Annotated in this window: 54 protein-coding genes, 2 tRNA genes and 2 pseudogenes (1 of these 58 cut by a window edge); 33 read left to right on the top strand and 25 right to left on the bottom strand. The window is 62.0% G+C overall.

The genetic code is table 11. The features are described from left to right. From PQR53_RS08395 to PQR53_RS08410, 4 genes are all read left to right on the top strand, one after another. Positions 1-1,656: the 3' portion of a 3-hydroxyacyl-CoA dehydrogenase NAD-binding domain-containing protein gene (locus tag PQR53_RS08395; RefSeq protein WP_408452241.1), read on the top strand. 465 nt of this gene lie to the left of the window's left edge; only the last 1,656 of its 2,121 coding nucleotides appear in the window; its start codon lies beyond the left edge, outside the window; the stop codon is at positions 1,654-1,656. Positions 1,657-1,778: 122 nt separating this feature from the next. Then, positions 1,779-2,987 (top strand): acyl-CoA dehydrogenase family protein, encoded by a 1,209-nt coding sequence (locus PQR53_RS08400; RefSeq protein WP_408452242.1) that lies wholly within the window; start codon positions 1,779-1,781, stop codon positions 2,985-2,987. Positions 2,988-2,999: 12 nt separating this feature from the next. Continuing rightward, positions 3,000-4,130: an acyl-CoA dehydrogenase family protein gene (locus PQR53_RS08405; protein WP_408452244.1), complete on the top strand. Its 1,131-nt coding sequence runs from the start codon at positions 3,000-3,002 to the stop codon at positions 4,128-4,130. 545 nt (positions 4,131-4,675) lie between these two features. Next, the gene (locus tag PQR53_RS08410; RefSeq protein ID WP_408452246.1) at positions 4,676-5,047 is read left to right on the top strand and encodes a hypothetical protein; all 372 of its coding nucleotides are present in this window, start codon (positions 4,676-4,678) and stop codon (positions 5,045-5,047) included. A 91-nt stretch (positions 5,048-5,138) separates the two neighbouring features. Here the strand turns inward: PQR53_RS08410 and PQR53_RS08415 are convergent. Next, positions 5,139-5,903: pseudogene (locus PQR53_RS08415) on the bottom strand (aspartate aminotransferase family protein); the annotation flags it as partial. A gap of 2 nt (positions 5,904-5,905) precedes the next feature. Here PQR53_RS08415 and PQR53_RS38970 point away from each other — a divergent pair. From PQR53_RS38970 to PQR53_RS08485, 14 genes and pseudogenes are all read left to right on the top strand, one after another. Further along, positions 5,906-6,121, top strand: a pseudogene (locus tag PQR53_RS38970) (porin); the annotation flags it as partial. Between the two features lie 269 nt (positions 6,122-6,390). Then, the gene (locus tag PQR53_RS08425; RefSeq protein WP_408452249.1) at positions 6,391-7,464 is read left to right on the top strand and encodes a DUF3300 domain-containing protein; all 1,074 of its coding nucleotides are present in this window, start codon (positions 6,391-6,393) and stop codon (positions 7,462-7,464) included. Between the two features lie 66 nt (positions 7,465-7,530). Further along, positions 7,531-8,595 carry an alpha/beta fold hydrolase gene (locus tag PQR53_RS08430; RefSeq protein WP_408452251.1) on the top strand — a complete coding sequence of 355 codons (1,065 nt, stop codon included), beginning with the start codon at positions 7,531-7,533 and terminating at the stop codon, positions 8,593-8,595. Positions 8,596-9,026: 431 nt separating this feature from the next. Then, positions 9,027-9,791: a hypothetical protein gene (locus PQR53_RS08435; RefSeq protein ID WP_408452252.1), complete on the top strand. Its 765-nt coding sequence runs from the start codon at positions 9,027-9,029 to the stop codon at positions 9,789-9,791. 447 nt (positions 9,792-10,238) lie between these two features. Next, positions 10,239-10,823, top strand: a complete 585-nt coding sequence (locus PQR53_RS08440) for a recombinase family protein (RefSeq protein ID WP_408452253.1) — start codon at positions 10,239-10,241, stop codon at positions 10,821-10,823. A gap of 295 nt (positions 10,824-11,118) precedes the next feature. Beyond that, a complete protein-coding gene (locus tag PQR53_RS08445) occupies positions 11,119-11,334 on the top strand; it encodes a hypothetical protein (protein ID WP_408452255.1) in 216 nt (71 codons plus the stop codon). A gap of 75 nt (positions 11,335-11,409) precedes the next feature. After that, on the top strand, positions 11,410-11,931 hold the full coding sequence (locus PQR53_RS08450) for a hypothetical protein (RefSeq protein WP_408452256.1): 522 nt from the start codon (positions 11,410-11,412) through the stop codon (positions 11,929-11,931). A 33-nt stretch (positions 11,932-11,964) separates the two neighbouring features. Then, entirely contained in the window at positions 11,965-12,306 is a 342-nt protein-coding gene (locus PQR53_RS08455) for a hypothetical protein (RefSeq protein ID WP_408452258.1), read from the top strand. A 110-nt stretch (positions 12,307-12,416) separates the two neighbouring features. Next, a complete protein-coding gene (locus tag PQR53_RS08460) occupies positions 12,417-12,953 on the top strand; it encodes a hypothetical protein (RefSeq protein WP_408452260.1) in 537 nt (178 codons plus the stop codon). Between the two features lie 136 nt (positions 12,954-13,089). Beyond that, entirely contained in the window at positions 13,090-13,470 is a 381-nt protein-coding gene (locus tag PQR53_RS08465) for a sigma-70 RNA polymerase sigma factor region 4 domain-containing protein (RefSeq protein ID WP_408452262.1), read from the top strand. A gap of 108 nt (positions 13,471-13,578) precedes the next feature. After that, positions 13,579-14,496 (top strand): hypothetical protein, encoded by a 918-nt coding sequence (locus tag PQR53_RS08470; RefSeq protein ID WP_408452264.1) that lies wholly within the window; start codon positions 13,579-13,581, stop codon positions 14,494-14,496. A 54-nt stretch (positions 14,497-14,550) separates the two neighbouring features. Beyond that, on the top strand, positions 14,551-15,204 hold the full coding sequence (locus PQR53_RS08475; RefSeq protein ID WP_408452265.1) for an endonuclease domain-containing protein: 654 nt from the start codon (positions 14,551-14,553) through the stop codon (positions 15,202-15,204). A gap of 676 nt (positions 15,205-15,880) precedes the next feature. Further along, complete coding sequence (locus PQR53_RS08480; RefSeq protein ID WP_408452267.1) at positions 15,881-16,177, top strand: hypothetical protein; 297 nt, start codon at positions 15,881-15,883, stop codon at positions 16,175-16,177. 17 nt (positions 16,178-16,194) lie between these two features. Continuing rightward, entirely contained in the window at positions 16,195-16,587 is a 393-nt protein-coding gene (locus tag PQR53_RS08485; protein WP_408452269.1) for a hypothetical protein, read from the top strand. Positions 16,588-16,819: 232 nt separating this feature from the next. On the opposite strand, the gene PQR53_RS08490 is transcribed toward PQR53_RS08485, so the two are convergent. From PQR53_RS08490 to PQR53_RS08565, 16 genes are all read right to left on the bottom strand, one after another. Continuing rightward, a complete protein-coding gene (locus PQR53_RS08490) occupies positions 16,820-18,256 on the bottom strand; it encodes a DUF6538 domain-containing protein (RefSeq protein WP_408452270.1) in 1,437 nt (478 codons plus the stop codon). Positions 18,257-18,321: 65 nt separating this feature from the next. Continuing rightward, a tRNA-Pro gene (locus PQR53_RS08495) sits at positions 18,322-18,398 on the bottom strand. 62 nt (positions 18,399-18,460) lie between these two features. Then, complete coding sequence (locus tag PQR53_RS08500; protein ID WP_408452272.1) at positions 18,461-18,865, bottom strand: MerR family transcriptional regulator; 405 nt, start codon at positions 18,863-18,865, stop codon at positions 18,461-18,463. Positions 18,866-18,911: 46 nt separating this feature from the next. After that, the gene (locus PQR53_RS08505; RefSeq protein ID WP_179733152.1) at positions 18,912-19,322 is read right to left on the bottom strand and encodes an integration host factor subunit alpha; all 411 of its coding nucleotides are present in this window, start codon (positions 19,320-19,322) and stop codon (positions 18,912-18,914) included. Positions 19,323-19,391: 69 nt separating this feature from the next. After that, positions 19,392-21,827: a phenylalanine--tRNA ligase subunit beta gene (gene pheT / locus PQR53_RS08510; protein WP_408452274.1), complete on the bottom strand. Its 2,436-nt coding sequence runs from the start codon at positions 21,825-21,827 to the stop codon at positions 19,392-19,394. 142 nt (positions 21,828-21,969) lie between these two features. Beyond that, positions 21,970-22,983: a phenylalanine--tRNA ligase subunit alpha gene (gene pheS / locus PQR53_RS08515; RefSeq protein WP_007181117.1), complete on the bottom strand. Its 1,014-nt coding sequence runs from the start codon at positions 22,981-22,983 to the stop codon at positions 21,970-21,972. Between the two features lie 158 nt (positions 22,984-23,141). Beyond that, entirely contained in the window at positions 23,142-23,501 is a 360-nt protein-coding gene (gene rplT / locus PQR53_RS08520; RefSeq protein ID WP_006052502.1) for a 50S ribosomal protein L20, read from the bottom strand. 29 nt (positions 23,502-23,530) lie between these two features. Continuing rightward, positions 23,531-23,728 (bottom strand): 50S ribosomal protein L35, encoded by a 198-nt coding sequence (rpmI, locus tag PQR53_RS08525; protein ID WP_074282768.1) that lies wholly within the window; start codon positions 23,726-23,728, stop codon positions 23,531-23,533. Between the two features lie 247 nt (positions 23,729-23,975). Beyond that, positions 23,976-24,500, bottom strand: coding sequence for a translation initiation factor IF-3 (gene infC / locus PQR53_RS08530; RefSeq protein WP_074263967.1), 525 nt, complete (start codon positions 24,498-24,500; stop codon positions 23,976-23,978). Between the two features lie 48 nt (positions 24,501-24,548). Further along, a complete protein-coding gene (gene thrS / locus PQR53_RS08535; protein ID WP_408452276.1) occupies positions 24,549-26,456 on the bottom strand; it encodes a threonine--tRNA ligase in 1,908 nt (635 codons plus the stop codon). Positions 26,457-26,705: 249 nt separating this feature from the next. Beyond that, positions 26,706-26,782, bottom strand: a tRNA-Val gene (locus tag PQR53_RS08540). A 129-nt stretch (positions 26,783-26,911) separates the two neighbouring features. Then, positions 26,912-29,155: a RelA/SpoT family protein gene (locus PQR53_RS08545; protein ID WP_408452278.1), complete on the bottom strand. Its 2,244-nt coding sequence runs from the start codon at positions 29,153-29,155 to the stop codon at positions 26,912-26,914. Between the two features lie 63 nt (positions 29,156-29,218). Continuing rightward, entirely contained in the window at positions 29,219-29,572 is a 354-nt protein-coding gene (locus tag PQR53_RS08550; RefSeq protein WP_179733162.1) for a RidA family protein, read from the bottom strand. A 101-nt stretch (positions 29,573-29,673) separates the two neighbouring features. Beyond that, positions 29,674-30,585: an alpha/beta fold hydrolase gene (locus PQR53_RS08555; protein ID WP_408452280.1), complete on the bottom strand. Its 912-nt coding sequence runs from the start codon at positions 30,583-30,585 to the stop codon at positions 29,674-29,676. 365 nt (positions 30,586-30,950) lie between these two features. Next, positions 30,951-31,592 carry a CoA transferase subunit B gene (locus tag PQR53_RS08560; RefSeq protein WP_408452282.1) on the bottom strand — a complete coding sequence of 214 codons (642 nt, stop codon included), beginning with the start codon at positions 31,590-31,592 and terminating at the stop codon, positions 30,951-30,953. Between the two features lie 2 nt (positions 31,593-31,594). Then, positions 31,595-32,299, bottom strand: a complete 705-nt coding sequence (locus PQR53_RS08565; protein WP_408452283.1) for a CoA transferase subunit A — start codon at positions 32,297-32,299, stop codon at positions 31,595-31,597. A 281-nt stretch (positions 32,300-32,580) separates the two neighbouring features. Between PQR53_RS08565 and PQR53_RS08570 the strand changes: the two genes are divergently transcribed. Then, positions 32,581-33,126 (top strand): LuxR C-terminal-related transcriptional regulator, encoded by a 546-nt coding sequence (locus tag PQR53_RS08570; protein WP_408452285.1) that lies wholly within the window; start codon positions 32,581-32,583, stop codon positions 33,124-33,126. Between the two features lie 156 nt (positions 33,127-33,282). On the opposite strand, the gene PQR53_RS08575 is transcribed toward PQR53_RS08570, so the two are convergent. Continuing rightward, positions 33,283-33,714 carry an acyl-CoA thioesterase gene (locus PQR53_RS08575; protein ID WP_408452287.1) on the bottom strand — a complete coding sequence of 144 codons (432 nt, stop codon included), beginning with the start codon at positions 33,712-33,714 and terminating at the stop codon, positions 33,283-33,285. A gap of 281 nt (positions 33,715-33,995) precedes the next feature. Then, positions 33,996-34,772, bottom strand: coding sequence for an SDR family oxidoreductase (locus PQR53_RS08580; RefSeq protein WP_179733172.1), 777 nt, complete (start codon positions 34,770-34,772; stop codon positions 33,996-33,998). Between the two features lie 189 nt (positions 34,773-34,961). Here PQR53_RS08580 and PQR53_RS08585 point away from each other — a divergent pair, with 189 nt between their 5' ends. Then, positions 34,962-36,635: an electron transfer flavoprotein-ubiquinone oxidoreductase gene (locus PQR53_RS08585; protein ID WP_408452289.1), complete on the top strand. Its 1,674-nt coding sequence runs from the start codon at positions 34,962-34,964 to the stop codon at positions 36,633-36,635. A gap of 101 nt (positions 36,636-36,736) precedes the next feature. Here the strand turns inward: PQR53_RS08585 and PQR53_RS08590 are convergent, their stop codons facing one another. From PQR53_RS08590 to PQR53_RS08605, 4 genes are all read right to left on the bottom strand, one after another. Next, positions 36,737-38,212 carry a tetratricopeptide repeat protein gene (locus PQR53_RS08590; protein WP_408452291.1) on the bottom strand — a complete coding sequence of 492 codons (1,476 nt, stop codon included), beginning with the start codon at positions 38,210-38,212 and terminating at the stop codon, positions 36,737-36,739. A gap of 55 nt (positions 38,213-38,267) precedes the next feature. Next, on the bottom strand, positions 38,268-39,368 hold the full coding sequence (gene aroC, locus PQR53_RS08595) for a chorismate synthase (RefSeq protein ID WP_179733177.1): 1,101 nt from the start codon (positions 39,366-39,368) through the stop codon (positions 38,268-38,270). Between the two features lie 63 nt (positions 39,369-39,431). Continuing rightward, positions 39,432-41,369 carry an MFS transporter gene (locus tag PQR53_RS08600; protein ID WP_408452293.1) on the bottom strand — a complete coding sequence of 646 codons (1,938 nt, stop codon included), beginning with the start codon at positions 41,367-41,369 and terminating at the stop codon, positions 39,432-39,434. Between the two features lie 145 nt (positions 41,370-41,514). Continuing rightward, positions 41,515-41,979, bottom strand: coding sequence for a CBS domain-containing protein (locus tag PQR53_RS08605; protein WP_408452295.1), 465 nt, complete (start codon positions 41,977-41,979; stop codon positions 41,515-41,517). Positions 41,980-42,218: 239 nt separating this feature from the next. Between PQR53_RS08605 and PQR53_RS08610 the strand changes: the two genes are divergently transcribed. The 3 genes from PQR53_RS08610 (at position 42,219) to PQR53_RS08620 (ending at position 45,002) form a co-directional block, all read left to right on the top strand. After that, positions 42,219-43,640, top strand: a complete 1,422-nt coding sequence (locus tag PQR53_RS08610; RefSeq protein ID WP_408452297.1) for an O-acetylhomoserine aminocarboxypropyltransferase — start codon at positions 42,219-42,221, stop codon at positions 43,638-43,640. Continuing rightward, positions 43,637-44,482 carry an alpha/beta fold hydrolase gene (locus PQR53_RS08615; RefSeq protein ID WP_408452299.1) on the top strand — a complete coding sequence of 282 codons (846 nt, stop codon included), beginning with the start codon at positions 43,637-43,639 and terminating at the stop codon, positions 44,480-44,482. Before PQR53_RS08610 ends, PQR53_RS08615 begins: the two co-directional genes overlap by 4 nt. Before the next feature lie 199 nt (positions 44,483-44,681). Continuing rightward, positions 44,682-45,002: an Mpo1-like protein gene (locus PQR53_RS08620; protein ID WP_012433756.1), complete on the top strand. Its 321-nt coding sequence runs from the start codon at positions 44,682-44,684 to the stop codon at positions 45,000-45,002. 27 nt (positions 45,003-45,029) lie between these two features. Here PQR53_RS08620 and PQR53_RS08625 read toward each other — a convergent pair whose 3' ends face one another. Further along, positions 45,030-46,343, bottom strand: coding sequence for a YihY family inner membrane protein (locus PQR53_RS08625; RefSeq protein WP_408452301.1), 1,314 nt, complete (start codon positions 46,341-46,343; stop codon positions 45,030-45,032). A 120-nt stretch (positions 46,344-46,463) separates the two neighbouring features. Here PQR53_RS08625 and wrbA point away from each other — a divergent pair, with 120 nt between their 5' ends. The 6 genes from wrbA (at position 46,464) to PQR53_RS08655 (ending at position 51,257) form a co-directional block, all read left to right on the top strand. Beyond that, positions 46,464-47,066: an NAD(P)H:quinone oxidoreductase gene (gene wrbA / locus PQR53_RS08630; protein ID WP_408452303.1), complete on the top strand. Its 603-nt coding sequence runs from the start codon at positions 46,464-46,466 to the stop codon at positions 47,064-47,066. Continuing rightward, positions 47,063-47,509, top strand: coding sequence for a DUF2069 domain-containing protein (locus PQR53_RS08635; protein ID WP_408452305.1), 447 nt, complete (start codon positions 47,063-47,065; stop codon positions 47,507-47,509). Before wrbA ends, PQR53_RS08635 begins: the two co-directional genes overlap by 4 nt. Positions 47,510-47,559: 50 nt before the next feature. After that, entirely contained in the window at positions 47,560-48,978 is a 1,419-nt protein-coding gene (locus PQR53_RS08640) for an FAD-binding oxidoreductase (protein WP_408452307.1), read from the top strand. A 96-nt stretch (positions 48,979-49,074) separates the two neighbouring features. Beyond that, positions 49,075-49,881: a metallophosphoesterase gene (locus tag PQR53_RS08645; RefSeq protein ID WP_408452309.1), complete on the top strand. Its 807-nt coding sequence runs from the start codon at positions 49,075-49,077 to the stop codon at positions 49,879-49,881. Positions 49,882-50,127: 246 nt separating this feature from the next. Next, complete coding sequence (locus PQR53_RS08650) at positions 50,128-50,847, top strand: SOS response-associated peptidase (protein WP_408452311.1); 720 nt, start codon at positions 50,128-50,130, stop codon at positions 50,845-50,847. Between the two features lie 11 nt (positions 50,848-50,858). Next, positions 50,859-51,257 carry a hypothetical protein gene (locus PQR53_RS08655; RefSeq protein ID WP_408452354.1) on the top strand — a complete coding sequence of 133 codons (399 nt, stop codon included), beginning with the start codon at positions 50,859-50,861 and terminating at the stop codon, positions 51,255-51,257. Positions 51,258-51,350: 93 nt separating this feature from the next. Here PQR53_RS08655 and PQR53_RS08660 read toward each other — a convergent pair whose 3' ends face one another. Further along, positions 51,351-52,289, bottom strand: a complete 939-nt coding sequence (locus PQR53_RS08660) for a LysR family transcriptional regulator (RefSeq protein ID WP_408452313.1) — start codon at positions 52,287-52,289, stop codon at positions 51,351-51,353. 155 nt (positions 52,290-52,444) lie between these two features. Between PQR53_RS08660 and PQR53_RS08665 the strand changes: the two genes are divergently transcribed. The 4 genes from PQR53_RS08665 to PQR53_RS08680 are packed head-to-tail and all read left to right on the top strand — an operon-like array spanning position 52,445 to position 57,374. Beyond that, positions 52,445-54,088: an efflux transporter outer membrane subunit gene (locus tag PQR53_RS08665; protein WP_408452315.1), complete on the top strand. Its 1,644-nt coding sequence runs from the start codon at positions 52,445-52,447 to the stop codon at positions 54,086-54,088. Positions 54,089-54,099: 11 nt separating this feature from the next. After that, the gene (locus tag PQR53_RS08670) at positions 54,100-56,310 is read left to right on the top strand and encodes an FUSC family protein (protein WP_408452317.1); all 2,211 of its coding nucleotides are present in this window, start codon (positions 54,100-54,102) and stop codon (positions 56,308-56,310) included. Then, positions 56,300-56,500, top strand: coding sequence for a DUF1656 domain-containing protein (locus PQR53_RS08675; protein WP_323046404.1), 201 nt, complete (start codon positions 56,300-56,302; stop codon positions 56,498-56,500). The genes PQR53_RS08670 and PQR53_RS08675 overlap by 11 nt, the downstream gene beginning before the upstream one ends. A 13-nt stretch (positions 56,501-56,513) precedes the next feature. Further along, the gene (locus PQR53_RS08680; RefSeq protein WP_408452319.1) at positions 56,514-57,374 is read left to right on the top strand and encodes an efflux RND transporter periplasmic adaptor subunit; all 861 of its coding nucleotides are present in this window, start codon (positions 56,514-56,516) and stop codon (positions 57,372-57,374) included. Positions 57,375-57,671: the final 297 nt, after the last annotated feature.

Consider the following 57,671-nt stretch of genomic DNA (forward strand, 5'->3'; position numbering starts at 1 on the left):
GAACTGATCCTGAGCGGCCGTCACGCCGGCGCGAAGGAAGCGCTCGCGCTCGGCCTCATCGACCGGCTGGGCAGCAGCGGCGACATTCTCGCTGAAGGCCTCGCCTATGTGCACGAACTGCTGGCCGCTCACGCGCCGGTGCGGCGCACGCGCGACGCCGCGGCGCTCAGCGACCGCGCAGCGAGCCTCGCCGCCGTCGCCACGGCACGCGCGGAAACGGCGAAGAAATCGCGCGGCCTGTTCTCGCCGCTCAAGATCGTCGATGCCGTCGAGGCCGCCATCGAACAACCCTTCGAAGACGGCCTACGGCTCGAACGCAAATTGTTCCTGGAATGTATCGACAGTCCGCAGCGCGCCGGCCTGATTCACGCGTTCTTTGCCGAGCGTGAAGTGCTGAAGGCGCCGGAAACGCGCGATGCAAAACCACGCGCGCTGAACCGGATCGGCGTGGTGGGCGGCGGCACGATGGGCGCGGGGATCGCCGTCGCCGTCCTCGATGCAGGCCTGCCGGTGACGATGATCGAACGCGACGACGCGTCGCTCGCGCGTGGCCGGGCGCACATCGACAAGGTCTACGACGGCCTGATCGCCAAAGGCCGCATGAGCGCGGAGAAAAAAGCCGACGTGATGGCACGCTGGCACGGCAGCACGTCGTACGACGCGCTCGCCGACGCCGATCTGGTCATCGAAGCCGTCTTCGAGGACCAGGCGGTGAAAAAAGCCGTCTTCGCCGAACTCGATCGCGTTTGCAAAGCCGGCGCGGTGCTCGCCACCAATACGTCGTATCTCGACATCGACGCGATTGCGGCCAGCATCTCGCGCCCCGCTGACGTCATCGGCCTGCACTTCTTCTCCCCCGCCAACATCATGAAGCTGCTGGAAGTGGTGGTGCCCAAGCAGGTCAGCGCGGACGTGGTCGCCACCGCGTTCGAACTCGCGAAGAAACTGCGCAAGACGCCGGTGCGCGCGGGCGTGTGCGACGGCTTCATCGGCAATCGCGTGCTGGCGGTCTATCGCAGCGCGGCGGACGCGATGATGGAAGACGGTGCGTCGCCCTATCAGATCGATGCGGCCGTGCGTGCGTTCGGCTTCCCGATGGGGCCGTTCCAGGTGGTCGATCTGGCGGGCGGCGACATCGGCTGGGCCGCGCGCAAGCGTCGCGCGGCCACGCGCAATCCCGCGGCACGCTACGTGCAGATCGCCGACCGACTGTGCGAACGCGGCTGGTTCGGACAGAAGACCAGTCGTGGTTTCTATCTGTACCCCGAAGGTTCGCGCAGCGGCACGCCGGATCCTGAGGTCGAGGCCATCATCGACGCCGAGCGTCAACGCGCCGGCATCACGCCGCGCACTTTCACCGACGAAGAGATCATGCGCCGCTACATGGCCGCGATGATCAACGAAGGCGCCAACGTCGTGCACGAAGGCATCGCGCTGCGGCCGCTCGACGTCGACGTCACTTTCCTCTACGGCTACGGTTTTCCGCGCTATCGCGGCGGTCCGATGAAATATGCCGATACGGTCGGCCTCGCCACGGTTCTCGCGGACATCCGCGAGTTCGCCAACGAAGACCCGCTGCTCTGGCAAGCGTCGCCATTGCTGGTGGAACTGGTTGAGCGTGGCGCCGATTTCGCAAGCCTCAATCAGCTCGCTTGAGACGGCACGTCATTTGGCGCATTCTCGACCGGTGGGCGCCTGCCCGGCCGCCGGTCGACCGATCCACGGACCACTGCTTCCCCGCTATGCCGGCCCAATAAACCTCCAGGAAAGAACCCGCCATGGATCTGAAGTTCACGCCTGAAGAAGAAGCTTTCCGCACTGACGTGCAGCGCTTTTTGCGCGACAAGCTCCCGCAGCGTCTCGCCGACAAGGTACACGGCGGCCGCCGGCTCACGCGCGACGACATGGCCGAGTGGCACGCCATTCTCAACGCGCGAGGCTGGCTCGCCAATCATTGGCCGAAGGAGCACGGCGGCCCCGGCTGGAATGCCGTCCAGAAGTTCATCTTCGAAAACGAATGCGCGTTGGCGGGCGCCCCGCGCGTCGTGCCGTTCGGCGTCAACATGCTCGGCCCGGTGCTGATCAAATACGGCAACGAGGCGCAAAAGCGCCACTGGCTGCCGCGCATTCTCGATGGCTCGGACTGGTGGTGCCAGGGTTATTCAGAACCGGGCGCGGGCTCGGACCTCGCATCGGTCAAGACTACTGCTGTACGCGGCAGCGACGCGCAAGGCGAGCATTACATCGTCAACGGTCAAAAGACGTGGACCACGCTCGGTCACTTCGCGAACATGATCTTCTGTCTCGTGCGCAGCGCCACCGACGTGCGCAAGCAGGAAGGCATCAGCTTCCTGCTGATCGACATGAACACGCCGGGCATCGACGTGCGGCCGATCATCACGCTCGACGGCGAGCACGAAGTCAACGAAGTGTTCTTTACAGACGTGCGCGTGCCCGTTGAGAACCTGGTGGGCGAAGAGAACAAAGGCTGGACCTACGCCAAATATCTGCTCACGTATGAGCGCACCAATATCGCGGGCGTCGGCTTCTCAGTGGCCGCCCTCAACCGGCTGCGCAAGATTGCTGCAACACAGCAGCGCAACGGCCGGCCGCTAGCGGACGATCCCGCGTTTGCAGCACGCATGGCACGCGTCGAGATCGATCTGGAGAACATGAAGACCACCAATCTGCGCGTGATCGCGGCGGTGGCCGGCGGCGGCGTGCCGGGCGCCGAGAGTTCGATGCTGAAGATTCGTGGCACCGAGATCCGCCAGGAAATCTCCTCACTCACGCGTCGCGCGATGGGACCGTACGCGCAGCCGTTCATCGAGGAAGCCTTGCACGAAGGTTTCGAAGGCACGCCAGTCGGCCCGGCCGAAGCCGCAAGCGCGGCCTCGCTCTACTTCAACAATCGCAAGCTGTCGATCTTCGGCGGCTCCAACGAAATCCAGAAGAACATCATTTCCAAAATGATCCTGGGACTGTAAGGGGCGCATGCCATGAATTTCCAGCACACAGAAGACCGCCGCATGCTGGCGGATACGCTCAATCGCTTTGTCGCCGAACAATATGGCTTCGAAACGCGCGACCGGATCGCCGGCTCGGCTGAAGGCTTCAGCGCAGCGTTGTGGAATCGCTTCGCGGAACTCGGCATTATCGGCGCGTTGTTCGATGAAGCAGAAGGCGGTTTCGGCGGCAGCGGTTTCGATATCGCTGTCGTATTCGAGAGCCTGGGCCGTGGCCTTGTGGTCGAACCGTTTCTAGACACACTGATTGTCGGACAGGCGATCGCGCGTGACGGCAGCGAAGCGCAGAGAGCCACGCTAGCCGAAGTAATCGAAGGCTCGCGTCTGGTGGCGCTCGCGCATGGCGAGCCGGACGGTCACTACGAACTGGCGCGCGTCACCACGCACGCGGAACGCAGCGGCGACGCATGGAAGCTGAACGGCGCGAAAGCGGTCGTTCAGCAAGGCGAGAACGCATCGCTCTTTCTCGTCTCCGCGCGCACGGAAGGTGCCGACGACGCAGAAGCCGGCATCACACTCTTTCTCGTACCGCGCGAGGCAGCGGGCGTCAGCGTGCGCGGCTATCGCAAGATCGACGGCGGCCGGGCCGCCGAGCTCAGCTTCGACAACGTCACACTCACCGATGACGCGCTGCTGGGCGCGTCCGGTGACGGCTTCGCGACGCTCGAATACGCGATCAGTTGTGGCGTGCTGGCCTTGTGTTCCGAAGCCGTCGGCGCGATGGATGTCACGAAAGACTACACGCTTGAATACTTGCGCACACGCAAGCAGTTCGGCGTGCCGATCGGCAGCTTCCAGGCGTTGCAGCATCGCATGGCGGATCTGCTGCTCGAGATCGAGCAGGCGCGATCGGCAGTGATCAATGCCGCGGCGGCGCTTGGGGCCGAACGCACGGTGCGGGAACGCGCGGTTTCGGCGGCGAAATACAGTATCGGCAGGATTGGAGCGATGGTCGCCGAGGAATGTATTCAACTGCATGGCGGTATCGGCATGACGTGGGAATTGCCGCTTGCTCACTATGCGAAGCGCCTGGTGATGATCGATCATCAGCTTGGCGATGAGGATCATCATCTGGAGCGGTATATCGCGCTCGGCAGAGGATGAGCGCAGGCGTGCTTTCTGCGCCGCCTTCAGATCACGTATGACGAAGGGGCGAGCACCTGCTTCGACCACATGAAAACATGAAGGCGTCTTCCTGACCGATGCGACATGTTATCGCTGGCGCAAGCGCTCGTAGAAACACATCCTCGGCGTATGGCGGACCCATGCACCTCGTGCGGCTTACAACCCCCAAAAGACCTCGGCGTGTTCCTACAAGCGCTTGCGGCAACCGTCTGCGAAAAAACGCGAACGATAAGATCGTGGCTTTCGTATCGACAAAATCTCAATCGAAGCAAATAGAACTCGCTCAGCGACCTCGAGATTCTGTCATCACGCGTATAACGAATTTATAAAACCGAAGGGGGGGTACCGTTAACGCTCCATATCTGTGACGCATGTCCCGCTCCTGTCTCGCTGCCAGCTCAACCCGCATGCCTTCTTTATCAGGAAGCTCACCCTTTATACAAAGGATTTAGACGCAGCTCGATATCATCGCTCCGCTTGATGCCACTGCTTTGCAGCGAGGCGTCATTCTTCGGAGAAAAATCATGTTTGAAACTGGCAAAGAGTACTCTCGGGAAGATATCCATCGGGTAACGGGAGGATGCAAACAGGCCTTCTTGCCTGTGAAGGGCGGAAAGGTCGTCGCCGCGCGATTGCGTCAGGATCTCAATCCGTATGCCCCGGATGTAATCGTCTGTGATAGCAGCGCCGCTGCACGTGCGGCCGGCCGAACGCTTGCGCGACAAACCGACCCGCTTCCTGTTTTTGTCCGGACGGCAACGGACCGCTTCCGTTACATGGGCGAGTACATCACTGAGGAATCGTTCACCGCGCCAGGCGACTACGCAAAGTACGTGGAGAACACGGGATTTACGCTTGGTCAGATTTCGCGCGTGATCAAGATGAAACGCCGTTGATCGCAACGGGGTCCTTGATTCTTCAGTGACTCCTTCGCCGGCTGGTTGTTGCTCGTGCCCAGCCGGCGAATCTCAATCGATAGCGGCGTCATTACAGCGAGCGTTCAATCGCCTGCGCGAGCAGCGCCAGGCCCAGGTCGATCTCATCTTCGTGGACAGTCAACGGAGGCGCGATCCGGAACACACCGCCCATCCCGGGCAACTGCACGATGTTCATGCTGAGCCCCAGGTTCATGCACTCGCGTGTGATCTTCGCGCCAAGCCCATCCGCCGGCTCTTTCGTGCGGCGGTCCTTGACGATCTCCATACCCAGAAGCAGCCCTCGTCCGCGAATGTCGCCGATGCACTCAAAGCGTTCCATCAGATCCAGCAGGCCGCGTTTGAGTCGCTCGCCCATCAGGTTCGCGCGCGCAACCAACCCCTCGCGCTCCACGACATCCAGCACCCGCAGACCGACGGCAGCGGGCAGCGGATCGGACACATGGGTCGTATAGAACAGGTAACCCAATTCATGGGCCCGCTCCTCGATCTGTGCGGAGGTCACGACGGCCGCGAGCGGCAGACCGGCGCCAAGCGTCTTCGACAAGGTGAGAATGTCGGGCGTGACGCCATCGCGCTGGCAGGCGAACATCGTGCCCGTGCGCCCGACTCCGGTTTGCGCTTCATCGAGGATCAGCAGCATGCCGCGCTCCTCGCATTTGCGCTTCAGTGCGGCCATGTAGCCTTCCGGTAATTCGATGATTCCGCCGGAACTGAGGATCGGCTCTGCAATGAAGGCAGCAAGATTGCCGCTGGACTGACGATCGATGAGATCGAAGGCATAGTCCAGTTCCGCCAGGTAATCGTATTCGCCATGGTGGAACGTATAACCTGTCAAAACGCACCTTCCTCTATTCCGAAGTCGGTTACATCCACAATAGTTCCACCTCGAACATAGGGTTGAGTGACGGCTTTACCGATCCGTACGGCGCCAACATCAACGACGATCCGGCCAGCGGCAACAGCGGCAGCACCGCACCGGATTATGGCCAGAGCCAAATGGGCGTATTTGCCGGCATCGTAACCACCTTCTGAAAAGGGCACGAATAGCTCCGATGTGACGGACGACGCCCGCTATGGACTCCCGCTATGCAGCGAGAGGTTTATGCCGGCTCAAGCCTATGCGGGCGTCGAGGAAAAAACCGCACCCGTGCGTGAAGCTCAAGGCACCTGCCCCCTGCAGGTTCAGCGTACCGACAACCAGTTCTGAAAGAAGATGACGAAAACTTCATCAACGCGTCAGTGCCAGGACACTTCATTTGCCTACAGTAGGAGGCTCAGATTGTAAAACCGGAACAGATTCCATGAAGTTGATGAAACGGGTCTTCTCAATCGTTGTGCCGTCATGCATCGCGTTCGGGATGGCGGGCCATGTGTTCGCCGATCAGGATAGTCAGGCGGTGGTCCCGCCGTCCACTGCAATCCAGCGCACGCCTGGTGAACTGCAGCAACTTGTTGCCCCCATCGCGCTATATCCGGATCCCCTGGTCGCACAAATTCTCGCTGCCGCCACACATACGGCGGAAGTCGTCGCAGCGGACCGCTGGGTGCAATCGAACTCCCAATTGACGGGGGACGCACTGGCCGCTCAAGTCGATCAGCAGGTCTGGGATCCTAGCGTCAAGGCGCTGACAGGATTTCCCGCCGTGCTCGCGAACATGGACCAGAATGTGGTCTGGACATCATCGCTTGGCGACGCGTATCTGAGCCAGCCACAGCAATTGATGGCGGCCATTCAGACAATGCGGCAGCAGGCCAGCACGGCGGGTAACCTGGAAACCGGCCAACAGGAAACGGTAGCGAATGATGGTGGATTGATCAGCATCCTGCCAGCCGATCCCGCAGTCGTGTACGTGCCCGAATATGATCCGTCGCTCGTGTATGGCGCAGCGATGGCGCTCTGGCCAGGCTGGTATGGCGATCCGGACCTCCACCTCGATGGGCCGGGAATCGTGTTCGGCGCTGGATTCGATTTGGGGTATTTCGGTGGCTACGGATGGGGCTGGCGACACTGGAGGCCCGACTGGCGTCATCGGGCGGTATGGTTCGATGGCGGCCGGTATGTGTGGCACAACCGCAGCCTCATCGACGCCAATCACTTCTTTCGCGGCAACGAAGGTTTCGATTCTCGGCATGGCGCTTACGACATGCGCGGCATGTACGGCGCGGGGCACACTTATCTGCCTGCGATGTCGCCGCGACAACTCGCCGGATTGCGTGGGGTTCCGGGCGTCGGATTGAGCCGGTTGGGGGGAATCGGCCCTGAAGGCTTCGGTCGCGCACAGTTCGATAGAGGGCGTCCGGGCTTCGGCGCGATGGGACGCGCCGAGATAGGACACGTGAGCGCAGGCGCCCATGGCGGAAGCGGACGCGGTTAGGCGCAGTGCCAGCGTCGGCCGCAATCACTGTCACCCGTCGTTCAATCCAGAATCGAGGTTCAATTGATGCGCTTTTTCACCGTTGTTCGCAGTAGCTGTTGTTCCGTTCTCTTTGCGTTACTCCCTTCGCTCGCCTTCGCGCAAAGTTATCCCGCTCCGCGTGAAGGTGACTGGATCGCACCGAGCTTTACGTTCCACACGGGCGATACGCTGAATGCTGTTCGCCTTCACTACCTGACCATTGGCGACCCTGCTAACCCGGCGGTTCTCGTGCTTCATGGGACGAACCAACCCGCGGCGAGCCTGTTGACGCCGAACTTTGCAGGCAAGCTGTTTGGACGCGGGCAGCCACTCGATGCGACAAAGTACTTTATCATCCTGCCCGAAGGAATCGGCATTGGAAAATCCGCCAAACCATCCGATGGTCTGCACGCGCATTTTCCTCAGTACGACTACGACGATATGGTGTCCGCCCAATATCGCATGGTCACGGAAGGACTCGGCATTCATCATCTTCGCCTCGTCCTCGGCTACTCCTTGGGAGGAATGCAGACCTGGCTTTGGGGCGAAAAGTATCCCGACATGATGGATGCGCTCGTTCCGATGGCGTCCCAACCTGTCGAAATGTCCGCGCGCAACTGGATGATGCGTCGCATGCTTGTCGAGTCGATCAGGCAGGATCCGGCATGGAACCATGGCGACTATACGGCGCAGCCCCCCTCGTTACGCCTCGCCAGCACGATGTTTGCGATCGCGACCAGCGGAGGCACCCTTGCTTACCAGACGTTGGCGCCGACGCGTGCGAAAGCTGACAAGATGGTCGACGACATGCTGGCGGCGCCCAAAGGCGATGCCAACGATGTCATGTATCAATGGGGTGCGGCCGCCGATTACAACCCCGTACCAGGATTGCCCCGAATTCAGGCGCCTGTACTGGCCATTAACTCCGCGGATGACGAGCGTAACCCGCCGGACACCGGCACGATGCAGACGGCGCTTCACCAATTGAAGCAAGCCCGCTTGTTGCTGATTCCAACCAGCGCCGAAACCCGAGGACACGCGACGCTAGTCAACGCAACGTTCTACGCAGAGCCGCTGGGTGCATTCATGCAAGCGACGGCCCCTCACTGACTGCGCCGTTCATGCTCACCCTCATTGACATGGATCTGTTGCGGTAAGGCGGTCCGCTATTCTGTGTGGACGACATGAAAGACTGCAAGCCTGCGCGGCGCAACCGACGACAACGGATGCGCCAACAACAAACAACAAACAACAAACAATCGGGCTGAAATTCGGATAAGGGTTGCTAGTGGTTGCCATTCCGGCAACCAGACGGCAACGAAAAACGGGTTACAGGCCGAAGCTTGTAACCCATTGATTTCTTTGGTCGGGGCGAGAGGATTTGATTCCCGCTGAACCCCACCTAGTAAGGCTTTGGCGCTGCGCCACGCACCGCAGGATGCAGGGTTGTGGGACAGACGAACGAGCCGCCAGTATAACGTCTTTATGCCACAGGTTGCCGTTATCATCTGAGGAACGCCACTCCAGAGAACAACGAACAGATGAGCGACCACCCTTTCTACGCAGACGCCACAGTCTGGCAGGGCGCGGCGGCTGTCGCTGCCCTTGTGTTGTCGCAGTTACCGCCGATAAAGCTATGGTTCCGGCGTGGGAAGCTGGACGTGGAATGCTTCGACCGCATTGCACTTAAACATGATGTCGGCGCGGCGGCGGCAGAGATGCACGTAACGATTACAAACACAGGCGGCGCTGATGTCAGGGTGAAGCGAATCAGCCTGAACGTTACTCGCGGGACCGAGCGGCGGGAACTGGACGCACGAGGCTTTTACGAGAAGGGCACGGACAAGCAGGCCACGCTGTTCACGCCGTTTACCCTGAAACCGAAAGAATCGTGGGGCTATAACCTGAACTTCTTTAAGTTCGCATCGCGAGAAGTCCGGCAGGAATACAGCACTCACGCACATGCACTGCGCATGGACATTGCGCGCAAAGCCGCCGCGAGGGATGCGGACCCGCAGGCGCGGGCGAATGGGGCGCTGGTGGAGGCGGAACCGGCATTGGTGGAACCATTGCTTGCCCTGTTCGACGCTCAATTCTTTTGGCGTACCGGTGAGTACCAGATCGAGCTTGTGATCGAGACGGACAAGCCCGCCGTGAACACTTCCCGTAAATTCCGCTGCACCCTGTTCGATGCTGAGAGCGAGCGGCTACGCGTACACCGAGATCACCTGAAACACGGTAACGGCGTTTTCTGGTTCGCATACCCAGTCGAGCCGTACATAGCCGAGATTCAATCCGTGCCCTGAACCGGGCCAAATTTTGGTGCGCTTATTCGTGGGCACTTAGGCCGCCCGCCCGCGCAAAAAGCCCCCATAGGCCGCGCTGGCCGCGTGCTGGAGGGTTGACGGGCGCGGGCGTGCAGGCGCGGGCGACTGCTCCTCTGCCAAGCGGCGACGGCGGGCCACGAACGGGCGCACAGGGCGCAGAGCGGGCCGGACATTTGGCGACGAGTCAGACACAGGGCATGCGTACAGGGCCAGCACTGGCGGGCCTGAGCGGCTACTCACACTGTCGTGATCGTACATGCAGCGCGCGCTAAGAATGCGAGCAGCGGCCTGATACCCTGTTCATAAAACACTCGTTTGTTGATCAGTGACACCGGCATCAGATAACTGTTCATCAAGTCCTGCTTGACGGGTTTCTGAACACAGGAGATAATGAACACCTTTGATGAACACCGAGGAGTAACCGAGATGAGCCGCACGTTTCTTTATGCACGAGTCAGCACGAACGATCAGGACGCACAGAACCAAGTGCTAGAAGCCAAGGACAAGGGTTTCGACGTGCGCAAGGATCGCGTGGTATGCGAGACGATCAGCGGGACCGTGGCCGCGATGGACCGCCCATTGTTCGCAAAGCTGGTCGATAAGCTGGAAGCAGGCGATACGCTGGTATGCACGAAGCTGGACCGACTCGGACGCAACACCACGGACGTGACGGTTACGGTTGACGCGCTACACAGTAAGGGCGTGAAGCTGCATTGCCTCGCCATTCCCGGCGTCGATCTCACGTCACCGGCTGGCCGCTTCACGATGACCGTACTGTTGGCGGTTGCTCAGTTCGAACGCGAGTTGATCGTTGAACGGACGCATGCAGGACTGGCTAAGGCGCGCTCAGAAGGCCGGGTTGGTGGACGCCCTGACGCACTCACCGACGAGCAGAAGCAGGCGATTATGACGCGGCTGGCTGGCCCGGATGCGGTATCGGCGCGGGCACTGGCGAAAGAGTACGGCGTGTCTCCGAATACGATTCTGAAGCTGCGACCGTACACAGATTGAAGGAGACGACAGGCGAATAGAACGCGCTGGCACCACCACTAGACCACCGACGAGGCCCGCCACTGCGCGGGCTTTGTGCTTTCTGGCGTTGGCGCAAAGCCTTACGGGGCTTGGGATTCCGATTTCGATGGGCTCAGCAGACACACATAGGCATTGCCGAAAAGCCTACGGATTTGATTCTGGACGACTCACAAGACACACATACCAATTTCGCTGGACTCAGCAGACACAGAATCAATTTCGATGGATCAGATAGACACACATTCCCATTCCCCACTTTCCATAGGAGCAAGCCATGTTGACCGCAGAACAATTGAACCGGAGCCGTAAGGCCCGCGAGTACCTCGTTGAAGCCTACGCACGAGGCGACGCGAACGCCGTTGCCGCTTTCCGCGCGGCGCTGCGCTTCGCACTGGGCACCGAGCCATTACCGGCGTGGGCACAGCCTAAGAAGCCCGGACGCAAGAGCAATGCCGAGCGGGCGAAGTTGGCCGCGCGAGCGACCGCCTGACAGCAGAAGTAGCACGGCTTCGTCCTAGCCGATAACAGGACACACAACCACTCAATCACACCCAAGGAGAATTCTATGTCTTTCCCACGATCACAAATTGGCGGCGACGCAGCGGCACCGGCACGGTTTTCCGGTAGCTTGCCCGGATCGGGTTCGGCTTCTGTCCAGTCCCGTAGCTGGAGCACGAAGGGCGGCACCGGCTGGCAGGGCAGCGTAGCGGCTGGCGCTGGAAACCCAGTGCAGTACTCCCGCGACGTGGACGACGCTATCAATGCGGGTAACTCGCCTGTGTCTCTCACGGACGGGCGCGGCGTGAGCCACCGCTACGACGAGTCGCCAGTCGGCTATGTGCGGGCGGCGGGCTTGAACCCTGTCAGTCAGACGGACGTGGCCGCGCTGAACCGCTGGCCGGAGCTTGCGCTGTACGCGCTGGCGGAGACGGTGAAGGCGAACGCATTCGTAAAGAACAGCACTAGCACCGTAGTGGGCACCCGGATTCACGCGTCACTGGGCAGCAATGCACCGGCAGAGGCCAAGGCTTCGTTTTCGTTCGTGCCACTGGCAGCAGTGCAGGCTTCGCTCACGCGTAGCTGGTAAGCACCACACAACCAACCACAGGAGAAACACAGAATGAGTCTTTCACTCTCATCCAACGTCAAGTCCATCCAACGCGTCGATGAGGCAGACAAGAGCGTGCTCGCTGCACTGTCGGTCACGTACGTCGATGATGCAGGTGTGACCCGCACGAAGAAGCTGCAAGAGTTCAACACCGCCGAACTGGCGGTCATCGGAGGCGCGGCACTGGGAACGCTGTTGCCCGGCGACATCCTGAACACGTTCGCCAACACCATCGGCGGCACGGTGTGGGGTTCGTACACCGGCAACGGCCAGCTTGCGGCGATCCTGAAGGCGCAGGGCGCTGGCGCTGTCCACTCGGCACACCCGACATCGGACACTTCTGTACTGTACTGACGCATGACGCGACGGGCGGCGCGGTATCCGCCCACGATCAGCAGGAATAGTTAGCACTCCACATACACAGTCGGCGCACTGAGCGACGGCACACCAAGGAATAGATGACCATGACGAAGAACACCACGAACACGAAGAACACCACGACCGCACTTGACCGCTTCGCTACAGCCGAGCAGGCACAGGCGCAGCTAGTGGCATTGGGGAATCTGCACGCGGCTATTGCACCGCTGGCGAATCAGTACCGGCAATTGAAAGAAGCGTTCGAGCGCATCGAAGCACTGGAAGCGGAACAGATCGAACTGAATGCAGCGATGCCCGCACTTCTGGCGCGCGACCGGCAAGCCGTTATCGACAGTCTCACGGTTGTTAGCGTGCGTGCTGCGGACGATACCGCGCTGTCCGCGTTGATCGTTGAGTACGAGTTCGGCTTCGACCATGCGACCGGCAAGCCGCACACCCGGAAAGAACAGTTGCACGCCGCTGGCCGCGAGCTACACGCAGCAGTAGCGCAGGCGGCACACCTTCTGCCCGCGAGCGTGCTGGAGTTCGGAGACGGCGACGCGGCGGCAGGTATCGAGAAGTACTTGCAGCACAAGCGGCGCGGCTACATCGCGGGACCGTCACCGACTGTTTACGGCGCGTAACGCACCGGCCAAATAGGCCGACCAAGTTTTGAGCGCGTCAACCGCGCGAACGTTTGACCCACGTTTGACCATCTGAGGCCCGCACGCGCGGGCTTCGTCACATTTGAAGTACCCACCTGAACACCAAGGATAGAACATGACCGCATTGAACACGACCACCCGCCGAGTAGGCAACGGCACGCACAACACCGAACGCCTGACGGGCCGCGCTATTAGAGAGTACCGCGCGAACCCGGAGAAGTTCCCGCTTCGCTTCTCCGAGATTGGCGACGAGTTGCGCGCCCAAGGTTTCCGAGTGCATGACGCCGAGGTACACCGCGCGACGCAGATCGAATGCTTGGACACCGACGAGAAGCACGGCATTGTTGGCGACTTTCTCGCGGACATGAAGACGATTGAGATTGCGCAGCGGTACGGCGTGAGCATCGTGACGGTGAATCGCGTTGTGAAGCTGGCGTTCATTCTGGAAAAGGCAGAGCGCGCAGCGGCAGAGGCGAAGCTGGCCGCGATCCACTAAACCGCTATGCGTACCGAGGCTAAAGCAGTACCAAAGAAGGCCGCACGAGGCCGGACAAATGGCGGGACAAATGCACGGTTTCCGAAGACAGGGACCGCCCGTAAACCCATGACAGATAAGGCTCGCAAGCAGATTGCGCGCTGTCGTGATCGTAGTGCGGCGATGCGCCCCCTGTCGTTGTTCGAAGTGCTCGACAGGGCCGACTACATCAAAGGCGAGAAGGCGCTAGAACTGCGCTGGCCGGTTGAATTCCCGGATGACTACCGCGACACGCGAGGCCGCTGGCCGCGCATCGAGCGCGTAGAGCCGCCGACCGAATGGCGACACAAGCGGGACATTGCCGACCGCGACAAGGCGCTACTTCATTCGCTGTTCAATCGGTACACGGACGCAGGCGACGGCAGGCATTACGAGCCGCCTGTATGGATGCGTCACCCGCTGGCCTACAACCCGCAGGCGATGGCATTCATGGCCGCGCTGAAGGGATACGACCGGACGCTATGCCGACGAGTGGTTAAAGGCATGTACGCGGACTGGTTGCCTATGCCGTTGCTGTATCCCGACCCGATCAAACCGAACAGGGCATTTAACACGCCAACGATTCGCCTGAAGCTGGACCCGGACCTAGTAGCCGACGACGAGACGCACCCGTACGGCGAGAAGGACTTGCTACGGCAGCTAATCACGGCAGAGCCGAGGGCAGGCAGGCGGCGACGGATGGCGGCGATTCTCTGCGAGCTAACCGGCGTTCCATTCGATCCGGCATGGATGCCCGACGCGCTACGCGAGACGGACGGCGACGACCCGGAGCCGATCAGACGCGAGAAGCAGTACACGCCCGAGCGCGAGCTAAAGGCGCTGGCCGCACTACGCAAGCAAGGCGTATTGAAAGGCGTATTGAAGGCCACGACAGGACCGGCGACGACCGGCGATGTCTCCCAGTTGCGGCGACTGGCCGCGATCAACGAAGAACGAGCGAAGCACGGATTACCGGCGCGGACCCTCGACCAGTTACCACCACTCTGACAACACGCCCGCGACCGGAGAACCGGCGCGAGGCGCTACACCAAGGACTAGATTATGACGAACACGACGATTGACCCGAGCCGCAACTTCGCCCGCACCAAGGGCACGACGAAGCCGCACCTGATTATGTCGTTGGCGATGCAGGCCGGATGCTGCGACATCTGCGGCGCGAGCTTGACGCTGGCGAAGGCACACAGCGACCACGACCACCGGAACAATCTGCCACGCGGCGCACTGCACAAGCACTGTAACGCGGCGCTTGGCGCGTACGAAGGGAAGGACGGCACGCAGGAGAACGGCGGCGCGCTGGCCGCGTACGTTGCGCGATGGATGCCGAACATGCGAGCCGGGAAAATGCTCCCAGCTATCGCCCGATACAAAGCGTTCTGGAGCACGGCGACCGACAACCAAGCCGCGATCCGCGAAGCGTACGTGACGACCGGCAGCGCGCGGAAGCTGACCGACGAGCACGCCGAGATGTGGCGCGATGCTTGGCAGCAGTTCGAGCAGGCGAGCGCGGCGAACCCACCGAGCCACGGATTCGATAGCCGCATGGTCGGCATGATGAGGGCGAAGGGTTTCGTAGAGCGCCCGCACGGATGGGTAAAGCTGGACCCGGCAGAGATCGACCGCGCCATGATTGCGGCGGCGGAACACTTCGGGCCGGATACGGTGCGCGCTGCGCTTGCCATGATGGAGGCGGCATGATGCGCGCGATTGTCCGATGGCTAGGTTGCTGCGTCACTGCTGGCGCGCTGCTGTCCTGCACTCACCCGGCGCAAGCTGGGCACCCGGCAGCGGACGGCGGCGACCGTTACACCGAGGCGGAACACGTTCAAAGGGCCGATTGCATCCGGCGCGGGGTTCCGCTGGCCGGTTGTGTGGCTAGGGCGGCTGGATCAGACCGCGCAGAAGCGCGCCCTGCCTTGCCCGCTGATGCCGACGAGCGCCCGGATTCCCGCGCCCATAGTGAGGATAAGTCGTGAGCCGTACGGGACGCCCACCGCTGGCATGGCCGGAGCAGACGGCGGATTGTCGGCAGTTCCACCGAGGCGACCACCTGACGGCGGCGCTAGTCCGGCATGCGAAGACCTGCACCGCGTGCTGGCATTTCCACCAACGTCGATTCGGGCGGTTGCGATGGGCGGCGGCACAGGAACGGAACCCCACTTTCACCGGCAGACCGTGCGCCCGCACGTACGCGAAAGACGGCGCGCCGCGGGTTTGCGGATCAACCGGCAGGCGACCTATCGACGGCGCTTGTTACGCGTGCCAGACGCGGCGCTGGCCGCTTCTCGAAGGCAACATGAAGCCGGGAGTTCGAGCCGATGGCAGGCGACGACAGGGCCGCGCTGAATGGCTACGGCGGCAAGGTGAGCTTGCTGTGTCCGAAGTGCTGGACGGCGAGCACACCGAGCACGGCGCGGGCTGGCGCGCGCATGGCCGGATTTACGGCGACGGACGGCTACACGTTCAGATCATCAACGCGGGCCGATGGCCGCGCCATCCGAACGGCTACACGATGTTGACCGATGCGCGATTCAACACGCGGGGCGACGTCCCGGCGCAGCAGCGAATCTACGACCGCCACGAGGGCGGCGACGGGCCGCTAACACGATTGATGCAGAAGTTGCAGGAAGCCCACCACGAGGCCGCACAGCAGCGGCAGACACACATTTAGTCAACCAAGGACATGACATGACGGAACGACGATTAGTACGATTGACCGTAGCAGAACACGAGGAGCGGCAGCGGAAACACGCGGCAGCATGGCGAGCACGTACCGGACAGGGCAAGGTGCCGAGCGACCGCGTGCACCGGGCAGCGATTGAGCAGGCCGAGGCCGCGCGAGAAGCCGAGCGCGAGGCGCGGGCGGGCGACGAGACTTTTACGCGGGGCGACCTCGACAGGGCCACGCCGACCGGCGCGCGGACAGTTCAGGAGATGCGGATTCAGGAATGGGAGAACTGCGCACCGGGCAGCGTGCCGTTCTCAGGTTCCGACCTCGACTCGCGAGTGTCCCGAGCAGAAGGGCAGGCGATCCGCGAGCGAGTAGACCCGCACCATAACCCGGCGATTCCGAGGCGATAAAGGGCGGATTCTGCCCGGACATTTGCCCGGACATTTGCCCGGACATTTGATGGGACAAATGGCACTTTCTGGCGTTGGCTGATTGCCCGCAAACCCTTACGGGGCGGGCTTCTCCCGGCTTCTACTCGCTGTCGCGATAGTGCTATGGCGATGCGCCGAGAGTGCGCCGCCGTGCATCTGTTGGCGCTGGCGACAGCCGAGCGAGCCGCAGGCGTCGCGAGCAGCGCAACCCTTATCGTTTTGCTGGCGGCGGCAGTTCGAGGCCGTAGATTCTGTACCGTTGCATGGCATCCACGAGCGGGGCGAGCGGGTACAGCGTCGCGCCGTACCGGCGACCGACCGAGCCGGAAGCGTGCCCTGTGATGGCGTCCGATACTTCCTCACTGATGCCGCACTCTCGCATGGTGTGCTTGAGTAGATGTCGGAACGAATGGAAGACCATTCGAGAATCAGTGATGCCGAGCTTGTGAATGTGCTTGCCGAACCACTTACCCCATAGCGCGCCTTCGCGCCCCTCGCGATCCGGTTTGAGTGCAGGGAACAGACGCGGGCCGCTGACGCTCTGCGCGTAGTCGATGAAGCCGAGCGCGATTAGATCGGGATGGACCGGGACGCGGCGGCGGGACGTTGCAGTCTTGACGCCCTGCCCTTCGCCTTCGTCACTGATGCGGATACACCACGCCGAGTGAGCCGAGCCGCTGGCGTCCGTGTACGGGGCTTGCTGAATGTCTGACGGCTGAAGCTGTGCGAGTTCTTCGAGACGCGCGCCAGTGTAGAGCGCGAGGAGCGGGAGCCAGTACGCGGCTTCGCCCGCGCCGCCTTCTGGCCGTGCGTGTTCTGTGTAGACAGGTGAACCGAAAATGAGCTTGAGGGCTGGGAGATCAAACGGCAGGCGAGCGGCTTTAGCGTTCGACCGTGCGCCGACCTTGATGCCCTTTGCCGGGTTGGTGGTTGTCCATCCCTGATCGAGTGCATACGACAGGAGCGCGGACAGCATCGTCAGAATCTTGTCCGTGTTGATTGCTGTTTGGCCGGATGATAGAAGCGCATCTTTGAAGGCAATGACGTGCTGACGTGAGATCGAAGCTACAGGAACAGGGCCGACGACTTCGCGGAAGCGGCGCGCTGTGCGCTCTGCTATCTGCACGGTGCGGGCTTGCGGCTGGCGCTCTTTTGTCCATGCGTCGATGACATCGGGAAGCATCCGACCGGCTGGCCGTGCGGGCTTCGTTGTTGCCGTGGCGGGCTTCGCGGTGCTGTTGGCGAGACGGCGCTGTACTTCGCGTTCGACGGCGACGCGCTGCTGTATCTGGAATTCCTGTGCTTCGGCTTCGGCTTCGCGTACGCCTTCGTCAAGCGAGGCTTGAGCGTCTTCCCAGTCTTCCTGATGTTCGCGGGTTGGATGCGGATCGACGTGAACGACCGAGGGCTTAACGCTAGCGCGTAGGGCTTGCCATTCGGTATCGAGTCGGACGCCTTCAGCGCGACAGAGCGCGACGGCTTCTGACCTGTCAGACGTGCCGAGTGCTTTCGTTACTTCGGACTTGCCAACGAGGGAGACGAGATCGAGAGGGACGCGGCGGCGGATGTAGTACCGGGAACCGCGTTTGACAAGGTGCGTACACATAGCAGGATGATACGAGCTTTGAACTCGCTGTGTAGCATCCACACGGACTAGGAGCCGCGCCAGATAAGGCTGACAGGCCCGAAGGCCCGCCAGTCTTTGCTTTGACTTGGTCGGGGCGAGAGGATTTGAACCTCCGACCACCTGCACCCCATGCAGGTACGCTACCAGGCTGCGCTACGCCCCGAACAGCTAAAAATTATAACAGACACTTCAATCGATTAGAACTGCCCTACGCTAACAAAGCGATTAGTGACCCAACAAATCGATCACATGCAGCAATTCCTTACGCAACTGCTCCACGTCTACCGCAGCCGCTGCTGCCGGCGCCGCTGCGCCCTCACCTTCCTCAACCACCTCAGCCGGCGCACCGTGCGCGCCACCGCCATGCGAATCAAGCCGATTACGCGCTCCATTGATCGTGAAGCCCTGCTCATACAGCAACTCACGAATCCGCCGGATCAACAGCACCTCGTGATGCTGGTAGTACCGGCGATTGCCGCGCCGCTTGACCGGCCTCAACTGCGTGAACTCCTGCTCCCAATAGCGCAGCACGTGCGGTTTTACGCCGCATAGTTCGCTGACCTCACCAATCGTGAAGTAGCGCTTCGCCGGGATCGGAGGCAAGACGACTTTTTCGATCGTCGCTGTCATCGTCAGTTAGCCGTCGTGGTGGGTTGCGCAGGAACGCGCCAATCGATCAGCGCGAGAAGCTTGCTTCAGCGCCGTTCTCGACCAGTGCCTTCAGCTTTTGACTTGCATGGAACGTCACAACGCGCCGCGCCGCGATTGGAATCGCCTCACCGGTCTTCGGGTTTCTGCCGGGACGCTGGGGTTTGTCGCGCAACTGAAAGTTGCCGAACCCCGACAGCTTCACGCTATCGCCACTCTCCAGCGCATCGCGGATCACCTCGAAGAATGCTTCGACCATATCTTTCGCTTCCCGCTTGTTGAGCCCGACATTGTCGAACAGCAACTCGGCAAGTTCAGCCTTGGTAAGCGTCGGCGTTTCGGTGGAAACGGCCGCGGGTGATGTCGGAATTTCGCGAATCATGGCGCTGCGTTGCGCCGTAAGAAGGGCTTCGAAATCACTCGAGTTCATTTCATTCATATCTATCAAATGGCGCGCCAAGCAGAAACGGAGGTTGCGAAAAAATGCCGTGCAAATGCTAAATGCGGGTTATCCACGCAACCGTGCGCCATATACTCGAGCCAGACGTTCCACCAGAGTTTGAATGGCCAGATCGACCGTTTCATCCTGAAGGGTCCCGCCAGTATCTTGCAAGGTCACACGGAACGCAAGGCTTTTCTCGTGAGCAGCCAGACCACCGGAAGTGTTTGATTTTGGACGGAATTCGTCGAAAAGCGCAACCTTCTGGACAGTCTTGCAAGCCTCTTCGGACTGCGCCTTCTGGAGCTCGTCCAGCAGCGCTTGTACCTCGATTTTCTGATCGACGACCACCGCAATATCGCGACGGACCGGCGGGAATCTGGACACATCCGACGGAATCGGCAATACGCGCTGCATTAATGCTTCCGATTCGATTTCAAACAGAATAGGCGCATGCGGTAAATCATATTTTTGCATCCAGCGCGGATGCAATTCGCCAATCCAGCCCACTGCGCGATCATTCAGTTCAATACGCGCACTGCGGCCCGGATGCAAAGCCGGATGCTCCGCTTTCACGAAGCGCGCCACGGCCGGCGCGAGCACGGCTTCAATGTCGCCCTTCACGTCGAAGTAGTCGACGGCGCGCGTTTGTGCACCCCATTGCTCTTCGAACGCGGGACCGTAGGCGAGGCCGCCGATCATCTTCGGCTGTGCGAAACCTTCGACCGTCAGCTCGCCGGCCTTGATCGACGGATCGTGCAGGAACACGCGGCCAGCTTCGAACACGCGTACGCGATCGGCCGCGCGACGGTTCAGGTTGGTACGCAGCACGTTGATCAGGCTGCCGAACAGCGTGGTGCGCATCACCGACAACTGGCTCGCGATCGGATTCAGCAGACGTACCGGCTTGTCGTTGCCGGCGAAATCCTGCTCCCACTCGGCGTCGACGAAACTGAAGTTGACCGTCTCCGCATAATCTCGCGCGGCGAGCGCGTGACGGATCACGTGAATCGAGCGCTGCGTTTCGTTGGTCGGCATCATTTCGCTGGTCGCGACCGGCGGACGTGCGGGAATTTTCTCGAAACCGTAGATACGCGCGACCTCTTCGATCAGGTCCTCTTCGATTTCGATATCGAACCGGTACGACGGCGGCATCACCGAGAACGTATCGCCGTCGCGTTCGAAAGTGAGGCCGAGCCGCGTGAAGATCTGCGCGATTTCGTCCGCATCGATCTTGATACCGATGATGCGGTTTGCGCGCGAAATCCGCATCTTCACCGGCTCGCGCTGCGGCACGTTGACGATCTGATCGTCGACCGGGCCGGCTTCGCCACCGCAGATATCGAGGATCAATTGCGTGATCCGTTCGATATGCTCGACCGTGGTCGCGTAGTCGACGCCGCGTTCGAAACGATGACCCGCATCGGTCGAGAAGTTGTATTTGCGTGAGCGGCCGCGAATGCTGTCCGGCCACCAGAACGCGGCTTCGAGATAGATGTTGGTGGTGTCGAGCGTAACGGCCGTGCTGTCGCCGCCCATGATGCCGGCGAGGCTTTCGATGTGCTGTTCATCGGCGATCACGCCGACGGTTTCATCGAGTTCGACGGTGTTGCCGTTCAGCAGCTTGAGCGTTTCGCCCTTGCGGCCCCAACGCACGTCCATGCCGCCGTGGATCTTGTCCAGATCGAACACGTGCGACGGCCGGCCGAGTTCGAGCATCACATAGTTCGAGATGTCGACGAGTGCGGAAATGCTGCGCTGACCCGAACGCTCCAGTCGCTGGACCATCCATTGCGGGGACTTCGCGCGCGCGTTCACACCGCGAATCACGCGCCCTGAAAAACGGCCGCACAGATCGGGGGCCGAGATTTTGACGGGCAACGTTTCGTTAAGCTTGACTTCGACCGGCTTGATCTCAAGCGGGCGCAGCGCTGCGCCGGTGATGGCCGAGGTTTCGCGCGCCACGCCGAACACGGACAGACAGTCCGCCTTGTTCGGTGTCAGCTTGACTTCGAAGACCGTGTCGTCGAGATTGAGTGTTTCGCGGATGTCCTGGCCGATCGGCGTATCTTCCGGCAGGATCATCAGGCCGCTATGATCTTCCGAGAGCTTGAGTTCGCGTGCCGAGCACAGCATGCCCTGACTTTCCACGCCGCGCAGCTTCGAGAGCTTGATCGCGAACGGCGCGCCGCCCTCTTCAGCCGGCGGCAACTGCGCGCCCACGAGAGCGACCGGCACCTTGATGCCCGGCGTGACATTCGGCGCACCGCACACGATGTTCAGCGTCGCGCCCGTGCCGGCGTTCACCTGACATACGTTGAGCTTATCCGCGTCCGGGTGCTTGACGACTTCCAGCACCTGGCCGACCACGATCTTCGAGGTCGGCGGCGCGGCCGGCCGCAGGTCTTCGACTTCGAGACCTGCCATCGTCAACGCGTGCGACAGCTCATCCGTCGTGAGTTGCGGATTGACAAAGGTTCTCAGCCAGGATTCCGGGAATTGCATGGTTCTGTGTACGTTCTGATCAGGTTAGGTCCATGTCCGGCAGGTACTTCGATACTCGTCATTGACGAACACCGCCGGGGACGCTGCTGCGGCACTGCGTGCAGTGTCGCGCTCTATGCTTGTCGCGTTCGTACGCGCCGGTTCACGCGAATTGACGCAGGAAACGCAAGTCGTTTTCGAAGAACAGACGCAGGTCTTGCACGCCGTAACGCAACATCGTGAGCCGCTCGAGGCCGCTGCCGAAAGCGAAGCCGATGTAGCGCTCGGGGTCGAGGCCCATGTTGCGGATCACCGTGGGGTGAACTTGGCCGGAACCCGAAATTTCGAGCCACTTGCCGGCGTTCTTGCCCGTTTCGAACAGCATGTCGATTTCAGCCGACGGTTCGGTAAACGGAAAGTACGACGGGCGGAAGCGCACGAGAATGTCGTCCCGCTCGAAGAATTTCTTGAGGAAGTCGGTATAGACGCCCTTCAGATCCGCGAAGCTGATGTTCTCGTCGATCCACAGGCCCTCGACCTGGTTGAACATGGGCGAGTGAGTCGCGTCGCTGTCCACACGATACGTGCGGCCCGGCACGATCACCTTGATCGGCGGCGTGTTGGTACGCGCGTAACGCACCTGCATCGGGCTGGTGTGCGTGCGCAGCAGCAGTTGACGGCCGTCGGCGTCTTTGCCGTCGACGTAGAAAGTGTCCTGCATGGAACGCGCCGGGTGGTTTTCCGGGCTGTTCAGCGAGGTGAAGTTGTACCAGTCGGTTTCGATCTCGGGGCCGTCGGCCACGTCGAATCCGATCGTACGGAAAATCTGTTCGACGCGCTCCCATGTGCGCATCACCGGGTGCAGGCTGCCTGCACCGGTGCCGCGACCGGGCAGCGTGACGTCGATGGCTTCAGCGGCGAGGCGTTGGTTCAGCAACGCATCGGCCAGCGCCTGACGGCGGGCCGTCAATGCGGCTTCCACTTGTTGTTTGACGAGGTTGATCCGTGCGCCTTCGGTCTTGCGCGTTTCGGGATCGAGTTTGCCAAGTCCCTTCAAGAGCTCGGTCAGCGCACCCGATTTGCCGAGAAAGCGGGCTTTCTCGTTCTCGAGGGTGGTGACGTCGGAGGCTTCTGCGAAGGCTTTTTGCGCGTCGGCGACAATCTGGTCCAGATCCATTGATCCCATCATTTCAACGTCAGTGTTCAATCGAAAGCAAAACTGGTTCTACCAACAAAAACGGGGCTCGGTGAGGAGCCCCGTTTTTGCTGCAGCGTCACCGAGACTACCGGATGTTCGCTGCAACGAACCACGCAGTTTAATTGCCCAAAGCGCAATCAGGCTGCAACGGCGGCTTTCACCTGCTGAACGATCGCAGCAAAAGCAGCCTTGTCGAACACAGCCATGTCGGCCAGCACCTTGCGGTCGAGTTCGATCGAAGCCTTCTTCAGGCCGTTGATGAACACGCTGTACGTCATGTCGTGCTGACGCACCGCCGCGTTGATACGCGTGATCCACAATGCACGGAACACACGCTTCTTGTTGCGGCGATCGCGGTAGGCGTATTGGCCTGCGCGCATGACCGCCTGCTTGGCGATGCGATAGACGTTATTGCGACGGCCGCGGTAACCCTTGGCCAGCTTGATGATCTTCTTGTGACGGGCCCGTGCGGTAACCCCACGTTTTACTCGAGGCATGTTTAGCTCCTATGAGTTTCGGTTAAGGGTTAAGCGAACGGCAGCATTGCGCGCACGGAGTTCATATCTGACTCATGAACTGACGTCGAACCGCGCAAATGGCGTTTGTTCTTGGTGGTCTTCTTGGTAAGAATGTGGCGCTTGAAGGCTTGACCGCGCTTGACGGTACCGCCCGGACGCACCACGAAGCGCTTTGCAGCACTCTTCTTGGTCTTCATCTTCGGCATGACAACTCCATTATTAGATGGATATGGGTGTGCGGTCGGCCAGATGGCCACTACCCGCCCTTCGAAACCCATTCCACTTGGTATGCAGACCGCCGATACCACCAGCGGCCGCTTTTCAGGAAACGGCGCCCATTTGCATAGGCGCCGATCCGAAACCTGCCGATACCGCGCCGGACATCTGGCACAGCATCGTTCAATCTTTCGCAACCGGAGCGCGCGCCACACGGCGCGCCGCCGCCCCAATCGCTTACTTCTTCTTCTTCGGTGCGAGCACCATGATCATCTGGCGCCCTTCCATTTTCGGCATCTGCTCGACCTGACCGACTTCGTCGAGGTCCGTGCGCAGGCGCTCGAGCATGCGCATACCGATTTCCTGGTGGGCCATTTCGCGGCCACGGAAACGCAACGTGATTTTCGTCTTGTCGCCGTCGTCGAGGAAGCGGATGAGGTTGCGCAGCTTGACGTTGTAATCGCCGTCATCAGTGCCCGGGCGGAATTTGACTTCCTTGACCTGGACAATCTTCTGCTTCAGCTTGGCCTCGTGTTGCTTCTTCGCTTCCGAGTACTTGAACTTGCCGTAGTCCATCAAACGGCAGACCGGCGGAACCGCTTGCGGAGCGATTTCAACCAGATCCACATCCTGCTGTTCCGACATGCGGAACGCATCAGCAAGTTTCACGATGCCGAGCGGTTCGTTCTCGACGCCGACCAGACGCACCTCGGGTGCTGTAATTTCACCGTTGATGCGGTGCGCAGACTTATCAGTAGCGATGTTACGTTTCCTCTAAAAATTAAAAAACGAGCCGGGCTGCCAAGTGGCTCAGTTGAACGACTGCACGTTCTGGCGCAGACGCTCAATGAAGGTATCGAGAGGCATCACGCCCAGATCGACACCACCACGGGCACGCACGGCTACCGTTTGGGCTTCACGCTCTTTGTCGCCGACCACAAGCAGATACGGCACCTTTTCCAGCGTGTGCTCGCGTATTTTATAGCTAATCTTCTCGTTGCGCAAATCAGCCTTTACTCTAACCCCTTGTTTTTGCAACGATTGGGCTAGCGACCGCGCATATTCGGCCTGACTTTCCGCGATATTCATCACCACGACCTGCATCGGAGCCAGCCATGCGGGCATTGCACCAGCATGGTGCTCGATCAGAATACCGAGAAAACGCTCCATCGATCCGACGATTGCCCGGTGCAGCATGATCGGACGGCGACGGCTATTGTCTTCGGCGACGTATTCGGCGCCCAGCCGTTCCGGCAGCACCATGTCGAGCTGCAGCGTGCCGCATTGCCACGAGCGACCGAGCGCGTCCTTGATGTGGTATTCGACTTTCGGCCCATAGAAAGCGCCCTCACCCGGCAACTCTTCCCACGTCACGCCACACGCTGTCAGCGCCTCGCGCAGACCCTGCTCCGCACGATCCCACGTCTCGTCCGTACCCGCGCGCGCGTCCGGACGCAGCGACAGCTTGATCTCGACGTTGTCAAAGCCGAAATCCTTGTAGACGCTCATCGCCAGCGTATTGAACGCGATCGACTCGCTGATGAACTGGTCTTCGGTACAGAAAATGTGCGCGTCGTCCTGCACGAAACCACGTACGCGCATCAGGCCATGCAGCGCGCCCGACGACTCATTGCGATGGCACGAGCCGAACTCCGCATACCGCAGCGGCAGATCGCGGTACGAACGCAGACCGTGGTTGAACACCTGCACGTGGCCCGGGCAATTCATCGGCTTGATCGCGTAATCACGCTTTTCCGACTCGGTCGTAAACATGTTTTCACGATAGTTCTGCCAGTGGCCCGACGCTTCCCAAAGCGAACGGTCCATGATCATCGGCGTCTTGATTTCAAGGTAACCGGCGTCGTTCACGCGGCGGCGCATGTACTGCTCGACCTGCTGCCACAGCGTCCAGCCACGCGGATGCCAGAACACCATGCCCGGCGACTCGTCCTGCATATGGAACAGATCGAGTTGCTTGCCGAGCTTGCGGTGATCGCGTTTTTCGGCCTCTTCGAGCATGTGCAGATACGCGTCCTGGTCTTCCTTCTTCGTCCAGGCCGTACCGTAGATGCGCTGCAACTGCTCGTTCTTCGAGTCGCCACGCCAGTAGGCGCCGGCCAGCTTCATCAGTTTGAAGACCTTCAGCTTGCCGGTGGACGGCACGTGCGGGCCGCGGCACAGATCGGTGAAGCCGCCATGCGAGTAAAGCTTGATTTCGTCGGTAGCCGGAATCGATTCGATGATCTCGGCCTTGTACTTTTCGCCGATGCTCTTGAAGTAGTCCACGGCTTCGTCGCGCGACACCACGCGGCGCGAGACCGGCTCGTCTTTCTTCGCGAGTTCCTGCATGCGCTTTTCGATCTTCTCGAGATCTTCAGGCGTGAAGGGACGGCTGTAGGCGAAGTCGTAGTAAAAGCCGTTGTCGATGACCGGGCCGATCGTGACTTGCGCTTCCGGGAACAGATCCTTCACCGCGTAGGCGAGCAAGTGCGCCGTGGAGTGACGAATGATGTCGAGACCGTCGGCGTCTTTATCGGTGACGATGGCGAGCGCCACGTCATGATCGATCAGCGCGGACGTGTCGACCAGCTCACCGTCGATCTTGCCGCCGAGCGCGGCCTTCGCGAGGCCGGGGCCGATCGACGCGGCCACTTCGGCGACGGTCACCGGATGCTCGTACTGTCGAACAGAACCGTCAGGCAGGCGTATCGAAACCATTGCGTTCTCCGTGGTGCCGACCGGCGGCGGCACATACAACCATCAAATAAGCCAAAAAAAATGCGGCCCCACTTTCGAGGGGCCGCATTCACATTTCCTGCAAACTACATTGGCGAAAGTGGTCCTCGACTAGCGTCGCTCCGAAGTGGTTTCGGTCAACGTTCGCGGTGTCATACCCTACTCGCCTTTTGCGCCGAGGCGCTTACTGCAGTTTGCGAAACCCCGGTAAAACCGGAATTTCTCTTTCGTTGGTAGGCTCGATTGGACTCGAACCAACGACCCCCACCATGTCAAGGTGGTGCTCTAACCAGCTGAGCTACGAGCCTGAAGAAACGAGATTATATGGAGCCCCACACCGCTTGGCAAGTACTTTTATGCACCGACTTTAAATTCACACGCACGCGCTCATGCGCTTTGCACGGATGCTCGCTGGCACCCGCCACTTCGTACGCGCATCAACTTTTTCGCGAAGCGCGCACCACGCCCGTCACTTCACCAAGCAACGTACACGCGCGCTGAATTTGCGCCGCATTCGATACCTCGACCGTGAATTGCATGAACGCGGCGTTGCGACGCGATTGCGTTTTCACACCGATCACATTCATTTTCTCGCGAGCGAAAACTTCGGAGATATCGCGCAGGAGGCCCTGCCTATCTGTCGCCTCGATGCTGAGGTCGACGGGATAGACCGATTGCCCGCGGCCGCTCATGACATCTGCCGACCATGCGGTTTGCAACACACGCTCCGGCGCGCGATCGGCCATGCGCAGGAAGGTCGGGCAATCGCTGCGATGAATCGACATGCCCTTGCCGCGCGTGACAAACCCGCAGATAGCGTCGGGCGGCGCGGGACGGCAACAGCGCGCGAGTTGCGTGAGCAACGCGTCGACACCGACCACTAGCACACCCGTGGAAGCCCCGCGTGCAACGCTCGCGCCACTGCTGCGTTTCTCGAACTGTTCCGGCGCGTCGACGACTGGCTCGGGTGGCGGCGCATCGTGCAGCGCCTGCTCGACGAGCCGCAGGCTGAATTCTTCCTTGCCGACCACCGAGAACAGATCGTCGGTCGTCTTGAAGCCCAGCTTGGCGGCGAGCTGATCGAGATTGACCGAGGTCTTGCCTTCGCGCTGCAAGGTCTTTTCGACCATCGCCCGGCCGCTTGCAATGTGCTCCTGCACTTCGACCGCGTTGAACCATGCGCGCACCTTTTGCCGCGCCCGATGGCTTTGCAGATATCCGAGCTGCGGGTTGAGCCAGTCACGCGATGGACCACCCTCCTTCACCGCGACGATCTCGACCGTCTGGCCGTTCTGCAGTTGCGTGTTGAGCGGCACCATCGCGCCGTCGACACGCGCGCCACGGCAGCGATGCCCCAGCTCGCTATGCAGGTGATACGCGAAATCGACCGGCGTCGCACCGTGCGGCAACGGGATCACGCGCGCTTGCGGCGTGAGCACGTAGATGTGGTCGTCGTCGAGCGTGGCCTGGCGCAGTTGCTCCCACGGCTGCGCCGCGCGTTTCTCGCCGTGCTCGCCCTCGGAGACCTCATCTTTCCACGCGAGCAGCTGACGCAGCCACGCGATCTTCTCGTCGTATTTCTCATTGGCGCTGAACTGGCCGCTATAGCCCCGCGTGCCCGCTTCCTTGTAGCGCCAGTGCGCGGCCACGCCGTACTCGGCGAACTGATGCATTTCCTGCGTGCGAATCTGCACTTCGAACGCGCGGCCGTCGTCGCCAATCACGACCGTGTGCAGCGATTTATAGCCGTTCGGTTTCGGCCGCGAGATGTAGTCGTCGAACTCTCTCGGCACCGGCTGCCACAGGTTGTGCACGATGCCGAGCACCGTGTAGCAATCCTTGATGTCCGGCACGATCACGCGAAACGCGCGCACGTCGTACAGTTCGGCGAAGTCCAGCTCCTTGCCGCGCATCTTGCGCCAGATGCTGTAGATATGTTTCGGCCGGCCGCTGACTTCAGCCTGGACATGCGCCGCGGCCAACTCCCGCTGCAGCCGCTCGATCGCTTGCGCAACATAGCTCTCGCGCTCGACGCGCTTCTCGTCGAGCAGCTTGGCGATGCGCTTGTAAGTGACCGGCTCTTCGAAGCGGAGCGCGAGATCCTCGAGCTCCCACTTCAGTTGCCAGATGCCGAGCCGGTTGGCGAGCGGCGCGTAAATATCGAGCGTCTCACGCGCGACGTCGGGCGACGGCGTGAGTTTCGCCGCCGCGTAATAACGCAGCGATTGCAAGCGCGACGCGAGCCGGATCAGCACCACTCGAATGTCCTGCGCGAACGCAAGCAGCATCTTGCGCAGCGCCTCGACCTGGGCGCGGCGCGCGGCTTGTGCGTCACGCCCGGCTTCAGGAATCGCATTCTGCGCGGCACGCAAACTCACAGTGCCCAGGCGCAGCAACTTGCGCACGTCGCCGACCAGTTGCGCGACTTCTTCGCCGAAGTTGTCGGCGATCACGCGCTCCGGGTCTTGCAGATGCGGTGTCAGCGCGAACAAGGCCGCCGCCAGCACAGCCGGCGGATCGACATTGAGCGTGCGCATGATCGACGCCGTACCCGCCGCATGATCCGCCAGCGATTCGCCCGATGAGAGCCTCACCTCGCCCGCATGTTCACGCACGAACGCCATCGCTTCGTCGAAGGAAGGCAGCGGTGTCGGCGTGCTCGTAAGGATTTCGGTAGTCATGGTGCGACGGCCCACCGGGCCAGACGGATCAACGGAATTTCAACAACCTCTGCGAAGCCAGGCTTAATCGCGCTGCGCAGCGACGACAACGATCTCGACGAGGCACTTCGGGTTCGCGAGCCGGGCTTCCACGGTAGCGCGCGGCGGCGTGGCGCCTTGTGCGACCCACTCGTCCCACACGGCATTCATACCGGCGAAATGCACCATGTCCGAGATGTAGATCTGCACGGACAGCAAATGCGACTTGTCGCTGTCCACTTCACCCAGCAGACGGTCGATGTGGCCGAGCACTTCGCGCGTTTGACCCGTGATGTCCTGGTCCGCGTCTTCAGCAATCTGACCGGCGAGGTACACGGTGCCGTTGTGCACGGCAATTTCCGAGAGGCGCTTGCCGACGTGGTGACGAATGACTGCCATGAAGAATCCTGAGGTTGGTTGAAAATTGATCGAAGATGCGTTCCGCATTACGCCCGCTCGCTCAAGGCTCGAGGCTCCCGGAGGCCGCGCGGAACTCGATATTATGACGCGTCAGCGGCCGGCCCGATAAAGAACTGCCTCGCGAGGTCGATCTGATCGGCCGACAGAAACGCCGGCGCATGCCCCACGCCCGCGATTTCCGCGCTCGATACGGCGCGCCCGCTCTCGACCATCCTGGCGACGGTCTCACGAGAAAGCAGATCCGACTGCTCACCGCGCACCACCAGCACAGGCCCCTGAAACGCGGCCAGCGACTGCCACAGCGCGGCCTCGCCGAGTTTGGCCGCCTCTTCGGTGGTCGCGGCAAACGGCACGGCGATGCGTGGGTCATAGCGGAACAGCCATTCGCCGCCTTGCTGATGCAAGAGCGGCGTATTGATCTCGCGCCACTCATCTGGAGTTAGCGGGCCAAAAGTTTGCGCGAGCAAGGCAGCGTAATCGATGCCCTGCTGCAGCGTTTCGAAGCGCACGGGCTTGCCGAGATAATCGCCGATGCGCTGCACCGCCGCCGGTTCCAGATGCGGCCCGATGTCGTTCAACAGCAGCTTGCGAATCGGCGTTTCCGGCAGGCCGGCGAGCGCGAGCCCAATCAGGCCGCCCATCGAGGTGCCGAACCAGTCGACCGTTTCGACGTTCAGGCGCGCGATCAGCGTGATCATGTCGGCGACGTATTGCGGCACGCCATACAAGTTGGGGTTGCTGAGCCGCGAAGACAAGCCCCGCCCCGCCACATCCGGACACACCACGCGGTAAGTGCCGGCGAATTCCGCCGCGAGGCGGTCGAAATCGCGCCCTGAGCGCGTCAAGCCGTGCACGCACAGCAGCACACGTGGATTGGCCGGATCACCCCACTCGGTGTACGCGATCCGGTGCAGGCCGCCGGCGCTCGCGCATTGCACATAACGCTGGCGCGGCGCGGACCGCTCGGCGGTGGAAGCGGACGTTTCGGTCATCTGGGTTCCTTGCAAAAGCGCTGCGGGCTCGGCGCAGACCAAGCGGCGGGAAATCAACGTCGAATCTTCCAACGATTGTAAACCGCTTTGCCTCGCAACAAGAATCGGCCAAACGGCCTAAGACCGACCAGGATACCCTAGGGTGCAAGCCCCCGCGCAGGCGTTCGGATGCGGGTCGGCAGCGCAAAACGGTACAAAACGCAGCACCAAAACAAAACGGGCGAGACTCGCGCCTCGCCCGCTTGCAACTTACTTGCTTCGACTGGTTTCGTAAGCCGCCCGTGCCCATGCCCCACGAGGCGACTTGCATTACCGCCCGCCAGGCGCCGCTCAGATGGATCTGAGACGGCGGCTCACCCAATCATTCAGCTCACCGCGCTGACATCCAGCGGTGCGCCCGTCTTCGCCTTGATTTCCTCGACGCTGACGCCCGGCGCGAGCTCAATCAGCTTCAGACCGTCTTCCGTCACCTCGATCACGCCGAGATCGGTGATGATCTGATCCACCACGCCCACGCCCGTCAGCGGCAACGTGCATTCTTCGAGAATCTTGTGCTGATCACCCTTCGCGACGTGCTCCATCAGCACGACCACGCGCTTGACGCCCGCCACCAGATCCATCGCGCCGCCCATGCCCTTGATCATCTTGCCCGGGATCATCCAGTTGGCGAGATCGCCCTTCTTGCTGATCTGCATTGCGCCCAGAATCGCCAGGTTAATGTGGCCCCCGCGAATCATCGCGAACGAATCCGCCGACGAGAAAATCGACGACCCCGGCAACGTGGTCACCGTCTGCTTGCCGGCGTTGATCAGGTCGGCATCCACTTCTTCCTCGGTCGGCGACGGGCCGATCCCGAGCAGGCCGTTCTCCGACTGCAGCCACACTTCGACGCCGGCCGGCACGTGGTTCGCCACCAGCGTCGGCAAGCCGATGCCGAGGTTCACGTAGTAACCGTCCTGCAATTCCTTTGCCGCGCGCGCGGCCATTTCGTCACGAGTCCATGCCATGATCAATCTCCTTTCGCGCGGACGATACGTTGTTCAATGCGTTTTTCCGGATTCGCATTGAGCACAATGCGCTGCACGAAAATACCCGGCGTGTGGATCGCATCCGGATCGAGCTCGCCCACTTCAACGATTTCCTCGACCTCGGCGACCGTGATCTTGCCGGCCATCGCGCACATCGGGTTGAAGTTGCGCGCCGTGCGGCGATAGATCAGGTTGCCCGATTTGTCGGCCTTCCATGCCTTGACCAACGCGACGTCGGCCGTCAGCGAGTGTTCGAGCACGTAGTGGCTCTCGCCGAACTGGCGGGTTTCCTTGCCCTCGGCAATCAGCGTGCCGTAGCCGGTGTTCGTGAAGAACGCCGGAATGCCCGAGCCGCCGGCGCGCAGCTTCTCGGCGAGCGTGCCTTGCGGCGTGAATTCGAGTTCGAGTTCGCCGGCCAGATACTGGCGCTCGAACTCCTTGTTCTCGCCCACGTATGACGAAATCATCTTCTTGACCTGGCGCGTTTCGAGCAACAGACCGAGGCCGAAACCGTCGACGCCCGCATTGTTGCTGATGCAGGTGATACCCTGCACCTTCGAATCGCGCAGCGCCGCGATCAGCGCCTCGGGAATGCCGCACAGCCCGAAGCCGCCGACGGCAAACGTCTGCCCGTCCTTGACGATGTCTTTCAGCGCCTCGGCGGCGCCTGGATAGACCTTGTTCATCAGTATGTCCCTTCCTTTATGGAAATCCGAAACCGGCGGCCGGCGTACAGGTACGCCGGTCGACGGTACGCCGGCTCGTTGCGACTTCGAGATGGCGCAGAACGGGCAAACGCCCGACACGTCATTCTAGTCATCCGCGGCCGGCTTTGCGCCCAGATCGACCTGCGTGGCGGCAATGCCTGCTGCGGCTGCTTCGCCGCGTTGTCATGTGCCCGCAAGAGTACGCTGCGCGCGCCATACGGCACAATACGCAAAAATACATAAGTACTTGCCGCTAGCCCATGCCCGCACTGGATTACCAAACCGCGTTTCACCTCGCCCCGATCGGACTCGTGCTGTCGCGCGAACGGATCATCGAAGACTGCAACGACGAGCTGGCGTCGATATTCGGCTGCACGCGCGCGGCGCTGCTCGGACAGTCGTTCCAGGTGCTGTATCCGTCAGCGGACGAATTCGAGCGGATCGGCGCGCGAATCCCGCCGATCATGACCGCGCAAGGCAGCTATGCGGACGACCGGATCATGAAGCGCGCGAACGGGGAATTGTTCTGGTGCCATGTGACAGGCCGCGCGCAGCAACGCGCCGACGCGCACGCCGCCGGTGTGTGGACTTTCGAGGACTTGAGCGCGACGCGGCGCGTGGCGGTCGAATTGACGCCGCGCGAGCGGGAAATCGCCGCGCAACTGGTGACGGGCAAAACCAGCAAGCAGATCGGGCGCGCGCTGGATATCAGTCCGCGCACGGTCGATGTCTACCGCGCGCGGCTGATGCGCAAATACGATACGGGGAACGCGACCGAACTGCTGCAGCGCCTGCTCGGGCATTGAGCGCGGGGATTGGGTACCGGCCCGGTGAAGAGCCGGCCTCGAAGCATGAGCCTGGAGCCAGGAGACTCAAGATCCGACGCAACCCGCAACGACCGTGAAAACAGTCTCGGCTTCGATTGCGGGCATGGCTCCGGGTTCGTTATCGAAGCGTGACGCTCAAGCCGCCTTGACCAGCGCGGCACCGTCGATAGTCGCGCGCAACACATCCGGAACCGGCACCGACTTGCCCGCCGCATAGTCGATCCACACGCAGCGCGCGGCGCCGCGTGCATACACGGTGCTTGGATCGTCGGCGCGCACGAGCTCGAAGCCGGTATCGAAGCTGCTGCGCCCGGGCGTCGCCACGGACATCCGGCCGATCACGTCGCCGGGATAGTGCAACTGCTTGAGAAATTCCATCGACGCATTGACGATCACCGGCCCGTGCCCATCGGCATTGCTGCCGGCAAGACCCAGTTGTTCGAACCAGGAAATCCGCACCTGCTCCATGTAGCGGAAATAGACCGTGTTGTTCACATGGCCGAATGCGTCCATGTCGCCCCAGCGGATCGGCATCGACATCTCGAAAACTGCGTGAAAATCGCTCATCGTACTTCTTTAACGAATTGAAATCAGGTTGAAGCCGGCGCGCGGGCCGGCGCAGAAACGACAAACAAAATAGCGCAGGCATTCCTTCAGCAGAAGGCCTGCGCACGTAAAACAGTTTCTTCGACTGTGCCCCAATCCGCGGCGGTGGACGAGCGTGGCGGCGCTACAAAGCGCTCCACGGCGGCGTAAAAGTCGCGCAACCCGGCCTCTCCTGCGGCGGCCGGACGCGGACACCACGGTCCGGAGCGGCCGGAAGGACCCAAAAAGACCCAAAGAGGCGTTCAGGCCAGCCCGAAGCCATCGTCGGCAGCAATCACCGAGCCGTTGATGAACTGCGATTCGTCGGCCGCCAGCAGCAGTAACAGTCCGTCCAGATCCTCCGGCGTGCCAACCCGATGACGCGGCAGCAGCGACACCAGCTTCTGCCCCTGCTCGGTCGACCAATGATGGTGATTGATCTCGGTGTCGATATAGCCCGGGCAGATGGCGTTCACGTTGATGCCGTGCTTGCCCCACTCCAACGCCATGGCCTTCGTCATATGGACGACCGCGGCCTTGCTCATCGAGTACAGGCCGATCTGCGGCAGCACGCGCAAACCCGCCATCGACGCGATGTTGATGATCCGGTACGACGGCTTCTGCGCATTGTTGCCGCGCATGATCATGCGCTTGGCGACTTCCTGGGCGACAAAGAAAGCGCCGCGCGTGTTAGTGTCGAACACATATTCGAAGTCGGCCGGCGTGACTTCCGAGAGCTTCTGCGTGGTCGACACACCTGAGTTGTTCACCAGAATGTCGATCGTGCCCGCCTCGGTTTCGGCGTGAGCAACGGCTGATTTGATGCTCTGATAATCCGTGACGTCGAGCGAGACAACGTGCGCCGCGCCGCCGGAGGCTTCGATCTCGGCGCGCAACTCTTTCAGACGCTCGGTGCGGCGGCTTGCCAGCACGACCTTCGCGCCCGCTTGCGACAATACCTGAGCAAAGCGCTTTCCCAACCCGCTCGAGGCGCCCGTGACCAGCGCGACCTTGCCTTCCAGATTGATCGAACGGCCCATTGTCGTTCCCTTGTTCGGTTATTGTTACAGACACGGTTGACAGGTGCGGTAAGCCCCGTGACTACGGGTCATACCGTATCACAAAAATAGAACGATCGTGCTAATCTCTGCTCATCAGGTTGCAGTGCAAGAGACCATCGCCCACAATACGATCCCGAAAAAAGCATTCTAACGGTAAGAGGAGCATCAATGACCCCCGCAAGTCTCATTGAGCAGTACGGCCCGCGCGAGTCGATGGAATACGACGTGGTGATCGTCGGCGGCGGCCCGGCTGGCCTGTCCGCGGCGATCCGCCTGAAACAGCTGGCGGCTGAAAAAGGCGTCGAGCTTGGCGTGTGCGTACTGGAAAAAGGCTCGGAGATCGGGGCTCATATCCTGTCGGGCGCGGTGATGGATCCGCGCGCTTTGAACGAGCTGATGCCGGATTGGAAGGAAAAAGGCGCGCCTTTAGACGTTGAAGTGACCGAAGACCGGTTCCTGTTCCTCACCGAAACCGGTTCGAAGAGCGTGCCGACCTGGGCGCTGCCGGATAACTTCAAGAACCACGGCAATTACGTGATCAGCCTCGCGAATGTCACGCGCTGGCTGGGCCAGCAGGCCGAGGCGCTGGGTGTTGAAATCTTCCCGGGCTTTCCGGCTGCCGAGATTCTGTATAACGACGATGGTTCGGTCAAAGGCGTCGCGACCGGCAATCTCGGGATCGGCAAAGATGGTGAGCCGACCGAGAATTTCCAGCTCGGCATGGAGTTGCACGCGAAATACACGCTGTTCTGCGAAGGCGCGCGCGGGCATCTGGGTCGCCAACTGAATGACAAATTCAAGCTGCGCGAAGGCGTCGATCCGCAGGTCTACGGGATCGGCATCAAGGAGCTGTGGGAGATCGATCCGTCGAAGCACAAGCCGGGTCTGGTGATGCACACCGCCGGCTGGCCGCTGGAGACCGACACGTACGGCGGCTCGTTCCTCTATCACATGGACAACAACCAGGTGGTGGTGGGTTTCGTGGTCGGCCTCGGCTACACGAACCCGTATCTGTCGCCGTTCGAGGAATTCCAGCGCTACAAGACGCATCCGGCGATCCGCGCGATTCTGGAAGGCGGCAAGCGGGTGTCGTACGGCGCGCGGGCGATTACCGCGGGCGGCCTGCTGTCGCTGCCGAAACTGGTGTTCCCGGGTGGTGCGCTGGTCGGTGACGATGCGGGCTTCCTGAACGCATCGCGGATCAAGGGCTCGCATGCGGCGATCAAGACCGGCATGCTGGCGGCTGAAGCGGCATTTGAAGCCGTGCAGGCGGGACGTACCAGCGATGAACTCACCGCGTATCCGGAGTCTTTCAAAACCTCATGGCTGCACGCGGAACTGCATCGTGCGCGTAATTTCAAGCAGTGGATGAGCAAGGGCCTGTACCTCGGCACCCTGATGGTCGGTATCGAGCAGAAGCTGCTGGGCGGCAACGTGCCCTGGACGCTGCATCATCAGCACTGGGATCATGAAATGCTGAAGCCTGCGTCGCAGTGCAAGCCGATCGTGTATCCGAAGCCGGATGGGAAGCTCACGTTCGACCGGCTTTCTTCCGTGTTCATCTCGAACACCAATCATGAAGAGAACCAGCCGGCTCACCTGACGTTGAAAGATCCTTCGGTGCCGGTGAATGTGAACTGGCAGACCTATGCGGGTCCGGAGTCTCGCTATTGCCCGGCGGCGGTGTACGAGTTCGTGAAGAACGATGATGGTAGTGAACGGCTGGTGATCAACGCGCAGAACTGCGTGCACTGCAAGACCTGCGATATCAAGGACCCAACGCAGAACATTGTCTGGGTCACGCCTGAAGGCGGCGGTGGTCCGAACTATCCGAATATGTGATGCATACAAACGCCGCTTCCCAGCGGCGTTTTTTTATCGGCACGCGATCGCAACGCTATGAGCAGGCGGCCGCGGGAGATGAGGTTTTCAATACAAAAAACTCAAGCGCCCCGAATCATTTCAATCCGTTCTCGCACTTTCGCCAGCACCGGCGCCCACGCGCCAATCTCAGACTGCCGGAAGAGCTCAATAGAATCGTACCAGGGCGTGGTGCGCGATTCGTCGCCCCAAAACCATGCCGACACGTGGTCGATCATCAAACACGTCGGTACGCCGAGCGCCCCCGCCAGATGCGCAGGCCCGCTATCGATCGTGACGACCAGATCCAGAGTCGCCAGCAACGCAGCGACGTCGTCGAATCCGGACTGAAAATGGTGGGTCAAGTCGACAACATCGAAACCCTTGGCCCGCCACAGCGCGACTGCTTCGCTGCGCCCCGGCGACAACGCAAAATAGGTCACACCGGGCACGCTCAATAGCGACTCGAGTTGCTCGACCGGCACTGACCGCCGCATATCGCGGATATGCTCAGGATTGCCGTTCCATACCAGGCCAACCTTGCGATTGCCCGTCTTGCCCGCTGTGTGCGCGTGGACTCGTTCACGCCATGCCTGCACACGCGCAGGCTCGGCGCTCAGATACGGCGCACCCCACCCTGTTGCATCGAAAACACCAAGCCGTAACGGCAAGCTCATCAATCCACAATGGAAATCAGGCCGCGTTTCAAGGCTTGTTTCGAGCGGCAAGTCGGCAGGCAGCATCCGTTCGAATAGATGCCGCAACGGCCCGTCGTGACCAAAAATCACCCGCCCGCCCTCACGCCGCGCGCGCTCGGCTAGCAACGGCAGAAAGCGCACCGCCCAAAGACAGTCGCCGTTGCCTTGCTCGCCATAGACGATCAGCGTTTTGCCTTCCAGCGATTCGCCCTGCCAATACGCGCTGATCGCGGCGAGCGCATGCTGTGCGTTATTCAGATCGTCGCCGAATGCGACGCGTGATTCGTAATGCGCCCAGCCCTCGGCGAAACGTCCTGTGCGGATTTCGAGTTCAGACAGATCGAACTGCGCATGCACGCTATTCGGCGACAACCCAAGCACCTGCCTGAGCAATGCTTCCGCTTCCGCGAAACGCGCCTGCTCCTTCACGCACAACGCGAGCTTGTGAAGCGCCACAGGATTGCCGGGTACAACACGCACTGCTTCGCGCAACAGCCGCTCGGCCGTGTCGAAGTCGTTGCGCTGTTGCACGGCTGCGGCGCGCCAGATCAGCGCGTTGGCGTCTTCGGAGTTCCGTTCGAGAAGCAGTGTCGCGGCGGAATCGACGAGCAGCCAGTCGCGCACGATGAAGGCCGTCTGCGCAATCGTGTGGAGCAAGGTGGGTTCGCAGGAAGGGTCGAGCTGATAAGCGCGCACCAGCGCGGCAAGCGCCTCCCGCTGATTGGCTTTGTCACGGCCGGCGCGTTGCAGCAGCGTTTGTCCGAACGCGAGACAGTCAGCTGCGCCGGCTTGCGGCGCGGCGGCGCGCACGCGCAGAGCCGCGAGTTGGCGATCTGCCGGCTCGGAGATCGGATCAGTCATAGAGAGACCGAGGCCACGGCGCGCAGTGCACGTACGAAGGCGCTTGGCGCCGCCCTTAAGGCGCGCTCGCCGCGATCTTCGGCGTGCTCACGGCGACATCGCCGCATTGCGCACGGTTACGCAATGCGTGGTCGATCAATACCAGCGCGAGCATGGATTCGGCGATCGGAGTGGCACGGATGCCGACGCACGGGTCATGACGCCCAAACGTTTCGACGACAGCCGGCTGACCTGCCTTGTCGATCGACCGGCGCGGCGTGCGAATGCTCGAAGTCGGCTTGATCGCGATGGAGACCGTAATGTCCTGGCCGGTCGAAATACCCCCGAGCACACCGCCCGCGTGATTGCCGACGAAGCCCTCCGGCGTCAATTCGTCGCCATGCACCGAGCCGCGTTGCGCGACACTGGCGAAGCCCGCGCCGATCTCCACGCCCTTCACCGCGTTGATACCCATCATGGCGTGGGCAATGTCCGCATCGAGGCGATCGAACAGCGGCTCGCCGAGCCCGACCGGCACCCCGGAAGCCACGACATTGATGCGTGCGCCGATCGAGTCGCCATCTTTGCGCAACGCGTCCATGTAATTTTCGAGTTCCGGCACGATCTCGGCATTCGGCACGAAGAACGGGTTCTCACGCACATGCGCCCAGTCGACGAACGGGACATTGATTTCGCCGAGCGCCGCCATGTAGCCGCGGATCTCGGTCCCAAATTTTTCGCGCAGCCATTTTTTCGCCACCGCGCCGGCTGCCACGGTCGGCGCAGTCAAACGGGCCGACGAACGGCCGCCGCCGCGATAGTCGCGAATGCCGAATTTCTGCCAGTACGTGTAGTCTGCGTGGCCGGGACGGAAGGTGTCGGCGATGTTGCCGTAGTCCTTACTGCGCTGATCGGTATTGCGGATCAGCAGCGCGATCGGCGCGCCGGTGGTCTGGCCTTCGAACACGCCCGACAGGATCTCGACCTTGTCTTCTTCCTGACGCTGCGTGACGTGGCGCGACGTGCCGGGTTTGCGGCGGTCGAGTTCAAGCTGGATATCGGCTTCGTTAAGCGCCATGCCCGGCGGGCAGCCATCGATCACGCAGCCGATAGCGGGGCCGTGCGATTCGCCGAAGGTCGTGACAGTGAAAAGCGTACCGAGCGTGTTGCCGGACATGGGCGTCGTCCAAAGAAATGCGGGGAAGGCACTATTATGCCAGCCCCAAGGGGCCAGGCCGTCCTACTTCCGCGCCCCGCGCAGTTCAGTAACGATCTGCTGCAGTGCCTCCGGCGTCGCCTCGGCAGGATCGATCGGTTCACCCACCGCCAGCGTCAGCCGGCTCATCACACCTTTCTGGATCGGCCGCGGCCAGCGCGCGTCGTCGGCGCGCGAAAACACGCTGCCCCACAGCCCGCGCAGCGCCATCGGTATCACCGGCGCCGGCGTGCGGCGCACGATCTCGGTCACGCCATGGCGGAACGGATTCATCTCGCCGGTCTTCGTCAGCTTGCCCTCCGGGAAGATACAGACCAGATCGCCCTCGGCCAGCGCCTCTGCACAACGCTCGTAGGCCCGTGTCAGCAACGCCGGATCCTGATGGGCGGGCGCGATCGGAATTGCCTTCGCGTGACGAAACACCCAGCCGGCGAACGGCGTCTTGAAGATCTGGTGGTCCATCACGAAGCGGATCGGCCGCGGACTCTCGGCCATGATCACAATTGCGTCGACGAGGCTCACGTGGTTGCACACCAGCACGGCCGCACCCTCTTCCGGAATCCGTTCGGCATGCACCAGCCGAATCCGGTAAAAGGTATGCACCAGCACCCAGGCGATAAAACGCAGCAAAAACTCGGGCACAAGCGAATAAATGTACGTCGCGACGACGATGTTCAGCAACGCGGTGACGAGGAAAATTGCCGGAATGCTGAAGCCCGCCGCGGTCAGCGCCATCGCCATCAATGACGAAACGATCATGAACAGCGAATTCAGAATGTTGTTCGCGGCGATGATGCGCGCCCGGTGGCTCGGCTGGCTACGGCTCTGGATCAGCGCATAAAGCGGCACGCTATAGAGGCCGCCGAACAGGGCCAGCAGGAACAGATCGGCCAGCACGCGCCAATGGGCGGCCCGCACGAGGAATTCGCCCACGCTCAGCAGATGCCCCGCCGCCGGCAGCGCATGACTCGCGAAGAACAGATCGATCGCGAACACGCTCATGCCAATCGAGCCGAGTGGCACGAGGCCGATTTCAATGCGCCGCTTCGAGAGCTTTTCGCACATCAGCGAACCCAAACCGATGCCGATCGAGAACGTGCCGAGCAGCACGGTCACGACATCCGGATCGGCGGACAACACATTTTTCGCGAAGCTGAAAAACGACGACAGAAAAGTCGCGCCGATGAACCACAGCCAGGAAATTCCCAGCAGGCTCAGAAACACCGTACGGTTTTCGCGCGCGAGCTTCAGATTGCGCCACGTCTCGCTGACTGGATTCCAGTTGATGCGCAGATCGGGCTGCGGCGGCGCCGTAACCGGCACGAAGTTCGACACCAGCCGTCCCACCAGCGCAATCGCGACACAGGCGCAGGCCAGCACCACCGCGCCATGCTCGACGAAACCCGCGCCCACGCCGCCGACGATCGTGCCAATCAGGATCGCGACGAAGGTGCCCATCTCGACCATTCCGTTACCGCCGACCAGTTCCGACTTCGACAGATGCTGCGGCAGATACGAATACTTGACCGGGCCGAACACGGTTGAATGAACGCCCATCAGAAACGTGCACAGGTACAGCAGCGGCGCGCTATGCAGCCAGAAGCCCGCGCCGCCGATGAGCATGACGACGATTTCGAAGCTTTTGACGAAGCGCGTGAGCATCGCCTTGTCGTACTTGTCCGCGATCTGGCCGGAGGTTGCCGACAGCAGTACGAACGGCAAAATGAAAATCGCCGAGATCAGGAACGCGGCCGTTTTCGGATCGACACCGGAAAAGCGCGCCGCCTGATACGTGACGAGCGACGTGAAGCCGATCTTGAACACGTTGTCGTTCATCGCGCCGAGGAACTGGGTCCAGAAAAATGGCGCGAAACGGCGCTGCCCGAGCAGGCGGAACTGGGATTCGTGCGTCTCGTGTGGGCGGGCGGCACGACGGGCAGCAGGTAACGGACGATCGCTCATGAAATTCGGGGAATCGGCTAAAGAACCGCAGAAGGGCAAGGGCCTGGGCACAAAAAAAGCGCCCGCTTTCGCGCGCGCCTTGACTGCATTTTCACCCTCACGGCAACGGCGCGAACGCCGCGGTGAGCGACCGCGCGCTAGCTAGTTAGCGCGGCGCCGGTTGTTGTTCCTGCTGTTCTTCCGGCCAGTCCCGGATGTAGGCCTTGAGCATGCGGTTTTCGAAACCCTGCTCTTCGACCACGGCCTTCGCGACGTCGTAGAACGAAATCACGCCCATCAGCGTGCGGCTTTCCAGCACCGGCAAGTAGCGCACATGATGCTCGAGCATCATGCGACGAACCTCGTTGACGTCCGTTTCGGGGGTGCACGTGAGCGGATGGTCGTCCATCAACTTGCGGATCGTGGAGGTACCGAGGCTGCCGCCGTGCTTGCTCAAGATCAGAATGATTTCACGAAACGTCAGCATGCCGACCAGGTCGCCGTATTCCATCACGACCAGCGAGCCGATATCGTGCTCGGCCATGGTATTGACTGCGTCGTGCAGCGTGGTATCCGGCGTAACCGTGAAAAGGGTGTTGCCTTTGACTTTAAGAATGTCGCTGACTCGCATGATCTGTCTCCGTGATACTGCTTAAGCTGATGATGCCTGAATGACTTTCGATCCTAGCGGAAAGGCCCATAAAAGGAAAGCGGCCCGCCCGCCAAGGCGCAACGGGCGTTTGCAAGCCTGGTCCGGTGCCGTCCCCACCCCGTGCATCGGGAAAACCGCGCTTGAAGCGATCCATGCCGGTGATAGGATGGCCGCCACTTTCACCTTTCGCGAGGCTGTCCGTGGCCTCGCCGCCCAGCATGTCCGCCAACCGTTTCGATACGCTTGCGCTGCACGCCGGCGCCGCGCCCGACCCCACCACCGGCGCGCGCGCCACGCCTATTTACCAGACTACCTCGTTTTCGTTCCGCGACTCGGACCATGCCGCGGCGCTCTTCAATATGGAGCGCGCCGGCCACGTCTATTCGCGCATCTCGAATCCGACCGTGGCCGTGTTCGAGGAACGCGTTGCCGCGCTGGAAAACGGCGCGGGCGCGATCGGCACGGCGAGCGGCCAGGCCGCCTTGCATCTGGCGATCGCCACCTTGATGGGCGCCGGCGCCCATATCGTCGCCTCCAGCGCGCTGTACGGCGGCTCGCACAACCTGCTGCACTACACGCTGCGGCGCTTCGGCATCGAAACGACCTTCGTCAAACCGGGAGACCCCGACGCGTGGCGCGCCGCGCTGCGCCCGAACACGCGCCTGCTGTTCGGCGAAACGCTCGGCAACCCGGGCCTCGACGTGCTCGATATCGCCGCCGTCGCGCAAATCGCGCACGAGCACGGCGTGCCGTTGCTGGTCGACTCGACCTTCACCACGCCCTATCTGCTCAAGCCGTTCGAGCATGGCGCCGACTTCGTCTATCACTCGGCGACCAAATTCCTCGGCGGGCACGGCACCACGATCGGCGGCGTGCTGGTGGACGGCGGCACGTTCGACTTCAATGCGTCCGGCCGTTTCCCCGAATTCACCGAACCGTACGAGGGCTTTCACGGCATGGTATTCGCCGAGGAAAGCACCGTCGCACCGTTTCTGCTGCGCGCACGCCGCGAGGGTTTGCGCGACTTCGGCGCCTGCCTGCATCCCCAGGCCGCCTGGCAACTCCTGCAAGGCATCGAGACGCTGCCGCTACGCATGGAGCGGCACGTCGCGAATACGCGCAAGGTGGTTGAGTTCCTGTGCGCACACCCCGCCGTCGAAGCCGTCGCCTACCCGGAACTGCCATCGCATCCGGACCATGCGCTCGCGAAGCGTCTGCTGCCGCGCGGCGCGGGCGCGGTGTTCAGCTTCAATCTGCGCGGCGACCGCGCCGCCGGACGCAGCTTCATTGAAACGCTATCGCTGTTCTCGCACCTCGCGAACGTCGGCGACGCACGCTCGCTGGTCATTCACCCGGCGTCGACGACGCACTTCCGCATGGACGCCGCCGCACTCGCCGCCGCCGGCATCGCCGAAGGCACGATCCGCCTGTCCATTGGCCTTGAAGACCCCGACGATCTGATCGACGACCTCAAGCGTGCGCTGAAAGCCGCGCAGAAAGCGGGTGGGACGAGTGTGCCGGGGAGTGGACCATCTGGTTCGTCCGGCGCAGCGAAAAACAGCCCCTCCCCTTCATCCGCTGCGCCAGCCCACGGCAGCTCATCCGCTGACGCGACCAAACCCCGCCCGGAGTCCGCATGATCCTCACCGTTCAAGGCAAGCCAGCCTACGCGTACACCGGCGGCAAACCCTTCGACCCTAACCTGCCGACCGCGGTATTCATCCACGGCGCCGAGCACGACCATAGCGTGTGGGCATTGCAAACGCGTTACTTCGCGCATCACGGCTTCGGCGTACTGGCGGTCGATCTGCCGGGCCACTGCCGCAGCGCCGGCCCCGCGCTCACCAGCGTGACAGCAATGGCCGACTGGCTGGCCGCCCTGCTCGACGCCGCCGGCGTACAGCGCGCACTCGTGGCCGGCCACAGCATGGGCTCGCTGATCGCGCTCGACTTCGCCGGCCGCTATGCGGAGCGCGTCACGCACCTGGCGCTGCTCGCCACCGCCATGCCGATGGCCGTCTCCGACGCGTTGCTCGACGCCGCCCTGAATCGCGAGCCCGAGGCAATCGACATGGTCAATCAATGGTCGCATTCGACGCTCGCCGCCAAGCCGTCGTGCCCGGGCCCCGGCTTCTGGCTGTACGGCATGAACCAGCGGCTGATGGAGCGTGTCTCGGCGAACGGCGAGACGCACCTGTTCCACACCGACTTCACCGCGTGCAACAGCTACGCGGACGGCCTCACACGCGCTACCGAGGTGCGTTGCCCGACGCGCCTGATCGTGGGCCGGCGCGACGCAATGACGCCGCCACGCGCGGCCAAAGCGCTCGCCGACGCGCTCTCTCGAGCCGGCGTACCGGTCGATACTGTCGTGCTCGAAGCCGGCCATGCGCTGATGACCGAGCAGCCCGACGCCACCCTCGACGCGCTGTTCAGCTTCGCCTCGCAGGCCACAGGCACGGTTTCATACGGGGGTCAGTAAACGCTGCGAGTCATCACGATAAGTGCACTGGTGCAGATGCGCCATCGGCCGAATGGCCAGGTTGCGCGCATGGCCCGATAGCCGCACAATGGTTCAAGCCTGTCCTGTTTCGAGTGCGTTCCGAGCATCCCGGCGCGCCGCGAAGCAACCTGGGAGCGACGGGCACGGAATCGACCAGCGTCGACATTCGGAGGCCATGATGGCTCAAACCGCGCACACCGATCACTTCGCGAGCTTCGCGGAGTTCTACCCGTACTACCTGAGCGAGCATCGCAACACGGTATCGCGGCGGCTGCATTTCGTGGGTTCGCTCGGCGTGATCGGTTGCCTCGCCATGGCGCTCGCCACCGGTGACTGGCTATGGCTGCCGGCTGCCGTCATCTGTGGATATGGCTTCGCCTGGGTCGGGCATTTCTTCTTCGAGAAGAATCGCCCGGCTACTTTCCGGCATCCGCTCTATAGCCTGATGGGCGATTGGGTGATGTTCAAGGACATCTGCGTCGGGAAGATTTCTCTGTAGGTCTGCCGGCGCGTTCGGGCAACCTGCTCATGCAGCCTGATGAGGCATCGAAGCCGCGCCTTGCTCACCGTCCTGGGCACGCGCTGCCCGTGCGGCAGCACGCGCCGCCAGCAACGCGGCGAGCGTCACCTTCAGTTTGTCGTTTTCCAGCGCCGCCAGAAGCGTCTGGCCATCCACGCGTGTGGAGTCCAGTTGCAGCTGATATTCGAGCTCCGCGCGATCGATCACAAATAAGTTGAACAGCTGCTCGACCGTGATCTGCGCCGGATTTGCCAGCAGCAGGAAATGCGGACGCATGCCGTCCTCCTGCAAGCGCACGATCCATTCGATCTCTTCGAGCTTTTGCACCAGCTTGATCGTGGTGTCCATCTCGCGACGAAGCATTCGCGAGAGCTCCGGCACCGTGTAGCCGCGCTTGCCGGCATCGCGCGCTTCCGAAAGCCGCGCGAGCAATTCGAGCGAATCGAACAGATCACTGCCTTCGAAAGTCGGCCGATGAAACTGGCCAATCCGGATCGCCGGCAACGCCGACGCGATCATCGCGCCGGCCAGTGCGATGAACCAGCAGAGGTACATCCACAGCAGAAACAGCGGCACCGCGGCAAATGCACCGTACACCGCCGTGTAGGTGGGAATACGGCGCACGTAATAGCCAAAGCCGCGCTTGGCGAGTTCGAAAGCGATCGCGGCCGTAATCCCGCCAATCACCGCATCGCGCCATTCCACGCGGCAGTTCGGCAAAAACACGTAAAGCATCGTGAAGGCTAGCGCCGTCAATGGCAGCGCGGCGCTGGTCAGCGCCCAGTCGATCACCGGCGTAATGTGTTGAGCGGCGCTGAACGCCATGGACCGCGTGAACAGATAGGAAGAAATCGACAGGCTCACGCCGATCAGAATCGGACCGAGCGTGATGATCGCCCAGTAGACCAGAATGCGCTGCGCGAATGGCCGCGCCTTGCGCACCCGCCAGATCACATTGAAGGCGGACTCCACAGTCATCATCGTCATCACGGCGGTGACGAACAGAAAAATCATGCCGATGGTCGTGAGGCCCTTCGCCTTGGAAGCGAACTGGTTCAGATAATTGAAAATCTGACTATTGAGCTGCGCCGGCATCAGATGGTCGGCGAGGAAAATCTGCAGCGACATCTGGAACGAACTGAAAATCGGAAACGCGGTGAACAGCGCGAACGCGACCGTGGCAAGCGGCACGAGCGCGAGCATGGTGGTGAACGTAAGGCTGCCGGCCACCTGCGGAATGCGGTCTTCGCTACTGCGCTTCGCGGCAAACTGCGCGAGCCGTTTGAGCGTGTCGAGATCGAAACGCACTCTGGACAACAAACCCACCTCCTTGCTTCATGAAACCGTGTGTCAGGACAGAGCGCGAGGCCTGGCCGAATGGCTATGGATGGCCTGTGCAGCGGACCCAGCCCCTATAATACCCGCTCACCGATGAGGCCTATGAAAGACATTCTCGTGCTTTATTACAGCCGTCACGGCGCCACGCGCGAACTTGCGCTGGCGATCGCGCATGGCGTCGACAGCGTCCCCGGCATGCAGGCGCGCGTGCGCACCGTGCCGGCGGTTTCCACCGTCTGCGAAGCGACCCAGCCGGATATTCCCGCTGAAGGACCGCCCTACGTCGAACTGCGCGACCTCGAGGAATGCGCCGGTCTGGCGCTGGGTTCGCCCACCCGCTTCGGCAACATGGCCGCGTCGCTGAAATACTTTCTCGACGGCACTACGCCGCAGTGGCTTTCGGGTGCGCTGTCCGGCAAACCGGCCTGCGTGTTCACGTCCACGGGCAGTTTGCACGGCGGCCAGGAATCCACGCTGTTGTCGATGATGCTGCCGCTCCTGCATCACGGCATGCTGATCGTCGGGATCCCGTACACCGAGAGCGCGCTGTCCACCACGCAAACCGGCGGCACGCCGTACGGCGCGTCGCATTTCGCACGCGCGGGCACCGCCGAACAGGGCATCTCCGCCGACGAAAAAACGCTGGCGATCGCCCTCGGCGCACGTGTTGCCCGCGCGGCGGCATCCCTGAGCGAACGGCCGTGAGCGAACCGGACGCAGCGCCGAAAACCGCCGCCGCATTCGGCGCCACTGCCGCCCTGCTCGCGCTGATCGTGTTGTCGGTCGCGTGGGAATGGTGGCTCGCGCCGCTGCGTCCAGGCGGCTCGGCGCTGGTGCTCAAAGCCTTGCCGCTATTGCTCGCCCTGCCCGGCGTGTGGCGGCATCGGCTTTACACGTTGCAATGGGCCTCGATGCTGATCCTGCTGTATTTTGCCGAGGGCATCGTCCGCGGCTGGAGCGATCGCGGACTGAGCGCCCGCCTCGGCTGGCTCGAAACCGCGCTCTCCGTGGTTTTTTTCGTCTGCACGCTCGCCTATGTCGCTCCGTTCAAGCGCGCGGCAAAACGGGCAGCCAGGCAGGCGGCCAATCACGCAACAAAAGAGAACGCAAAGCCGAACGCCGGCCAGGCCGAAGGAGGCACTCGATGAAAACAGCGCTTGCCGCGTAACCTATCCGCCGAACATCCTGACCGACCAACATGACCCAAACCGCTTTCCTCACTGTTTGCCGCGACGCAATCGGCACAGCCCACGTACTGACCGACCCGCACGACACCGCCCCCTACCTCACCGACTGGCGCCGCCGCTACACCGGCGCGGCCTGCGCCGTGCTCTGCCCGGCCACGCCTGACGAGGTCGCGGCGCTCGTCAAACTCGCCGTCGAGCATCGCATCGCGCTGGTGCCGCAGGGCGGCAACACCGGTCTGGCCGGCGGCGCCACGCCGGATGCAAGCGGCGCGCAGGCGATCATCAGTCTGCGGCGTCTGAACCGTGTGCGCGATATCGATCCGCATAACAACACGATCACTGTCGAAGCCGGGGTGATCCTCGCCGAAGTACAGAAGCACGCCGAAGAAGCCGGCCGCCTGTTCCCCTTGAGTCTCGCCGCGGAAGGCAGTTGCACGATCGGCGGCAATCTCGCCACCAACGCGGGCGGCACCGGCGTACTGCGTTACGGCAACACGCGCGAACTCTGTCTGGGCCTGGAAGTGGTTACGCCACAAGGCGAGCTGTGGGACGGCCTGCGCGGACTGCGCAAGGACAATACCGGCTACGACCTGCGCGATCTGTTCATCGGCGCGGAAGGCACGCTCGGCATCATCACCGCCGCGGTGCTCAAGCTGCATCCGCAACCGGCCGCGCGTGTCACGGCGCTCGCCGCACTCGCGTCGCCGCATGCGGCACTCGATTTCCTGTCGCTCACGCAACGCGTCGCCGGGCCACTTCTGACCGGCTTCGAACTGATGTCTGATTTCTGTCTGCGGCTGGTGGGCCGGCATTTCGAGCAGATGCGCTATCCGTTCGCCGAACCGCATGCGCAAGTCGTGCTGCTGGAGTTGTCGGACAGCGAGAACGAGGAGCACGCGCGCGGACTGTTCGAGCGCCTGATGGAAACCGCGCTCGAAGAAGGTCTGGTGGAAGACGCGGTGGTCGCGGAAAACCTCGCGCAGTCGCGAGCATTCTGGAATCTGCGCGAACACATCCCGCTCGCGCAGGCTGAGGAAGGCCTGAACATCAAGCACGATATCGCGGTGCCGATTTCGCGCATTGGCCACTTCATCGAGGAAACCGACGCGGCGATCGCGCAAGCCGTGCCGGGCGTGCGCATGGTCACGTTCGGCCATCTCGGCGACGGCAACCTGCATTACAACGTGCAGGCGCCAGAGGGCGTCGACGCAAAGGCGTTTCTCAAGACCTGGCAAGGTCCGATCAACCAGCTCGTCTACGACAGCGTGCACCGGCATCGCGGCAGCATCAGCGCGGAGCACGGCCTTGGCCAGTTGAAAATCGACGAGGCGATGCATTACAAGCAGGACGTCGAGGTACAGCTGATGCGCGCCGTCAAACACGCGCTCGACCCGCTGAACCTGATGAATCCGGGCAAGGTGCTACGCTAGGGTTTGAGGGTTTGGTTTAAAGCCCCTGGCGGTTGTTGAGCCTTTGGTCTGAAGCCTTCGCCATCTGGTGCGAGGGCCATTGCAGGAGATGTCGTCGTGAAGATTCGAGTGCTGTCCGATCTGCATCTGGAGAACGACGAGCCCGAGCTGATCCCGCATGCGCACGCGGATCTGATCGTGTTGGCCGGCGACATCCACAATCATGCGGCCGGCCCGCGCTGGGCCGCGCAAGCTTTCGACGGCACCGTGCCGGTCGTCTACGTGCCCGGCAATCACGAGTACTACGACGGCGAATTCGGCGCGCTCGACGCGGCCCTCTACGACGCGGCCGCGCAAGTCGATAACGTGCATGTGCTGAACAATGCCGCGCTGGTCGACCCGCAAGGCCGCTGGCGCGTGCTCGGCACCACCTTGTGGAGCGACTTTGCGTTATTCGGCACGGACCCTGACACGCTCGCCGAGTGCATCGACGCTTCGCGCCGGGTGATGCTCGACTTCCGCGGCCTGATCCAGATGAACTGGCCGCACGGCACCGAGGACTCGCCGCGCGACTTCACTCCTGGCGATTCTCTCGCGCTGCACCACCAGGCGCGCGCCTGGCTCGAAAACGAGCTCGCCAGACCGTTCGACGGCAAGACGATCGTCGTCACGCATCACGCGCCGCATCGGCTGAGTCTGGCCGAGCGCTACGCGCAGGATCGCGTGTCGGCCGGTTTCGTCAATCATTTGCCGGAGCTGGTGCGTGCGCCCGTCGCGCTGTGGATTCATGGGCATACGCATACGCCGTTCGATTACACCGTGAACGGCACGCGCGTGGTCTGCAATCCACGTGGCTATTTCGACCGACGCACCGGGCAGTGGGAAAATCCGCAGTTCACGTGGGATAAGGTCGTAGAGATATAGCATCGGCTTCGGGCCGATCTGGGTAGCGCGGCCTGGCGCGACGCACTACGCTGTGGTCGTCGGGTCAAGTCTCGCCGGCACGTGATTGGCTTGTTGGCGTTGGCTTGCGCGGCTAGGCCTTGGCTTGGCTTGCGTGGCCTTGGCCTTGACATACTCAGCGCATCGGCGCCATCCGTACCGCCGCCCCATCGCCGGCCTGCTCCAATCGGCCAAACCGGCGCGACCGGTCATTTCCGGAGGTTGCTCATGTGTGGTCGAATCAGCCAGTATCGCGATCCGCATCTGTACACCCAGCAGCTCGGCCTCGCCGATCCGCTCATGCTGTTCGACGCCGCAGACCGGCGCCCCGGCTACAACCTCGCGCCGGGCACCCATCCGCTCGCGATTTATCCGGACCAGACGTTGCGCGCGATCCACTGGGGGTATTGCCCGGATTGGGCACGCGCGCAGCATCTGCCGCAGACGATCAACGCGCGCGCCGAAACCGCGCCGCATACGCGCTACTTCAAAGACCTGTGGAAAACGGGACGGGTACTGGTGCCGGCAGACGGCTGGTTCGAATGGCGCATGGAAGCGGTGCCCGGACCATCAAACGGGATCACCGGCGCGCAAGCCGAGGCCACGGCCCGTCAGCCCTACTTTGTGCATCTTAAAAGCGCCGTCCCCATGTACCTCGCGGCCTTATCGAGTGTACGCGGCACCGAAGCGCAAACGGACGGCATGGGACTGGTGATCGTGACGGCCACCGCAGACGCAGGCCTGATCGATGTGCACGATCGCCGCCCGCTGGTATTCGCGCCCGAGGCGGCGCGCCGCTGGCTGGATGTGGCTCTGCAGTTCGACGAACTCGAACAGCTCGCGCGGAGCGCCTGCCTGCCCGCCGCGCGGTTTCGCTGGCATCGGGTGAGTCCGGAGGTAGACCGCACGCTCAATGACGAGCCGGGTCTGATCGAAGCACTGCACTAGGCGTGCGGAGCGTGGAGCGACGCGCAAAAAACACGCCGAAAAAACGCAACAGCGAATTCAATCACCGCGCGCCGGGCAATCCAGCGCGCTCACAAGCTTCAACGATCGTGCCGCTGGGCCTGCGGATCAGGACGCTCGACCTTGATCGGCACCAGTTGCGGCTGCTGTTCGCGCAGACGGCGCAACAGATCGCGCGAGGCGGCGATTCCGATCAGTCCCAACATGACGGCCACGCCGATCATCAGATGCGTATCCATGAGTTCCTCGTCCTTGAATTCTTGCGGTTGTTGCGGTTGTTGCGGTTGTTGCGTTTCTTGCGATTTGCCGAACGGCAACTTATTGAACGCGTCCGGCTGAAAGCGGCAGCGTATGAACCACACGTTAGCAAATCGATCGCGAGGCAGAAGTAAGGAAATGTTGCGGCGCGGCACTTATGTAACAGGCTGTCATGCCGCCTGTGTCAAATCCGGTCAACAACGGTCAACCGCCCGCGCGGCGCGGCTTCAGGCGCGTGCGAACTGGCGCAATTCTTCCTGATCGACGGCCAGCGTGACCGGCAATTCGTCGCGCAGAAACTCGACCCAAGTGCGGATTTTCGCATCCAGATACTGCCGTGACGGGTACAGCGCGTACAGATTCATTTCCTGCGACGTGTATTCCGGCAAGAGCCACACGAGGTCCCCGCTACGCAAACCGCTGATCGCCGAGTAGATCGGAATCAGCCCCACGCCCATGCCGCTGGACGCCGCGACAGCCATCGCTTCGGCGACATTCACCTGGAAAGTGGCCGGGCCAAGGACAACCGTTTCCTCGCCGTTCGGGCCGTCGAAAATCCATTTGTCGGTGGGAAAAATCGGCGTGACCATTTGCAGGCAAGTGTGGCGCGCCAGGTCCGCGGGGGTTTGCGGCACGCCGTGCCGCTCCAGATAAGCCGGCGATGCACACACGATGCTGAACGCGCTGCCCAGCCGCTGCGACACGAGCCCCGAATCCGGCAGGCCGGTCGCGAGAGTCAGCGAGACATCAAAACCTTCATCGAGCAGATCGGGCATGCGCTGCGCGAGCGTCAATTCGATATGCACGTCCGGATAGCGCGCCTGATAGCGGCCCACCGCCGGCACCACATAGTGTTGGCCGAAGCTCGTCATCGCATGGACCTTGAGCTTGCCGGACGGACGCGCGTGAGCGTCGCTGGCTTCCGCTTCGGCCTGATCCACATACGCGAGGATCTGCTCGCAGCGCTGCAGATAGCGCTCGCCCGCCTCGGTCAGCGCAATACGGCGCGTGGTGCGGTTCAACAGACGCGTGCGCAGGTGCGCTTCCAGGTCCGAAACCGCGCGCGACGCATACGCCGTGGTCGTGTTCAGGTGTTGCGCGGCACCTGTGAAGCTGCCCGCTTCGACGACGCGGACAAATACGCGCATGTTTTGAAGCGTATCCATACTTTTTCCAAGAGATCGGTAGCGATTGTTGCACGATTCGCAAAGGCGATTATCTCATATCGCGTAAAAATGCCTTGCATCTTTACCGGTTATTCCCCAATCAATCGAAAAATATAATGACGCACATGCTTCTATAACCAAATTTGGAGGAAATCGTGCAGTCTCCGGTACAGAAAGGGATCGCCGCAGCCGTGGTTCTTACGATCCTATTAACAATCGCCGGCTGTGCCAGTACCGGAGGCATCGCGCCGCAAGATCGCGGAATCGAGCCCTCGTCGCTCGACGCAGGCAACGCCATCCGCGCAGCCAATGCGGACGCCCAATGGCCGGCCGTCGACTGGTGGCGTGCTTATAACGATCCGCAACTCAATACGTGGATCGAAGCCGCGCAGACGGGCAATCCGAGTCTCGCAGTCGCCCAGGCGCGGGTGCGCGAAGCCGTGTCGATGGCGGGCGTGGCCCGTTCGGCGCTGTCGCCGCAAGTGAACGGCAGTCTGTCGATTCAGCGTCAAAAATGGGCCGACAACCTGTATTACGGCCCGGGTCCGCTCGCGGGCCAGCAATCGTGGAACAACACCGGCACGCTGGGTCTGTCGTACAACCTCGATCTCTGGGGCAAGGACAAGAACGCCGCCGAACGCGCGCTCGACGCCGCTCACGCCAGCGCCGCCGACTTCCGCGCCGCCCAGCTCGAACTGGAAGGCAACGTGGTGCGCACGTACATCGAGATGTCGATGAACTACGCGCTGCTCGATATCGCGAAGTCCACGCTGCAGCAACAGCAGCAGATCGTCGATCTGGCGAACCGTCGTCTGAAAGGCGGTATCGGCACGCAGCTCGAAGTGAGCCAGGCCGAAACGCCGCTGCCGGAGTACGAACGTCAGATCGATGAGATCGAGGAAAAGATCGCGCTCGGCCGCAATCAGTTGGCTGCGCTGGCCGGCAAGGGTCCTGGCGCGGGTGACACGATCCAGCGTCCGACGCTCTCGCTCGACAACGCACCTGCCAGTCTGCCGAGCGCACTGCCCGCGGATCTGATCGGTCATCGGCCGGACGTGGTCGCGGCGCGCTGGACGGTCGCGGCGCAAGCACGCGGCATCGATGTCGCCAAGGCTAGCTTCTATCCGGACATCAACCTGCTGGCGTCGATCGGCGGATATGCCGCAATGGGGCCGCTGTTCCAGTTCCTGAAAGACCCGTCGCATAGCTGGAGCGCGGGTCCGGCGCTGTCGCTGCCGATCCTCGACGGCGGGCGTTTGCGCTCGCAACTCGGCGCGGCGTCGGCTGGCTACGACGAGGCAGTCGATAGCTATAACCAGTCGATCGTCGGCGCGCTGAAGGACATCTCCGATCAGGTGATCCGGATCCGTTCGCTCGCGACCCAGGCGCAAGACGCCGACCGTTCGGTCGCGGCGGCTCGCAAGAATTACGAATTGGCGCGCGAAGGTTATCGACGCGGTCTGACCGACTATCTGAATGTGCTGATCGCGCAAAGCCAATTGCTGCGCGCGCAGGAAGGCGTCGCGAAGATTCAGGCCGAGCGCCTTGGCGCGCATGCGTCGCTGGTCACGGCGCTGGGTGGCGGACTCGACGAACCGGCCAATGGTCCGCAGGCGAGCGAGACATTGCCGGCGCATGGGAAGGGCAAGAGTAACGCTGCGGCAGCTAATTCGAGCACCGCGGCCAAACCGTCGGACGCGCCGGCGCAAACAGGCTCCGCCAGCCACCCGGATAACGCCGCGGCAAGCACAAACCACGCTTCCGCCAACGTCAACGTCAACGCCAGCGCGGCTGAATGAGGAAGCCGACCATGTCAGCCGCCCCCTCTCCCGCTGCGCGCCCGGCATCGTTTGCCGCGCTCTATTCGGCCGCCGCCGACTGGGCGCGCACCGACGGGCTCACCTGGGTCTATCTGTTCAAAGCGCTCGCCGCCTGCTTTCTGGCGCTCGGCATCGCGATGAAACTCGACCTGCCGCAGCCCCGCACCGCCATGACCACCGTGTTCATCGTGATGCAGCCGCAAAGCGGGATGGTGTTCGCGAAGAGCTTCTACCGGATCTGCGGCACGCTGGTCGGCCTCGTCGTGATGCTCGCGTTGATCGGCCTGTTCGCGCAGCAGCCGGAACTGTTCATCGTCACGACGGCGATCTGGGTCGGCATCTGCACCGCGGGCGCCGCGCGCAATCGCAACTTCCGCTCCTATGGTTTCGTGCTGGCCGGCTACACCGCCGCGCTGATCGGCATTCCGGCTTCGCAGCATCCGGACGGCGCGTTTCTGAGCGCGCTGACGCGGGTGGCCGAAGTGGTGGTCGGCATCGTCAGCGCAGGCGCGGTCAGCGGCCTGGTGTTTCCCCAGTTCGCCGGCTTGCAGATGCGCGGCACCGTGCGCGCGCGTTTCTCCGCGTTCGTCGAGTATGTGTCGGCTTCGCTGGCCGGCCGCAACGACCGCGCGCAGATCGAAGCGACCAATGCGCGCTTTGTCGCCGACATCGTCGGGTTCGAAGCGGCACGCAGTGTCGCGGTGTTCGAAGGCCCCGATTCGCGGATGCGCGGCGGTCGACTGGCGCGTCTGAACAGCGAGTTCATGACCGCGTCGACGCGCTTTCACGCGCTACATCAGTTGATGAACCGCTTGCGCGACGCCAACACGAGCGGCGCGACCGTCGCCGTCGAAGCGCTGGAACCGTACTTCAAGGAAATCGCGCCGTTGCTGGCGAAGTCGGGCGAACCCGTGCTGAGTGCCACTGATGCGGCCCACGCCGCCGCGCAGCTCGACGCGTACAAGGCCGAACTGCCCAGGCGAGTCCGCGCGACACGCGCTGAACTGGAAACGCAGCCGGACGCGCCACTACTCGATTTCGACACGGGCGCCGAACTGCTGTATCGCTTCATCGACGATCTGCACGCCTACGCGGCCACCTACGCGTCGCTTGCCGTCGACTCGCACGAACGCGAGCGCTGGATCGAGCGCTACGAACCGAAGACGAATGGCATTGCCGCGGGTGTCGCCGGCGTGCGCGCGGCCATCGTGATGATTGTGCTCGGCGCATTCTGGATCGCGACCGCGTGGCCGAGCGGCTCGACCTTGACGCTGGACGCCGCGGCGGTGTGCGCGCTGGCGTCAGCGTCGCCGAATCCGAAGCGCACGGCGTTCCAGATGGCCGGCGGCACACTGGTCGCCTCGGTGATGGGCATGATCGTGGTGTACGGCGTGTATCCGCACATCGACGGCTTTCCTCTGCTGTGCGCCGCGCTCACGCCGTTTCTGGTGCTCGGCGTATTCATGACGACGCGCCCGGCGCTGGCCGGCTACGGCGTCGGCTACTGCATCTTCTTCTGTTTCCTGGCCGGCCCGGACAACGTGATTCATTACGACCCGAGCGGCACCATCAACGACGCGATCGCGCTGGTGGTGTCGATGCTGGTGTGCGTGATTGCCTTTGCCGTGCTGCTGCCGCCCTCGACGCCGTGGCTGCGCAACCGCCTGTTGATAGACCTGCGCCGCCAGGTGGCGCTGGCGAGCCGCGCGGGCATGCGCCGGGTGCGTTCGCGTTTCGAGAGCGGCGCACGCGATCTGATGTTCCAGATCAACGCGCTCGCACAGAACGAACCCGAGCTCAAACGCGACACCTTGCGCTGGCTCTTCTCGGTGCTCGAAGTGGGCAGCGCGATGATCGATCTTCGCCGCGAGGTGGCGGCGCTGCCCGCCGACGCGCGCTACGCGAAGTCGATGCCGTGGCGCGTCAGCTTACGTGCGATGCGCAATGCGGTGACCGCCCTGTTCGAACGGCCGCGCGCGGACCGTTTCGATCGCGCGCTCGCCGCCACCACCGATGCGATTGCCGCGCTCCAGCAGGTGCTGGCTACCTTCACGCCGCCGCGTGAAGAGCGGCATCGGCTGCAACGCATTTTGAGTCAGCTGCATTTCATTCGTACCGCGCTGCTCGATCCGCAATCGCCACTTGAGGCGCTGATGAGCGGACGGGCCGGCGCCTCAGAAGGAGTTCGTCATGCCACGTGAGATCGCCGTTTTCGATGCCTACGTGCCGGCCATTGTGCTGCTGTTTATCGCGGGCGCCGCGCTTACCTGGGTGTTGGACCGCGTGATTGCCTATACCGGCTTGTATCGCGTGGTGTGGCATCCGTCCTTGTTCCGGGCCAGCTTGCTCGTGTGTGTGTGCGGCGTGCTGAGTCTCGCCGTTTATCGTTGATCAGAGTCGAAACATGACCATCCGAAATATTGTTGGCTTCGTCGCGACAGCCATTATTTTTATCGTTGCGATTTTGATTGGGCGTGTGTTGTGGGTTCATTACATGGATGAGCCCTGGACACGTGATGGGCGCGTGCGCGCTGAGATAGTGAATGTGGCGCCTGATGTTTCCGGCGCGGTGGTTGATTTGCCTGTTAAGGACAATCAGCTGGTCAAGAAAGGGGATCTGTTGATGCAGATCGATCCGTCGCACTATCAGATTGCTGTTGAGCAGGCCGAGGCTGCTGTTGCTGCGCGCAAGGCTGAGTTGCAGATGAAGCGGGATGATGCGCAGCGGCGGGCGGATATGGATGCGTTGGTGGTGTCCAAGGAGAGTCGTGAGAACGCTACTCATACTGCTTCTGCTGCTGAGGCTTCTTATCAGCAGGCTTTGGCCGCACTCGATGCCGCCAAGCTTAATCTTGAACGGACTCGGGTTGTTGCGCCGGTTGATGGTTATGTCACTAACCTGAATGTGTTTCGCGGAGATTATGCGGTTGCGGGTTCTGCCAAGCTGGCGATTGTCGATAGCCACTCGTTCTGGGTTTATGGGTATTTTGAGGAGACCAAGCTGCCTCATGTTCGTATCGGCGATAAGGCTGAAGTTCGGTTGATGAGTGGGGGGACCCTGCAGGGGCATGTCGAGAGCATCTCTCGAGGGATCTATGATCGGGATAATCCCGAAAGCCGCGAGCTGCTGGCTGATGTGAATCCGACTTTTAATTGGGTGAGGTTGGCGCAGAGGGTGCCCGTGCGGGTTGCGATTGATTCTGTGCCTCAAGGGGTTGTGTTGGCGGCGGGGATTACTTGTACTGTGGTTGTTCGGCCGGGGTGATGGTGATAGTTGGCTTCGCGGCGCTCGGTTCTCTGTCTGCCTGCGGCGTTGGCCTTTCCTTGCTTTGTTATTGGTGTATTAGCGTCGCCCCTGTGCGGGGCAGGCACCTACTTTTCTTTGCCGGCCGCAAAGAAAAGTAGGCAAAAGAAAGCGGCTCAAACCGCTAATTTTTAAGCGGGTCCCCCGCACAGTCGCGGTAGTGGTGCATCTGGAATCTGCGTTCTCGCACATTTGGCGTCAGTGACAAGGCGCTCATACTTCCCGCCTCGCACTGCGCGCTCGCCGGAACGGGGCATC

The sequence above is a fragment of the Paraburkholderia fungorum genome, from assembly GCF_046027605.1.
GTDB classification, from domain to species: Bacteria; Pseudomonadota; Gammaproteobacteria; order Burkholderiales; family Burkholderiaceae; genus Paraburkholderia; species Paraburkholderia fungorum_F.

Coding starts and splice junctions, on each gene's coding strand:
- thrS (WP_408452276.1), bottom strand. CDS start 26,456: ATGGTTTCGATACGCCTGCCTGACGGTTCTGTTCGACAGTACGAGCAT.
- PQR53_RS08680 (WP_408452319.1), top strand. CDS start 56,514: ATGACCATCCGAAATATTGTTGGCTTCGTCGCGACAGCCATTATTTTT.
- PQR53_RS08455 (WP_408452258.1), top strand. CDS start 11,965: ATGAGTCTTTCACTCTCATCCAACGTCAAGTCCATCCAACGCGTCGAT.
- PQR53_RS08450 (WP_408452256.1), top strand. CDS start 11,410: ATGTCTTTCCCACGATCACAAATTGGCGGCGACGCAGCGGCACCGGCA.
- pheT (WP_408452274.1), bottom strand. CDS start 21,827: ATGCAATTCCCGGAATCCTGGCTGAGAACCTTTGTCAATCCGCAACTC.
- PQR53_RS08590 (WP_408452291.1), bottom strand. CDS start 38,212: ATGACTGATCCGATCTCCGAGCCGGCAGATCGCCAACTCGCGGCTCTG.
- PQR53_RS08570 (WP_408452285.1), top strand. CDS start 32,581: ATGCCCGCACTGGATTACCAAACCGCGTTTCACCTCGCCCCGATCGGA.
- PQR53_RS08430 (WP_408452251.1), top strand. CDS start 7,531: ATGCGCTTTTTCACCGTTGTTCGCAGTAGCTGTTGTTCCGTTCTCTTT.
- PQR53_RS08670 (WP_408452317.1), top strand. CDS start 54,100: ATGTCAGCCGCCCCCTCTCCCGCTGCGCGCCCGGCATCGTTTGCCGCG.
- PQR53_RS08410 (WP_408452246.1), top strand. CDS start 4,676: ATGTTTGAAACTGGCAAAGAGTACTCTCGGGAAGATATCCATCGGGTA.
- rplT (WP_006052502.1), bottom strand. CDS start 23,501: ATGCCTCGAGTAAAACGTGGGGTTACCGCACGGGCCCGTCACAAGAAG.
- PQR53_RS08605 (WP_408452295.1), bottom strand. CDS start 41,979: ATGCGAGTCAGCGACATTCTTAAAGTCAAAGGCAACACCCTTTTCACG.
- PQR53_RS08660 (WP_408452313.1), bottom strand. CDS start 52,289: ATGGATACGCTTCAAAACATGCGCGTATTTGTCCGCGTCGTCGAAGCG.
- PQR53_RS08400 (WP_408452242.1), top strand. CDS start 1,779: ATGGATCTGAAGTTCACGCCTGAAGAAGAAGCTTTCCGCACTGACGTG.
- PQR53_RS08615 (WP_408452299.1), top strand. CDS start 43,637: ATGATCCTCACCGTTCAAGGCAAGCCAGCCTACGCGTACACCGGCGGC.
- PQR53_RS08440 (WP_408452253.1), top strand. CDS start 10,239: ATGAGCCGCACGTTTCTTTATGCACGAGTCAGCACGAACGATCAGGAC.
- PQR53_RS08600 (WP_408452293.1), bottom strand. CDS start 41,369: ATGAGCGATCGTCCGTTACCTGCTGCCCGTCGTGCCGCCCGCCCACAC.
- PQR53_RS08555 (WP_408452280.1), bottom strand. CDS start 30,585: ATGACCGAAACGTCCGCTTCCACCGCCGAGCGGTCCGCGCCGCGCCAG.
- PQR53_RS08675 (WP_323046404.1), top strand. CDS start 56,300: ATGCCACGTGAGATCGCCGTTTTCGATGCCTACGTGCCGGCCATTGTG.
- PQR53_RS08550 (WP_179733162.1), bottom strand. CDS start 29,572: ATGGCAGTCATTCGTCACCACGTCGGCAAGCGCCTCTCGGAAATTGCC.
- PQR53_RS08425 (WP_408452249.1), top strand. CDS start 6,391: ATGAAGTTGATGAAACGGGTCTTCTCAATCGTTGTGCCGTCATGCATC.
- PQR53_RS08435 (WP_408452252.1), top strand. CDS start 9,027: ATGAGCGACCACCCTTTCTACGCAGACGCCACAGTCTGGCAGGGCGCG.
- PQR53_RS08465 (WP_408452262.1), top strand. CDS start 13,090: ATGACCGCATTGAACACGACCACCCGCCGAGTAGGCAACGGCACGCAC.
- PQR53_RS08500 (WP_408452272.1), bottom strand. CDS start 18,865: ATGACAGCGACGATCGAAAAAGTCGTCTTGCCTCCGATCCCGGCGAAG.
- PQR53_RS08470 (WP_408452264.1), top strand. CDS start 13,579: ATGACAGATAAGGCTCGCAAGCAGATTGCGCGCTGTCGTGATCGTAGT.
- PQR53_RS08650 (WP_408452311.1), top strand. CDS start 50,128: ATGTGTGGTCGAATCAGCCAGTATCGCGATCCGCATCTGTACACCCAG.
- PQR53_RS08475 (WP_408452265.1), top strand. CDS start 14,551: ATGACGAACACGACGATTGACCCGAGCCGCAACTTCGCCCGCACCAAG.
- PQR53_RS08560 (WP_408452282.1), bottom strand. CDS start 31,592: ATGGCATGGACTCGTGACGAAATGGCCGCGCGCGCGGCAAAGGAATTG.
- PQR53_RS08610 (WP_408452297.1), top strand. CDS start 42,219: ATGTCCGCCAACCGTTTCGATACGCTTGCGCTGCACGCCGGCGCCGCG.
- PQR53_RS08445 (WP_408452255.1), top strand. CDS start 11,119: ATGTTGACCGCAGAACAATTGAACCGGAGCCGTAAGGCCCGCGAGTAC.
- PQR53_RS08460 (WP_408452260.1), top strand. CDS start 12,417: ATGACGAAGAACACCACGAACACGAAGAACACCACGACCGCACTTGAC.
- pheS (WP_007181117.1), bottom strand. CDS start 22,983: ATGGATCTGGACCAGATTGTCGCCGACGCGCAAAAAGCCTTCGCAGAA.
- PQR53_RS08575 (WP_408452287.1), bottom strand. CDS start 33,714: ATGAGCGATTTTCACGCAGTTTTCGAGATGTCGATGCCGATCCGCTGG.
- PQR53_RS08405 (WP_408452244.1), top strand. CDS start 3,000: ATGAATTTCCAGCACACAGAAGACCGCCGCATGCTGGCGGATACGCTC.
- PQR53_RS08565 (WP_408452283.1), bottom strand. CDS start 32,299: ATGAACAAGGTCTATCCAGGCGCCGCCGAGGCGCTGAAAGACATCGTC.
- rpmI (WP_074282768.1), bottom strand. CDS start 23,728: ATGCCGAAGATGAAGACCAAGAAGAGTGCTGCAAAGCGCTTCGTGGTG.
- PQR53_RS08640 (WP_408452307.1), top strand. CDS start 47,560: ATGACCCAAACCGCTTTCCTCACTGTTTGCCGCGACGCAATCGGCACA.
- PQR53_RS08505 (WP_179733152.1), bottom strand. CDS start 19,322: ATGAATGAAATGAACTCGAGTGATTTCGAAGCCCTTCTTACGGCGCAA.
- PQR53_RS08620 (WP_012433756.1), top strand. CDS start 44,682: ATGGCTCAAACCGCGCACACCGATCACTTCGCGAGCTTCGCGGAGTTC.
- wrbA (WP_408452303.1), top strand. CDS start 46,464: ATGAAAGACATTCTCGTGCTTTATTACAGCCGTCACGGCGCCACGCGC.
- PQR53_RS08485 (WP_408452269.1), top strand. CDS start 16,195: ATGACGGAACGACGATTAGTACGATTGACCGTAGCAGAACACGAGGAG.
- PQR53_RS08585 (WP_408452289.1), top strand. CDS start 34,962: ATGACCCCCGCAAGTCTCATTGAGCAGTACGGCCCGCGCGAGTCGATG.
- PQR53_RS08580 (WP_179733172.1), bottom strand. CDS start 34,772: ATGGGCCGTTCGATCAATCTGGAAGGCAAGGTCGCGCTGGTCACGGGC.
- aroC (WP_179733177.1), bottom strand. CDS start 39,368: ATGTCCGGCAACACGCTCGGTACGCTTTTCACTGTCACGACCTTCGGC.
- PQR53_RS08545 (WP_408452278.1), bottom strand. CDS start 29,155: ATGACTACCGAAATCCTTACGAGCACGCCGACACCGCTGCCTTCCTTC.